General features: G+C 40.8%; 60 protein-coding genes, 1 other RNA gene and 1 pseudogene (2 of these 62 cut by a window edge). 39 read left to right on the top strand and 23 right to left on the bottom strand.

Annotated features, from left to right (window positions below):
* From FO442_RS00555 to FO442_RS00530, 6 genes are all read right to left on the bottom strand, one after another.
* Positions 1 to 171, bottom strand: the 5' end (the start) of a protein-coding gene (locus FO442_RS00555; RefSeq protein WP_144331186.1) for a hydroxymethylglutaryl-CoA lyase. Its footprint begins 687 nt before the window's first position; the window shows 171 of its 858 coding nt (coding positions 1–171); it begins with the start codon at positions 169 to 171; the stop codon falls past the left edge of the window.
* A complete protein-coding gene (locus tag FO442_RS00550) occupies positions 164 to 1,213 on the bottom strand; it encodes a quinone-dependent dihydroorotate dehydrogenase (protein ID WP_144331185.1) in 1,050 nt (349 codons plus the stop codon). The genes FO442_RS00555 and FO442_RS00550 overlap by 8 nt, the downstream gene beginning before the upstream one ends.
* Positions 1,214 to 1,299: 86 nt before the next feature.
* A complete protein-coding gene (locus tag FO442_RS00545) occupies positions 1,300 to 2,154 on the bottom strand; it encodes a hypothetical protein (RefSeq protein ID WP_144331184.1) in 855 nt (284 codons plus the stop codon).
* 465 nt (positions 2,155 to 2,619) lie between these two features.
* Positions 2,620 to 3,201 carry an RNA polymerase sigma factor gene (locus FO442_RS00540; protein WP_144331183.1) on the bottom strand — a complete coding sequence of 194 codons (582 nt, stop codon included), beginning with the start codon at positions 3,199 to 3,201 and terminating at the stop codon, positions 2,620 to 2,622.
* 160 nt (positions 3,202 to 3,361) lie between these two features.
* Positions 3,362 to 4,333 (bottom strand): cytochrome-c peroxidase, encoded by a 972-nt coding sequence (locus FO442_RS00535; protein WP_144331182.1) that lies wholly within the window; start codon positions 4,331 to 4,333, stop codon positions 3,362 to 3,364.
* Positions 4,334 to 4,377: 44 nt separating this feature from the next.
* Positions 4,378 to 5,151, bottom strand: a complete 774-nt coding sequence (locus FO442_RS00530) for a class I SAM-dependent methyltransferase (protein ID WP_144331181.1) — start codon at positions 5,149 to 5,151, stop codon at positions 4,378 to 4,380.
* A gap of 68 nt (positions 5,152 to 5,219) precedes the next feature.
* On the opposite strand from FO442_RS00530, the gene FO442_RS00525 reads away from it, so the two are divergent.
* Together FO442_RS00525 and FO442_RS00520 are read left to right on the top strand one after the other, a co-directional pair.
* Positions 5,220 to 7,322, top strand: coding sequence for a S9 family peptidase (locus FO442_RS00525; protein WP_144331180.1), 2,103 nt, complete (start codon positions 5,220 to 5,222; stop codon positions 7,320 to 7,322).
* Complete coding sequence (locus tag FO442_RS00520; RefSeq protein WP_144331179.1) at positions 7,315 to 8,373, top strand: DUF4421 family protein; 1,059 nt, start codon at positions 7,315 to 7,317, stop codon at positions 8,371 to 8,373. The genes FO442_RS00525 and FO442_RS00520 overlap by 8 nt, the downstream gene beginning before the upstream one ends.
* 26 nt (positions 8,374 to 8,399) lie before the next feature.
* On the opposite strand, the gene FO442_RS00515 is transcribed toward FO442_RS00520, so the two are convergent.
* The 6 genes from FO442_RS00515 to FO442_RS00490 all read right to left on the bottom strand — a co-directional run bounded on the left by FO442_RS00515 (position 8,400) and on the right by FO442_RS00490 (position 14,526).
* Positions 8,400 to 9,656, bottom strand: a complete 1,257-nt coding sequence (locus FO442_RS00515) for a pyridoxal phosphate-dependent decarboxylase family protein (protein ID WP_144331178.1) — start codon at positions 9,654 to 9,656, stop codon at positions 8,400 to 8,402.
* A gap of 77 nt (positions 9,657 to 9,733) precedes the next feature.
* Positions 9,734 to 10,189, bottom strand: coding sequence for a hypothetical protein (locus FO442_RS00510; RefSeq protein WP_144331177.1), 456 nt, complete (start codon positions 10,187 to 10,189; stop codon positions 9,734 to 9,736).
* Complete coding sequence (locus FO442_RS00505; RefSeq protein WP_425459990.1) at positions 10,186 to 10,977, bottom strand: (Fe-S)-binding protein; 792 nt, start codon at positions 10,975 to 10,977, stop codon at positions 10,186 to 10,188. Before FO442_RS00505 ends, FO442_RS00510 begins: the two co-directional genes overlap by 4 nt.
* 61 nt (positions 10,978 to 11,038) lie before the next feature.
* Positions 11,039 to 12,367, bottom strand: a complete 1,329-nt coding sequence (locus FO442_RS00500; RefSeq protein WP_144331175.1) for a 4Fe-4S dicluster domain-containing protein — start codon at positions 12,365 to 12,367, stop codon at positions 11,039 to 11,041.
* A gap of 9 nt (positions 12,368 to 12,376) precedes the next feature.
* Positions 12,377 to 13,414 (bottom strand): MlaD family protein, encoded by a 1,038-nt coding sequence (locus FO442_RS00495; protein ID WP_186279802.1) that lies wholly within the window; start codon positions 13,412 to 13,414, stop codon positions 12,377 to 12,379.
* A 5-nt stretch (positions 13,415 to 13,419) separates the two neighbouring features.
* Positions 13,420 to 14,526, bottom strand: coding sequence for an N-acetylmuramoyl-L-alanine amidase family protein (locus FO442_RS00490; protein WP_186279800.1), 1,107 nt, complete (start codon positions 14,524 to 14,526; stop codon positions 13,420 to 13,422).
* A 362-nt stretch (positions 14,527 to 14,888) separates the two neighbouring features.
* Here FO442_RS00490 and FO442_RS00485 point away from each other — a divergent pair, with 362 nt between their 5' ends.
* The 5 genes from FO442_RS00485 (at position 14,889) to FO442_RS00465 (ending at position 21,401) form a co-directional block, all read left to right on the top strand.
* A complete protein-coding gene (locus FO442_RS00485; protein ID WP_144331172.1) occupies positions 14,889 to 17,471 on the top strand; it encodes a putative LPS assembly protein LptD in 2,583 nt (860 codons plus the stop codon).
* A 73-nt stretch (positions 17,472 to 17,544) separates the two neighbouring features.
* A complete protein-coding gene (locus FO442_RS00480) occupies positions 17,545 to 18,120 on the top strand; it encodes a YqgE/AlgH family protein (protein ID WP_144331171.1) in 576 nt (191 codons plus the stop codon).
* Positions 18,121 to 18,239: 119 nt separating this feature from the next.
* Positions 18,240 to 19,514 carry a replication-associated recombination protein A gene (locus FO442_RS00475; RefSeq protein ID WP_144331170.1) on the top strand — a complete coding sequence of 425 codons (1,275 nt, stop codon included), beginning with the start codon at positions 18,240 to 18,242 and terminating at the stop codon, positions 19,512 to 19,514.
* Entirely contained in the window at positions 19,511 to 20,449 is a 939-nt protein-coding gene (locus tag FO442_RS00470; RefSeq protein WP_144331169.1) for a lysophospholipid acyltransferase family protein, read from the top strand. The genes FO442_RS00475 and FO442_RS00470 overlap by 4 nt, the downstream gene beginning before the upstream one ends.
* Positions 20,406 to 21,401, top strand: coding sequence for a sialidase family protein (locus FO442_RS00465; RefSeq protein ID WP_144331168.1), 996 nt, complete (start codon positions 20,406 to 20,408; stop codon positions 21,399 to 21,401). Before FO442_RS00470 ends, FO442_RS00465 begins: the two co-directional genes overlap by 44 nt.
* Before the next feature lie 102 nt (positions 21,402 to 21,503).
* Here FO442_RS00465 and FO442_RS00460 read toward each other — a convergent pair whose 3' ends face one another.
* Positions 21,504 to 21,956 (bottom strand): thioredoxin family protein, encoded by a 453-nt coding sequence (locus FO442_RS00460; RefSeq protein WP_186279798.1) that lies wholly within the window; start codon positions 21,954 to 21,956, stop codon positions 21,504 to 21,506.
* A gap of 185 nt (positions 21,957 to 22,141) precedes the next feature.
* On the opposite strand from FO442_RS00460, the gene FO442_RS00455 reads away from it, so the two are divergent.
* Entirely contained in the window at positions 22,142 to 23,146 is a 1,005-nt protein-coding gene (locus tag FO442_RS00455) for an AMP-binding protein (RefSeq protein WP_144331166.1), read from the top strand.
* Positions 23,143 to 23,997, top strand: coding sequence for a J domain-containing protein (locus tag FO442_RS00450; RefSeq protein WP_144331165.1), 855 nt, complete (start codon positions 23,143 to 23,145; stop codon positions 23,995 to 23,997). The genes FO442_RS00455 and FO442_RS00450 overlap by 4 nt, the downstream gene beginning before the upstream one ends.
* 86 nt (positions 23,998 to 24,083) lie before the next feature.
* On the opposite strand, the gene smpB is transcribed toward FO442_RS00450, so the two are convergent.
* Positions 24,084 to 24,542: an SsrA-binding protein SmpB gene (smpB, locus tag FO442_RS00445; protein WP_144331164.1), complete on the bottom strand. Its 459-nt coding sequence runs from the start codon at positions 24,540 to 24,542 to the stop codon at positions 24,084 to 24,086.
* Positions 24,535 to 25,203 carry a DUF6962 family protein gene (locus tag FO442_RS00440; protein WP_144331163.1) on the bottom strand — a complete coding sequence of 223 codons (669 nt, stop codon included), beginning with the start codon at positions 25,201 to 25,203 and terminating at the stop codon, positions 24,535 to 24,537. The genes smpB and FO442_RS00440 overlap by 8 nt, the downstream gene beginning before the upstream one ends.
* 108 nt (positions 25,204 to 25,311) lie before the next feature.
* Here FO442_RS00440 and recR point away from each other — a divergent pair, with 108 nt between their 5' ends.
* From recR to FO442_RS00425, 3 genes are all read left to right on the top strand, one after another.
* Positions 25,312 to 25,917 (top strand): recombination mediator RecR, encoded by a 606-nt coding sequence (gene recR, locus FO442_RS00435; RefSeq protein ID WP_144331162.1) that lies wholly within the window; start codon positions 25,312 to 25,314, stop codon positions 25,915 to 25,917.
* Positions 25,918 to 26,019: 102 nt separating this feature from the next.
* On the top strand, positions 26,020 to 26,448 hold the full coding sequence (mscL, locus tag FO442_RS00430; RefSeq protein ID WP_144331161.1) for a large conductance mechanosensitive channel protein MscL: 429 nt from the start codon (positions 26,020 to 26,022) through the stop codon (positions 26,446 to 26,448).
* Between the two features lie 161 nt (positions 26,449 to 26,609).
* Entirely contained in the window at positions 26,610 to 27,320 is a 711-nt protein-coding gene (locus tag FO442_RS00425) for an RNA recognition motif domain-containing protein (protein WP_144331160.1), read from the top strand.
* 44 nt (positions 27,321 to 27,364) lie between these two features.
* Here FO442_RS00425 and FO442_RS00420 read toward each other — a convergent pair whose 3' ends face one another.
* Together FO442_RS00420 and FO442_RS00415 are read right to left on the bottom strand one after the other, a co-directional pair.
* Positions 27,365 to 27,853 (bottom strand): hypothetical protein, encoded by a 489-nt coding sequence (locus FO442_RS00420; RefSeq protein ID WP_144331159.1) that lies wholly within the window; start codon positions 27,851 to 27,853, stop codon positions 27,365 to 27,367.
* Positions 27,854 to 27,927: 74 nt separating this feature from the next.
* Positions 27,928 to 28,806 (bottom strand): alpha/beta hydrolase, encoded by an 879-nt coding sequence (locus FO442_RS00415; RefSeq protein WP_144331158.1) that lies wholly within the window; start codon positions 28,804 to 28,806, stop codon positions 27,928 to 27,930.
* A 171-nt stretch (positions 28,807 to 28,977) separates the two neighbouring features.
* Between FO442_RS00415 and ssrA the strand changes: the two genes are divergently transcribed.
* From ssrA to FO442_RS00385, 7 genes are all read left to right on the top strand, one after another.
* Positions 28,978 to 29,381, top strand: a transfer-messenger RNA (tmRNA) gene (gene ssrA, locus FO442_RS00410).
* A 385-nt stretch (positions 29,382 to 29,766) separates the two neighbouring features.
* Positions 29,767 to 29,904, top strand: coding sequence for a hypothetical protein (locus FO442_RS18655; protein WP_186279795.1), 138 nt, complete (start codon positions 29,767 to 29,769; stop codon positions 29,902 to 29,904).
* A gap of 478 nt (positions 29,905 to 30,382) precedes the next feature.
* Entirely contained in the window at positions 30,383 to 30,658 is a 276-nt protein-coding gene (locus FO442_RS18930) for a helix-turn-helix domain-containing protein (protein ID WP_281281532.1), read from the top strand.
* A gap of 5 nt (positions 30,659 to 30,663) precedes the next feature.
* Positions 30,664 to 31,623 (top strand): AAA family ATPase, encoded by a 960-nt coding sequence (locus tag FO442_RS00400; protein WP_144331157.1) that lies wholly within the window; start codon positions 30,664 to 30,666, stop codon positions 31,621 to 31,623.
* Between the two features lie 13 nt (positions 31,624 to 31,636).
* Entirely contained in the window at positions 31,637 to 34,339 is a 2,703-nt protein-coding gene (locus FO442_RS00395; protein WP_144331156.1) for a S8 family peptidase, read from the top strand.
* Between the two features lie 11 nt (positions 34,340 to 34,350).
* A complete protein-coding gene (locus tag FO442_RS00390) occupies positions 34,351 to 35,031 on the top strand; it encodes a competence protein CoiA family protein (RefSeq protein ID WP_144331155.1) in 681 nt (226 codons plus the stop codon).
* A gap of 22 nt (positions 35,032 to 35,053) precedes the next feature.
* Positions 35,054 to 35,419, top strand: coding sequence for a 4-fold beta flower protein (locus FO442_RS00385; RefSeq protein WP_144331154.1), 366 nt, complete (start codon positions 35,054 to 35,056; stop codon positions 35,417 to 35,419).
* Between the two features lie 44 nt (positions 35,420 to 35,463).
* On the opposite strand, the gene FO442_RS00380 is transcribed toward FO442_RS00385, so the two are convergent.
* Positions 35,464 to 36,132 carry a hypothetical protein gene (locus FO442_RS00380; protein WP_144331153.1) on the bottom strand — a complete coding sequence of 223 codons (669 nt, stop codon included), beginning with the start codon at positions 36,130 to 36,132 and terminating at the stop codon, positions 35,464 to 35,466.
* A gap of 232 nt (positions 36,133 to 36,364) precedes the next feature.
* On the opposite strand from FO442_RS00380, the gene FO442_RS00375 reads away from it, so the two are divergent.
* A complete protein-coding gene (locus tag FO442_RS00375) occupies positions 36,365 to 36,913 on the top strand; it encodes an MBL fold metallo-hydrolase (RefSeq protein WP_144331152.1) in 549 nt (182 codons plus the stop codon).
* Between the two features lie 84 nt (positions 36,914 to 36,997).
* Here the strand turns inward: FO442_RS00375 and FO442_RS00370 are convergent, their stop codons facing one another.
* Positions 36,998 to 37,288, bottom strand: coding sequence for a hypothetical protein (locus tag FO442_RS00370; protein WP_144331151.1), 291 nt, complete (start codon positions 37,286 to 37,288; stop codon positions 36,998 to 37,000).
* Positions 37,289 to 37,431: 143 nt separating this feature from the next.
* Here FO442_RS00370 and FO442_RS00365 point away from each other — a divergent pair, with 143 nt between their 5' ends.
* Complete coding sequence (locus FO442_RS00365; RefSeq protein ID WP_144331150.1) at positions 37,432 to 37,887, top strand: hypothetical protein; 456 nt, start codon at positions 37,432 to 37,434, stop codon at positions 37,885 to 37,887.
* 319 nt (positions 37,888 to 38,206) lie between these two features.
* Here FO442_RS00365 and FO442_RS00360 read toward each other — a convergent pair whose 3' ends face one another.
* Positions 38,207 to 39,076, bottom strand: a complete 870-nt coding sequence (locus tag FO442_RS00360; protein WP_144331149.1) for an IS1595 family transposase — start codon at positions 39,074 to 39,076, stop codon at positions 38,207 to 38,209.
* 140 nt (positions 39,077 to 39,216) lie between these two features.
* Between FO442_RS00360 and FO442_RS19020 the strand changes: the two are divergent.
* Positions 39,217 to 39,384 (top strand): annotated as a pseudogene (locus FO442_RS19020) (transposase); the annotation flags it as partial.
* Positions 39,385 to 39,420: 36 nt separating this feature from the next.
* Positions 39,421 to 40,128 carry an IS1595 family transposase gene (locus FO442_RS00355; RefSeq protein WP_186279793.1) on the top strand — a complete coding sequence of 236 codons (708 nt, stop codon included), beginning with the start codon at positions 39,421 to 39,423 and terminating at the stop codon, positions 40,126 to 40,128.
* On the opposite strand, the gene FO442_RS00350 is transcribed toward FO442_RS00355, so the two are convergent.
* A complete protein-coding gene (locus tag FO442_RS00350; RefSeq protein ID WP_144331147.1) occupies positions 40,103 to 41,122 on the bottom strand; it encodes a WG repeat-containing protein in 1,020 nt (339 codons plus the stop codon). The two genes, FO442_RS00355 and FO442_RS00350, sit on opposite strands and share 26 nt — an antisense overlap.
* 136 nt (positions 41,123 to 41,258) lie before the next feature.
* Here FO442_RS00350 and FO442_RS00345 point away from each other — a divergent pair, with 136 nt between their 5' ends.
* The 8 genes from FO442_RS00345 (at position 41,259) to FO442_RS00310 (ending at position 48,519) form a co-directional block, all read left to right on the top strand.
* Positions 41,259 to 41,474, top strand: coding sequence for a helix-turn-helix domain-containing protein (locus tag FO442_RS00345; protein ID WP_186279791.1), 216 nt, complete (start codon positions 41,259 to 41,261; stop codon positions 41,472 to 41,474).
* Positions 41,475 to 41,966: 492 nt separating this feature from the next.
* On the top strand, positions 41,967 to 42,479 hold the full coding sequence (locus tag FO442_RS00340) for a hypothetical protein (RefSeq protein WP_144331146.1): 513 nt from the start codon (positions 41,967 to 41,969) through the stop codon (positions 42,477 to 42,479).
* Positions 42,480 to 42,536: 57 nt separating this feature from the next.
* Positions 42,537 to 43,550, top strand: a complete 1,014-nt coding sequence (locus FO442_RS00335) for a hypothetical protein (RefSeq protein ID WP_144331145.1) — start codon at positions 42,537 to 42,539, stop codon at positions 43,548 to 43,550.
* 457 nt (positions 43,551 to 44,007) lie between these two features.
* Positions 44,008 to 44,322 (top strand): hypothetical protein, encoded by a 315-nt coding sequence (locus tag FO442_RS00330; RefSeq protein WP_144331144.1) that lies wholly within the window; start codon positions 44,008 to 44,010, stop codon positions 44,320 to 44,322.
* Between the two features lie 19 nt (positions 44,323 to 44,341).
* Positions 44,342 to 44,899, top strand: coding sequence for a hypothetical protein (locus FO442_RS00325; protein WP_144331143.1), 558 nt, complete (start codon positions 44,342 to 44,344; stop codon positions 44,897 to 44,899).
* 344 nt (positions 44,900 to 45,243) lie between these two features.
* Positions 45,244 to 45,915 carry a DUF4145 domain-containing protein gene (locus FO442_RS00320; protein ID WP_222101957.1) on the top strand — a complete coding sequence of 224 codons (672 nt, stop codon included), beginning with the start codon at positions 45,244 to 45,246 and terminating at the stop codon, positions 45,913 to 45,915.
* A gap of 304 nt (positions 45,916 to 46,219) precedes the next feature.
* Positions 46,220 to 47,389 (top strand): PQQ-binding-like beta-propeller repeat protein, encoded by a 1,170-nt coding sequence (locus FO442_RS00315; RefSeq protein WP_144331142.1) that lies wholly within the window; start codon positions 46,220 to 46,222, stop codon positions 47,387 to 47,389.
* Between the two features lie 332 nt (positions 47,390 to 47,721).
* Complete coding sequence (locus tag FO442_RS00310) at positions 47,722 to 48,519, top strand: DUF6896 domain-containing protein (RefSeq protein WP_144331141.1); 798 nt, start codon at positions 47,722 to 47,724, stop codon at positions 48,517 to 48,519.
* Between the two features lie 255 nt (positions 48,520 to 48,774).
* Here the strand turns inward: FO442_RS00310 and FO442_RS00305 are convergent, their stop codons facing one another.
* Complete coding sequence (locus tag FO442_RS00305) at positions 48,775 to 49,182, bottom strand: 5-fold beta-flower protein (protein ID WP_144331140.1); 408 nt, start codon at positions 49,180 to 49,182, stop codon at positions 48,775 to 48,777.
* Between the two features lie 356 nt (positions 49,183 to 49,538).
* On the opposite strand from FO442_RS00305, the gene FO442_RS00300 reads away from it, so the two are divergent.
* From FO442_RS00300 to FO442_RS00280, 5 genes are all read left to right on the top strand, one after another.
* Entirely contained in the window at positions 49,539 to 50,045 is a 507-nt protein-coding gene (locus tag FO442_RS00300; protein WP_144331139.1) for a hypothetical protein, read from the top strand.
* Between the two features lie 8 nt (positions 50,046 to 50,053).
* Positions 50,054 to 50,380, top strand: coding sequence for a hypothetical protein (locus FO442_RS00295; RefSeq protein ID WP_144331138.1), 327 nt, complete (start codon positions 50,054 to 50,056; stop codon positions 50,378 to 50,380).
* Positions 50,381 to 50,401: 21 nt separating this feature from the next.
* The gene (locus tag FO442_RS00290; RefSeq protein ID WP_144331137.1) at positions 50,402 to 51,136 is read left to right on the top strand and encodes a hypothetical protein; all 735 of its coding nucleotides are present in this window, start codon (positions 50,402 to 50,404) and stop codon (positions 51,134 to 51,136) included.
* A gap of 20 nt (positions 51,137 to 51,156) precedes the next feature.
* The gene (locus FO442_RS00285) at positions 51,157 to 51,525 is read left to right on the top strand and encodes a hypothetical protein (protein ID WP_144331136.1); all 369 of its coding nucleotides are present in this window, start codon (positions 51,157 to 51,159) and stop codon (positions 51,523 to 51,525) included.
* Positions 51,526 to 51,692: 167 nt separating this feature from the next.
* Entirely contained in the window at positions 51,693 to 52,757 is a 1,065-nt protein-coding gene (locus FO442_RS00280) for a PA0069 family radical SAM protein (protein WP_144331135.1), read from the top strand.
* Between the two features lie 63 nt (positions 52,758 to 52,820).
* Here the strand turns inward: FO442_RS00280 and FO442_RS00275 are convergent, their stop codons facing one another.
* Positions 52,821 to 53,210 (bottom strand): hypothetical protein, encoded by a 390-nt coding sequence (locus FO442_RS00275; protein WP_144331134.1) that lies wholly within the window; start codon positions 53,208 to 53,210, stop codon positions 52,821 to 52,823.
* Positions 53,211 to 53,695: 485 nt separating this feature from the next.
* On the opposite strand from FO442_RS00275, the gene FO442_RS00270 reads away from it, so the two are divergent.
* The 3 genes from FO442_RS00270 to FO442_RS00260 form a co-directional block, all read left to right on the top strand.
* Positions 53,696 to 56,062 carry a M1 family aminopeptidase gene (locus FO442_RS00270; protein ID WP_144331133.1) on the top strand — a complete coding sequence of 789 codons (2,367 nt, stop codon included), beginning with the start codon at positions 53,696 to 53,698 and terminating at the stop codon, positions 56,060 to 56,062.
* Positions 56,063 to 56,086: 24 nt separating this feature from the next.
* Complete coding sequence (locus tag FO442_RS00265; protein ID WP_144331132.1) at positions 56,087 to 57,019, top strand: hypothetical protein; 933 nt, start codon at positions 56,087 to 56,089, stop codon at positions 57,017 to 57,019.
* Positions 57,020 to 57,176: 157 nt separating this feature from the next.
* A protein-coding gene (locus FO442_RS00260) for a hypothetical protein (protein WP_144331131.1) crosses the window boundary here: on the top strand, positions 57,177 to 57,671 show its 5' portion. 120 nt of this gene lie beyond the right edge of the window; the window shows 495 of its 615 coding nt (coding positions 1–495); the start codon lies at positions 57,177 to 57,179; its stop codon lies beyond the right edge, outside the window.

The raw sequence follows: 57,671 nt of genomic DNA, 5'->3' as shown, positions 1-57,671 counted from the left end.
CATTTGAGGAGTTGCTTTAGGGGAAACAAAACTTCCGAAATCAAGCGTATCAAAACCGCACTTCAGCAGATAATTCAAATAATAAATTTTATCTGCGGTATCAATCCATTCCTTGATTCCCTGCATAGCATCTCGAGGACACTCAGTAATAAAAACGCGACTATTATCCATGTGCAATTTCTTTTCTTTTTTTCAAAACCGCTTTATTGATTCGCTTCACCAAAGCGGGGCCCTCGTATATAAATCCTGAATAAACCTGTATCAGGCTTGCTCCTGCCATTAATTTTTCGATTGCATCTTTCCCCGAATAAATTCCACCAACGCCAATGATCGGAAAAGAGCCACTTGATTTTTGGTACAAATAGCTAATTACTTGAGTAGATCTTTGTGTCAGGGGTTTACCGGAAACTCCACCCGCACCGATTGATTCGATTTTGCTGCTTGAAGTTACTAAATTTCCTCTTTCGATAGTCGTATTTGTCGCAATTACTCCGGCAATTTTTGTTTCATTGACGATGTCCACGATGTCATCTAACTGGGAATCAGTTAGGTCCGGGGCAATTTTTAAAAAAATCGGTTTTGACGAACCTAGCCTGCTCCGTTCGTCTATTAAAGCCTGAAGTAACTGAGTCAAAGGTTCCTTATCCTGAAGCTCACGTAAATTCGGTGTATTGGGAGAAGAAACATTCACCACGAAGTAATCTACGTATGGCTCCAGAGCATGATAGCACTTTAAATAGTCCGATGTCGCTTCTTCGTTCGGGGTAACTTTATTCTTACCGATATTTCCACCGATGATACAGTCCGGATTCAATTTTTTTAATCGCTCAACAATCACATCCGCTCCATCATTATTGAATCCCATGCGGTTAATGATTGCCTGGTCTTCCAGTAAACGGAACAAACGCGGTTTCGGATTCCCATCCTGTGCAACCGGGGTCACCGTACCAATCTCAATGAATCCAAAACCACATGCTGCAAGTTCGTTGATTCGTAAAGCATTCTTATCAAATCCGGCAGCTAAACCAACCGGATTCGGAAATTTTATTCCGGCAACGGTTGTTTCCAATAAGGGATTCTGAATACAATAAATGGATTTCCAGATCGGTTTTACGAGGGGCACTTTCAGCCAAAAGCCTAATAATCTGAACGTAAAATAATGAACTTTTTCGGGATCAAACTTAAAGAGAAACCATCTCAGGATTGGGTACATTCTATCAATTTGTACCAAAGGTAAAAACACAAAACGAGCTTGTCAATAGACAAACCCGTTTTGTTAAAAGAATTTTAAAATTCGAATTAGAACTTCGCTCTGTAGTGGCGTTTTCCAAATTTCATCGGTCCGCTTCTGGAAGAAGACTTATACGTAATATTTCGTGTCACCATGATATTCACATACAGGAACGCATCTTTCTGCTTATCCCCTCTTTGACTACCTGGATTGAATGCTGAAGGTGTGTTGGAAGGATTCGACAAATACGCTGCCTGAGGTCCGTAAGACGCACCGATAATGGCAGGATCATAATATTCACCGTGCACATCATCAATATAATCAGAGAATGTTTTTACATAACATGCTTCCAAACCAACTCTCCACATCCGGTTGATTCCCATTCTGAATCCGACACCAAGAGGAACCGTGGCCGTAATCCGTTTGTACTCTGCAGGTCCACCGGGAAGTCCCTGACCTTCCGTATGCATGCTTTGCAAATTAACCCAGCCTCCCTGATACAAAGCCTTTGGATTGTAATACATCAAACCAATACCACCGATCAGGTACAATTGCTCATTGTGATCCGTAAATCCTCTTAGTCCCGGTATATTATACCTGCGACCAATTTTCTCATTTGCCAGAACAATGATTTCAAACCGCTGACTCAACATTGCAAAAAATGAGCGGAAAGAAAGATTTCTCATGTTTCGGAATTGTTCTGAAGTCAATGCATCATTACCGCGCAGCATACCAAGGTTCACCATGGTAGATGTCGCATAATAAGGATGAAAGCGATATCTGAACGATAAAGACCCCCCAATGTGAGTTGAATTGAAATCAATGTCTTTTAAACTATAGTCCGTACCTATTTGATTTGCTCCACCCAAGTCTCCCAAGAAACTGGTTGCTCCAAGACCGATAGAAATTTCTTTCTTGTTCATCGCCCAATTTCGCTGAGTGTTGAAATTTGAACTTTGCGCAAGTGAAACTGTTGAAACTATAGATAAAATAGTTAGAGTTATGTACTTCATTCTAAAAATTTATGTTGTAGTAGATTCCACGATGCTAAATTAAGGTTTTTATATCACAGCCACCTAAAAATTTTGTTGCTTTTTTTTAAAATGACATTGTTAATGAACAAGTAACCGGTTTTATTGAATGGATTTTTCACAAATCCAAAAAAAACACAAAAAACCACCCGTCAAATATAATACAATACCCGACCTTTAAAAAGGGGCTATTTACCTCATAAATAATTCTTTGACTTTCATCGTCTCCCTCTCGAAAGGACTTATAATGATATCATTATTTCCTAAAAATCACCATCAATCCCCAAACCTGTCATATGAATGGAACTGCCGGAAAAAGACAAAAAAAAGACCTTCCATCCGGAAGGCCCTTTGCTTTTAAGCTGCGTATCTGCCTAAGAAATATTCTCTTAGTTTCTCCAATGCCCTGAAAGTTTTCACTTTCGCATTGTTCTCTGTGATACCGATTGTTTCTCCGATTTCTTTAAAACTTAATTGTTCAAAAAACCGCATTTCAATCAATTTTAATTGCTCTTGTTTTAATTTTTGCATTGCCGATAATAACAAGGATCGATTATGCTCAAACTCTTGGTTATCAAAAAATAACGTATCGAAAATTGGAATCTGAACATGCTCCATAGAAACAGTTCTCTTCGATTGCATTTCCCGATAGGACTGGTACAATTCGCTCTTGGCAATTCTGTAAAGCCATGAACCGAACGGTACACCGCGGTCTTCATACTTCGATAAATTTTTGATCGCTTTGATAAAGACTTGCGAAGCGACATCGTGGGCTTGCTCCGGGTCTTCCATGCGTTGTTTCAAATAGCGAAGTATCGCATCATAATACTTGCGGTACAAAGGTTCGAATCTTGCCGGATCCTCCTTTGCCTGCATCACCCATACTTGCTCCTCCTGGAGAAGTTCCGGTGACTGGTGGAAATAGACATTAATTGCCATGGTATATTTGGATTTTGGGTTTGCATAATTTATTGCTTGGGTATAACTAATATAACGGGATATTTTTCAATTTATTATCAAATATGAAAAATGCGAGTGCTTTTTTAACAGTTTTTCGACGAATAAGACAATTAATCCTATCAATTAAGTAGAATTATACCTAATTCACTCCCGATGTATCAACCAATGTCTCGAGAAAAGAACACAACTGATTGATTTCCAAATCAGTTAATGAAAACCGCTGTATTATAGCAGATTTGTTCGGATGATCCGCCCCCCCATTTGAATAATGGAGGATCACTTCTTTTAGTGTTTTCATACTCCCATCATGCATGTACGGAGCAGTTAAGGATACATTACGCAGACTCGGAACTTTAAAGGTTCCTTTCTCTTTCTCTTCCCCGTTAATCCGGAATCTTCCCTGGTCTGTTCCGTAATCTCTGTAAAGTCCGTTACTAAGCACCCGGTAATTCGTGAAGTCAGGTGCGGGATGACATTTCGTGCAGTACAATTTTTCGGAAAACAACTTCCAGCCTGCCAGTTCGTTGGCATTAAGCGCTGTCTTCTCTCCTGCCCTGTAACGATCGAACCTGCTGCTCCGGCTAATCAATGATCGCTCATACGTGCTGATTGCACGCGTAACAACGTAAGCGTCCAGTTCCCGGTTGAAAATGGATTTCGCAAGTTCCCTGTAGCGGGAATCTTTGGAAAGTTTTCGGAGGACCTCTTTCATCGAACTTCCCATTTCCCGGTGATCCTGGATCGGGACAAGGACTTGTTCTTCCAGGGTCTTTACTTCTCCGTCATACATATACCTTTTGAAATACGAACTATTGAGAATACTCGGTGCGTTCCGCATGGCAAGGGCGCCGTTTACTCCCTTGCTCTTAGGTAAACCGTCTGTAAATGCTTTGTCAGGTCTGTGACAAGTTGCACAAGACATCTCGTTATTTCGGGATAAGCGTTTATCAAAGAAAAGCCTTTTGCCAAAGGCGATTTTTTCAGCGGTGATCGGATTATCTTTGGGAAAAGGAATTTTTGAAAACACTGTTTTTTCTTCCGGACCAGAACAATTCCAACCGATAAGAATGATCAGTAGAGCACCAAAAAACACGCTTTTATTGAAATTCATAACACCTTAACTACTAAGTTACTATGAAAAAAGAAATCAAGCTGTTATTTTTTTCTTACAATATACAGCAATTCGCTTTTCATCAGCCGGAAACGCTCGATTTCTTCGTCTGAAATGGGATGGTTCGCAAACGCTATTTCTACTTCGAAACCGGCTTTCTCAAGCCACTGCGGATAATCCCTTCCAAACAGGCGAACATGGTCCTTTTGCCAGAAATGTTTTTCGCGTTCTTCAGGGGATGTGATACTCCAATCTTCGTAGGTTTCTTCCCGGTTCATGTCTTGCGGGACCTGCATAATTCCCCATGCGCCGGGAGCCATTACCCGGTGCAGTTCTTTCATACATTGTAACGCGTCGTCTACATGTTCCATTACGTGATTACAGAAAACCACATCAAAGCGGTTGTCTTCCAGTGGAATCTGGTGCAGATCAAAATGCAGGTCTGCAATCGGTGAGACCAGGTCTCCGGTTAAATAATCCAGATTTGACTGCTTCTGAAATTTCTTGTGAAAGCATTGTTCCGGCGCAATGTGAAGCACCTTTAGTTGATCTGCAGTAAAAAAATTACTTTCTCTTTTAAGGTAGAGCCACATCAACCGATGTCGCTCCAACGTAAGGTCATACGGACAAAGTACATTCTCCCGGTGTGCAACATCCGATCCATAAGACAGGAACTTCCTGAATTTTCGTTCACATACCGGACATTCAACCTTATTTCCCTTGTAAATCACAGGCGCAAAGAACTTAAAGATATAGCTCAAACGGATTAAAAGCGGCCTGGGTAATTTATTCAGAAGAAATTTATATGCTTTTTTCATGAAAACAAAGTTAATAAACTAGCGCAACCGACCCACAATTCTTCAAGGAGTTCTCTTAAATTTGTAGCATGACGATTTTTATCCGGTTATTCTTATTGATCTCATTTACTCCATTTATCGTGAATTCACAAATACAACTTCTTGCTCCCGTTGCCCGGGAAATCCCCAAAGAACTGATTAAACACAATCACGTAAGAATTGATCCGTACTTCTGGATGAACGAACGCGATTCCAAACCGGTACTGGATTACATCGCCGAAGAAAACAGCTATTCCAATGCTTTTTTTGACAGGAACCAATCGTTGGTAACTACTTTTTTAAAGGAATTCGACGGACGGATCAACCCGGAAGAAACCAGTGCTCCTTTTGAGATCCAGGGAAAAACCTTTCAATGGCGGCAACTAAAGGACAAAGATTACAGGCAACTGATCCTGATGGAAGGAAAAAAGGAAACTGTATTCTTGGATGAGAATGCATTGGCGGAAGGGCACGAATATTATTCCTTAGGAGATTTCTCCCTTTCTCCGAATAACGAACTGATCGCTTTTTCCCAGGACAAGATCGGCCGACGCAATTACACGATCTCCTTTCGAGAAAACAAAAGCGGAAAAATTCGGAAAGAACAAATTCCCGGAACCGATGGAAGTATTCTCTGGGCGAATGACAATCAAACGGTTTTTTATGTCAAAAAAGATCCGGTCACACTTCGTGAATTCCAGGTTTATAAACACGTATTGGGAACCGACGGTTCGAAGGACGAATTGGTATTCGAAGAACAAGACGAACGTTTTTATACGTATATCACTAAAACGCTGGATAAACAATTTATCCTGATTCATTCCGTCAGCAGTACCAGCTCTGAAACGTGGATGATCGAAGCAGATAAACCGGCGGAAAAGGCGCGTTGTTTCCTGAAAAGAGAAAAAGACCATTTGTATGAGGTCAGTCACCATGAAACGGGATTTTATATTTTGACCAATAAAAACAGCCCGAACAGGAAACTGGTATTCTCGAAAACCATTCCTGCTTCTATTGAACGTTGTGAGGTATTGATTGCCCACGACGAAGATACTTACCTGGATGACGTGGAAGTTTTTAAGCATTTTCTGGCTGTTCAATCACGAAAAATGGGAAGAACAGAAATTTCTGTCGGGAACCTGGATGCAACGGACTTTTCAAACATATCCTTACCGGAAGAGGTCTACGAATTGAATTTCAGTTTCAACGAGAACTACGAATCGACGGTTGTGAATTACCACTACACATCATTGACCAACCCGAGTTCCATTTATAAATACGACGTAAAAAATAAAACAACCCGTTTATTCTTCCAGAAAACACTGATCGACCGGAATTTCCGTTCAGAAAATTATATTTCCGAACGGATCTGGGCCACAGCAAATGACGGACAGCAAATTCCGATCTCTGTTGTTTACAAAAAGGGAATTGATTTGAAGAAGGCGCCGCTTCTGCTTTACGGTTACGGAAGCTATGGCGTGACAATTCCCGCAGCTTTTTCAGCAACCCGCATCAGCTTACTCGACAGGGGCTTTGTCTTTGCGATTGCCCATATCCGCGGAGGGAAATTCCTGGGAGAAAACTGGTACCAGGACGGAAAACTAAATCACAAGCGAAATACCTTTACCGATTTCATCAATGCAGCTGAATGGATGGCACTGAAGGGGTATTGCGACCCGAATTCCATTTACGCACAAGGTGGAAGTGCCGGCGGTTTATTGATGGGAGCTGTAACCAATATGGCTCCTTACCTGTTTAAAGGGGTAATTGCACAGGTTCCGTTCGTAGACGTGGTTACAACGATGTTGGACGAAAGCATCCCGTTGACTGTAGGCGAATATGAAGAATGGGGAAACCCGAATGAAGAAAATCCGTATTGGTATATGTTGAGCTATTCTCCCTACGACCATGTGAAGAAAATGAATTACCCAGCCATGTTGATTACTACGGGGTATCACGATTCACAGGTCCAATACTGGGAACCCTTAAAATGGGTGGCAAAACTGAGAAAAAACCATACGGGAACTGCGCCGATCTTGTTTGATTGCACCATGAGTGCCGGACATGGCGGCGGTTCAGGAAGATCAACTGAACGACTGGAAGTTGCAAAAGAATTCGCATTTTTGTGTTCCATACAAGGTATAAATGAGTAAAATTTGGTTTCTCATATCGTTTTTAAGTGTATTTGCAATTGGCGCTCACAGCCAGGAAATGGATAGCTTATTGCCGTATCAGAAATACAAAAATCGCTTGGTCCTGTATTCGGATTTTGGATGGAGTACCGCACCGATGTCCATTTCCTATCCCTTCACCCAGGAAATCAAACACGTCAAATTCAGGAATAACTTTAATCCTGTACTGGGTTTTGGTTTTTCCTACAAATGGATGTCTTTGCGATTCGGGATTACCTTACCGAATTCTGTCCGTTCCAAGAATAAATTCGGGAAGACCACGTACTATGACCTGGGTTTTGACTTCAGTTTCAAAAACATGTACTTTGATGTTGACTGGCATTTGTACCAGGGATATGCCATGAAAAATGCAGACCGTTGGAACGATACGATCAGTCCGGATGAACCGAACCTGATCCGGGAAGATATCAATGCTGCCAGTTTCTCCATCAATGCCTGGCAATTCTTTAAGAACGATTTCAAAATGGCGGCTTTCAAAGGGAAAACAGCTTCTTATCACCGGGATGTGAGAACATTCTATTTAAAATATACCACAAATTACTACGGAATTTCTTCTGCTCAACCTATTCTCCCGATAGAATTACAGGACACCGCAGAAAGCAAAACTTCCGCAAGTGTGATCGGGGCTTTTGATGTGGGAGTCGTTCCCGGCTACGCCTATGTACGCAGGTGGCGGATTTTCCAAATAGGGATCATGGGCGGATTGGGATTGGTGCTGCAATCCAAGATTTACACATTCGAGGGTACAACCCGGAGCTTTCTTGGACTTGCTCCGCGTGTGGATTTCAAAATTGTTGGCGGGATCAACAAACCGAAGTATTTTATCATGTTTGTGAGTGACTTCGACAACAAATCGATTGCATTTAATGATTTCTCGTATAAACAAACCTACTACAACCTGCGAATTGTAGGAGGAATCCGCTTAAATGTGAGCAAGAAAAAAGAAGCACGGGAAGCGGCCGAAAAAAAAGCGCAGGATGAAGCGGAAAAAGAAAAACGGAAAAACCTGTAATCCGTCTATCCACATCTAAATAGCACTCAAATAAGTTGTAAATCGGATACTTCCAAAAAACGCTTCGAATCCAGTTCTTCCAGAAAGAATTCCAGCTTTTCAATCGTAACATGCTCCATTACCACAATTTTCAGCCAGGAAGGACGATGATGGTCATCCGGGACCAATCCGAATGGAGTTACCAGGTCATCCGGAACCTCTGATGCCTCCAAGGTAATGATGTTCGAAAGCGGAGAACGATAATAACTGATCTTGCGTTTATCCAGCTCTTTGGCCAACCAGGAAGCCCTCCGTTCAAGAGTCGAACATTTCTCAAACCATTCATGTCTGCCATAAGCTGAAAAAATCAACCAGATTGCTATTGCATTGGCTCCCGAACGGCTTCCCGAAATCGTACAATCGGCTCCGGCAACATACGATGCTGCGTCTGTTTGAGCATACTTCATCCATCCCTTTCGGATCAGGAAAATCCCCGTTCCGTAAGGTGCCTGCAATAGTTTGTGCGCATCCATTGTAAAGGAATGAATATTCGGATGGCGGAAATCAATGGTGTTTGATTCGTCAATCAGTGGAGCATAAAACCCGCCGTAAGCCGCATCGATATGAATCCTGAACTCAAACCCGTGATTTTGCATTAACTCTGCATATAGATCTGCGTCATCTATCGAACCGAACATAGTCGTCATCATATTACTGACAACAATGAGGCACTTCACTCCTGCTTGCTTCAACATGGAAAGTTTCTCTTCAGCAGCCAAACGGTCAATCTTGCGTGTTTTTTCTTCCACCGGTAATAAAACGCACCGGACCTGGAACATGTTTCCGGCTTTTTGCATGCTGTAATGACTGTCTTCACTGCAAACAATTGCAATCTCGGATAAAGAAGCCCCGTGTTCATACATGAAATAATTGCGGTAAATCCAAATGGCCTGTAAATTCGCTTCTGTGCCTCCGGATGCAATGTACCCGTCTACGGAATGAGGAGCTGCACACAAAATATTCTCAGCGCAAATGCGGATTACTTCCCGCTCCAATCCTTGAGTTCCTTCAAAATAAGATTCGGAATCACCCAAAGTATGACAACCAATGTGATTCGGATTTTGAACAAGTGTAAACAAATAAGGAGACTCTCTGACAAAACTGATTTCTTCCGAAAAGACCTTCGAATCAAGTTGGGTTCCCGGAATTCCCAAAATAGAACCATCCCGGTAATTCACGTTGCCTTTTAAGGCTCCAAAAACGCGTTGTTTGATTTCCGTTTCTGACTTTCGTTTCCATTCCATAACTGCAATTTCATGCAAAGTTTGGAGAAAAGCACCGGAAGAAAACTGACCTGGATCAGCTTATTTAATTTTTAACGTTATTGTTGAGAAATGATCTTTTTTACGGGGGATTTCCAGAAATTCTTGAATTCACCTACATTGCTGACCGTGTTATTAAACACAATGGTCTCTTCCGGTAAGCGATCCAAGTCGGCATAATCGACATACTTGAACTGACCATCAGATAACGTGAGCATTTTTAACCGGTTGAAGAATGAAATCCCCAATTCTTTCTCTAATTGTTTGATAAATCGAACGGAAGTATCGATAGAACATCCCGAAGCATTGTGTGCACTTTCGTCCACTGCCAAAATGAGGTGTGCGTGATTCATGACTTCTCCGTAAGCTTTCAATTTCGTTCCATGTGCGGCCCATTCTTCGAGAAAAGGTCCCAATTGCTCATGGATCCATTGAACTTCGGTATCCGTCAACAGGCGATCTGACTGGTAAGACCACAATTTTGCCTGATCTTGCAAGGTATCAAAAGGAATCATAATTCAGCTGCATTTGCGATCAACTCTGCCACGTCCAGTACCTGGATCTCATTTTCTTTATTGAAGTTCTTCACTCCATCCGTCATCATGGTATTGCAGAACGGACAGCCGGTAGCAATAATCGAAGCCTGTGTTTCCAATGCATCTTCCGTGCGTTCTACATTGACTTCCTTGTTGCCTTTTTCAGCTTCTTTGAACATCTGGGCACCACCGGCACCACAGCATAAGCCATTGGATTTACAACGTTTCATTTCCACCAGTTCCGCATCGAGTTTTTCGATCAAAATCCGGGGCGCTTCATACACATCGTTTGCCCTTCCCAGGTAACACGGATCGTGGAAGGTAATTTTCTTTCCTTTGAATACACCACCACCTTTCAAAGACAATTTACCCGAATTGATTAATTCCTGGATCAGTTGCGTATGGTGAATAACTTCGTATTTTCCTCCCAATTCCGGGTATTCGTTCTTTAAAGTATTGAAACAATGCGGGCAAGCGGTTACGATTTTCTTGATTTCATATCCATTCAAAACCTGGATGTTCATCATGGCTTGCATTTGGAAGGTAAATTCGTTTCCTGCACGTTTTGCCGGATCTCCGGTACAGGATTCTTCTGCACCCAAAACCGCGAAGTTCACTTTGCACTCATTCAAAATGCGAACCAATGCTTTGGTGATCTTTTTAGCCCTGTCATCAAAACTCCCCGAACAACCAACCCAAAACAAAATATCCGGGGTTTGTCCCTGTGCCATCATTTCGGCCATTGTCGGTACGTGTATCGTGCTCATAATCTTTTCTATTATTGTTCAAATGTTGAAAAGTTCAAATGTTGAAATTACTTCTATAACATTAGTCTTCATGGATCCAGTTTCCTCTGTCTGCCGGAGAGAACTGCCATGGAGCTCCGTTATTCTCGATATTTGTCAACATCCCTGTCAACTCTGTCGGCATTTTGGATTCTTCCATTACCAGGTATCTTCTCAAATCCACGATAATCGCCAGCGGATCAATATTTACCGGACATGCTTCAACACATGCATTGCAGGATGTACAAGCCCATACTTCTTCTTCTGAGATGTAATCAAAAAGCAAGGATTTTCCGTCTTCGTAATCTTTTCCGTTCTTGCGTTTTCCGTCAGCCAGTTCAACCATTCGGTCGCGCGTATCCATCATGATCTTACGCGGTGACAATTTCTTGCCTGTAATATTTGCCGGACACGATGCTGTACAACGTCCGCATTCGGTACAGGTATAAGAATCCATCAGGTTTTTCCAGGTCAAATCGGTAATGTCTTTTGCACCGAAGCGCTGTGGAGCACCTTCAGGAGCCGGAGCAGCAAACGGATCTGCCGTCGGATCCAGCATGAGCTTCACCTCGTTGGTAACTGCTTCCATATTGGTGAACTTTCCTTTTTTCTCCAGGTTGGAATAATAGGTATTCGGGAATGCCAATAAAATATGGAAATGCTTGGAATATGGCAGGTAATTCAGGAATGCCAGTACCATGAACCAGTGTCCCCACCAGCCTATCCTTTCCAAAACAAGCAATGTTTCCGTGCTCATTCCGCCAAAAATATGCGGACCGACCCAGGAAGAAATAGCAAAGCCAAAAGTACCTGCTTCATGAGCCGCGTGTGATGCTCCTCTCAAATACAAAGCCTCATCCGCCCCATTCATCGTGAAAATACAGCAAACCAAAATTAGCTCCATTACCAGGATCAGGTTTGCATCAAAAGTTGGAAAACCTTTCATTTCCGGTTTTTGGAAACGAGCCAGTTTCAAAATATTTCTTCGTGAAAGGAAAGCAATAGTTGCAATGAGCGCTGCAACGGAAAGTACTTCGATAATGGAAATGACAAGCGTATAAAAACCTCCCAGCGAAGCCATGAATGCACGGTGAGAACCGGATATTCCATCGTAAATAATCTCGATCAGTTCTACCTGGGTGATCACAAACGCCACGTAAATTCCCAAATGCAGAATTGCAGGAATGGGTCTTTTAAACATTTTCTTTTGGCCAAGTGCCACCAAAGCCATTGTTTTCCAACGCTCGCCCGGTTTGTCTTTCCGGTCAGTGTCTCTCCCCATTAAAATGTTGGAACGAATTTTTAAGATGTTCACTCCGAACCATCCGAATCCGACAATCAGTAATACACTAAAAATAATCGCAGCAATCATAAACTGTTTTTAATCAGGGATAGAATCTAATAAGGTACGTAATTTTTTCTCATCACCGGTAGTAATCGGAACACCTTTTGTTTTTGCACCGAATACTGAGAAGTGAATGTATCTTTCCGGATGTTTTTCCAGGTCCTCCACCAGGTTCTGAAGACTCTTGTTGGTCTGTACCAATTCATTGTACAATTTTTCGTCTTTCAGCAATTTACCGAGCGTTCCGTTACCGGCTTCGATCGATGCGAACGTAGCATTCAGTTTTTCGATTGTTGCATTCGCATTGGTAATTACCTTCTTGAAATCAGCTGTCACCAGGTCGTCCGAAACTTTCTCGAAATTCCCAAGAATTTTGGAAACCTTGTCATTGGAAGCTTTTAAGTTTCCAGTGATTGATTCCACATTATTCATAATGCGGCTCAGTTTCACTTTTTCAGTAGCCACCAATCCTTCGACATCGTTTGCAATATTTCCTAATTTTTTAAACGTCATTTTCAATTCTACCAGTGACTGTCTGATCTCGGAAGTAGCCGTTGTATCCCAGAACCCCTTCAACGAAGTGATGGTTTTATCCACATTCACTACCAGCGCCGAAACTTTTTGAAGAACCGGGTTGGCATAGGATTTCAATTGTCCGAACATGTCCAGCTGCACTCTTCCCTGGATCGCGTCTTTTTCCGTATAGTATCCTTTCGAGAGATCATCCCCCATGAAGATCAACAATCCTTTATTTAACAAATCCACAGACCCTGTTTCAATAACAGATGATTTTGGAATTTTCAGATCGTCATCCTGGATAGTAAACACCATCTTCACTTTTCGGGTAGAATCTCCCTTGGCATTGTAATCAACGGAAATAACTTTTCCTACGATCACCCCGTTTACGTAAACCGATGTGGATGCACTGAGCCCTCCGGCATTTGGGAAATAGGCGGTATACTTAGAGTCTCCTCCAAAAAATGAATAGCCTTTCAAAAAATTAATACCGGTAACAAGCAACCCGATCGCCGCAATAGCAATCAAACCTGCCTTAACTTCTTTTTTGATCTTCAAAACTTTTATTTTTCTGCTAATTTAATAGCTTTTTCCAAACTAATACGCTCTCCATTTTGAAAAGCTACCACAAAAGCATTGGGAAATTCCTTTTGTCTTAGTTCGTTTTTATAGGTATTGGCTGCATTGAAATCATCCACAAACTCACCTACGGTATACTTATACAATTTATCCTGCTGATACTCAAATACTTCATGCTTTTTAAACCGACTGGAATTCGCGGCAATTTTCGTTTCGGAAGTTTCGATTTGTACCCGGAAAACGACCTGGTCTTTGAAGTCCTTTTTTTCAACAACGGAATTGTCCGCAATTTCCTGCGCGCCTCTTGTTTTGTAATCCACTCCCTCTAATTCAGCCTTATACTTTTCAAAAGCGGTGAACATGGCTCCCGCCATTTTACTCTGTCCTTCGGAATCAGCTAAAAACTTTTCCTCGTCCCGATTGGTCAGGAACCCGGTTTCAATCAGTACGCTCGGCATGGTCGTTTTATACAAAACCAAAAATCCGGCTTGTTTCACGCCGCGGTTATAACGCCCGATGGTTTTAAATTCGTCCTGCAGTTTATCGGCAAACAGGATGGATTGATCCAAAAAGACGGAAAGTTGCAACTGTCGTGCAATAATCGCATCCGGGGACATGTCGAAGTCCTTGTATTTCTCTCCCTTGTCTGCTTCCAGGTAAATAGTGCTGTTTTCACGGTCGGCAATCTTTGCCTGTGCATCCGTTTTGTGCAATCCCAGCACATAGGTTTCAGTTCCGTAGGCGGTGGCAGAAGCAGAATTTGCATGAATACAAATAAACAGGTCTGCGTTTGCCCTATTGGCAATCTTTGCACGGTCGTCCAACTCTACAAAAACGTCTTTATCCCGTGTAAAAACCACTTTAATTTCAGGGTAACCCTCCTTGATTTTCCGGCCCAATTCCAAAGCCATTGCCAAACAAACATTTTTTTCGTGCGCAGAAGAGCCGTGACAACCCGGATCTTTTCCTCCGTGCCCCGCATCAATAACGATGGTTTTGATTGTTCCAAGCGGTTTACTATGGATTACCCGTTCCTTTCCCTGAAAGCCAAAGAGCATTACAAACGGAACTGCAAATGCAATCCATCGCATCCATTTTAAACTATTTTCTAATCGGTTCATATTGTAATCTATCGATTCCTGAATAAAAGTAATGCCCTTTAACCTGCAATCTTCACACCAAAGTGGAAACTTATCTATAATAAAATGTTGAAAAAACGGTTACACCCCTAAAAACGCCATTTCTGGCGCGGCTTTTGTATAAAGGCTTTTTTTAACAAAGGAAATCGGAGGGTTTAAATCCACGCAATGAACACGAATAAATGTAGGTGACCGGTGTAAAAACTTATTAATCTGCAAAATCAGCGAGCTATGCGTAACAAAAGAATGTAGTTACATTCTTCGTGAACCAAAACCATCGGATTTTCGTAGCTTTGTCACCGTTAATACAAGCATTGAAAACAAAAAAAGGCTTCTTCCTTATTTTTTCTGCTGCGATCAGGACCCTATCCTGCTTGCTGATTTGTATTTCCTTCTCTTTTGCATTTGCTCAGGACAAGCAAAAAGACAGTATTCTTTCCGACACTTCCGCCCAACGGAAAATCTACATCAACGACACGGACTTTAAATCCATCATTACCTATTCTGCGCGGGATTCCATTTATTCGGACCTGAAAAAGAAACAAGTTCATTTATACGGTGAAGCTAAATTGAATTACGAAGGGATTGACATGTCTGCGGAATACCTTCTGATCGATCTCAATAAAAACGAAGTGCTGGCAACTTTTCTGGAGGATTCTCTGGGAAGAAAAGTCGGAAAACCACTATTCATTGATAATGGCGACACCCTGAAAGCTGCATCCATCCGTTACAACTTTGAAACCAAAAAGGGCTACATCCAGGAAGCTGCCATCAAACAGGACGAATATTACCTGTCGATGGAAAAGGCAAAACGGCAGCCCAACGAAGATGTGCATTTTGTCCATGGAAAATTCACCACCTGTAACCTGGAAGAACCGCATTATCATTTCGCTCTTTCGAAAGCAGTCATGGTCCCTGATAAACGCATTGTTTCCGGACCGATCAACTTATGGGTCATGGGAGTTCCTACTCCACTTGGGCTTCCCTTTGCCATGATCCCTTTGAAAAAGAAGAAAGAACGGCAAAGCGGCTTCATTATGCCTCAATACTCGATCATTTCAGCATATGGAATGGGATTTTTGGATTTGGGATATTACATCCCGATTTCAGAACGTTTTCAAACCATTGTTTACGGCACAGGATATACCCGGGGAAGTTTTGGCTTCAGAAATTATTCCGAATATTCTACCCGCTACAAATACAATGGAAACTTCGATTTAGGCTATACCCGCTTCCGTTACGGCTATCCGGATTCAACTGTTTTCAGTACAACAACCATCCGCTGGACGCATAACCAAGACCCGAAATTGAATCCCAATTGGTCGTTCACCGCAAACGTGAACTACAACTCCAATTCAACCAATAAACAAACACTCAACACACAAAACAACCCGCAATACTTCAACAACACCCTGAACTCGGATATTCGTGTAGGGAAACGCTTCGGTTCACTTCCGATCTCTGCGGACCTGAAACTAAGCCTGAGACAAAACTCCGCGACCCATATCATCGACCTCACCTCTCCTATTTTCAACTTCCAGACAACCAACCGGATCTTCCCTTTCAAAAAGGTCAACAAACTGGTTGGTATCAGCTATTCCAATGAAATCCAGAACCGCTCTTCTTTCAAGGACACCTATTTGAAAAACGGGCAATTCGACAGTATCGGACACAATTTCAGGAATGGGCTCACTCAGAACTTCAATGTGCAGGCTACGTTCAGTATGTTGAAAAATACGATCAGAATCACGCCGTCGGCAACCTATAAACAGATTTACAACTTTCAAACTATCCGAAAAACCGTTGTGGATACCAGCAACCTAAGTGATGCCGTCCTGATTGACACTGTTGGGATCGGAGGGTTTACGCATTCCTTTAACTCCAGCATTTCCCTGACGAGTAATTTATACTCCTATTATCGTTTTGTCGGTAAGCGAAAAACCGTGTTGCGTCATGTCATGACCCCAACCATCTCATTCAATTATGCTCCTGCCATTCAACAGGGAATAAAAAGTTATACCGACACAATCAACGGTGTTGCCAGGGAAGTGCGCTACAGCATGTTTGAGCGAAGCCTCTATTCCGAGTACCTGACACAATCTTCGGGAAGAATTATCTTCGGATTAAACAACAGTTTTGAATTGAAGCAAAAAAGTGACAAAGATACCGTGACCGGGTTTAAGAAAACACGCTTGATAGACAACTTCTTTTTGAACACAGATTACGATATTTTCAAAGACTCCATGAACTGGGGAGATTTGACTATGCGCATGGTGATTAACCCGAATGAATTCATAAACCTGACCATTACAGCCAATCACAGCTGGTACGGCTGGAACGATACAACAGGTCTGATCAAAAAAGAATATGCACTTCGGACAAAACAGGGAATCGGACGGATAAAATCCGCCCAATTTGCCACGACCTTGATCCTAACAACCAAAAAGAGCCGCGATCGCTTGCAAAAGATCTCCAACGACATGTCAAATGTCTGGAATCCGCAATACCAGCAATGGATCGTGAATCCGAACCAACTGGTTTATTTTGAGATTCCGTGGAAACTGACCGTAGACCACATTTTCGCACTTAATTTAAATTCCGACACCGCTACCTACCGGGAAAAGCGTTATTTGCCTACGAATACGGTGACACTCAACGGAGATGTGAACCTGACTCCAAACTGGAAAATCGGCGCCCGGATGATGTACGATATCGAACAGCGTGCAATCAGTAACTTCAACATCAACCTGTACCGAAATATCCACTGCTGGAATGTCGTTTTCAACTGGACACCTATCGGGACGAACAAAAGTTTTACAATCGGAATCAGGGGCAATGCCGCTATCCTGCAAAATGCAAACATCAATATCCGCAGACCACCTATTGTTCTTAACTAATTATTCAAAATCGTCGGAAATTTCCTTTTTCAACTAAAAAAAAGGTTGTATTTTACCTAAAAAATGAACTGCGTTGATTCCCTTACAAATAAATAAGCAACCAAACCCTGCAAAAGGAGATTTGCTTCTTTCGGAACCCTTCCTGATGGACAGTAACTTCTCACGCGCCGTGATTTTACTCTGCGAGCACCATGAAGAAGGGAGCTTCGGACTGATTTTAAACAACACCCTGGAAATGGAGATCAATTCGGTTGTAGCGGATTTCCCGGAAGCCAGGATACCGGTCGGATTCGGCGGCCCGGTGGAACGCAACCAGCTATTCTACATGCACCAGAACAAAGCAATCGAAGGATGCGTTCAGATCGGCAAAAACGTATACCTGGGAGGTGATTATGCAGAGATCAAAAAACAGATCTCACGCAATGAAATGACTCCTGAAAACCTCCGGTTCTTTATCGGATATACCGGTTGGGGTGCCGGACAACTGCAAAAAGAAATCGATCACCTGAGTTGGGTCGTAATGAAAGCTCCGGACGACCTGAACATTTTCCAGGCTTTCGACGACGATCTTTGGCGCGATTTACTGGCACGATTGGGAGGGAAATATAAATTAATGGCGGATTATCCCGTAAATCCGGCTGACAACTAGCTGGAAAAAGCTTATCTTTGAAATAAGTTCAAGGAATGTTTCAAGAGTTGAAAAGTTCAAATACTTGCATTCAACTTTTGGACCTATTGAACGTTTCTAACTATTGAACTCTTTAAAAGATGAGTGCTCCTCTTGCAGAACGTATGCGTCCCGGCAACTTGTCCGAATACATCGGGCAAAGGCATTTGCTGGAAGAAAACGGGGCATTGAAGAAAGCCATCCAATCCAAAATACTTCCCTCCATTATCTTCTGGGGACCTCCCGGAGTTGGAAAAACAACCCTGGCAAACTTACTCGCAAAGGAGCTGAACAGGCCTTTTTACACCCTTTCAGCAATTTCTTCCGGTGTAAAGGATGTACGGGAAATTATCCAAAAAGCAGAAAACCAGGGAATGTTCCAGACAGGTGGAGCCGTTTTGTTTATTGATGAAATTCACCGTTTTTCCAAATCACAACAGGATTCCTTATTGGGAGCCGTAGAAAAAGGGACCATCACCCTGATCGGTGCGACCACTGAAAATCCATCGTTTGAGGTCATTTCGGCATTGCTTTCACGCTGCCAGGTTTACACCCTCGAAAGCCATACACTGGAAGACCTGTTGGAACTGATTAACCGCGCAATCAAACAAGATGTCCTTCTTTCCAAACGCAAGATCGAACTGCGCGAATACAAATCCCTGATCGCTGTAGCGGGTGGTGATGCACGTAAAATGCTGAACTTACTGGAAATGGTTGTCAATACCTTCGCCCCGAATGAAAAGGCGGTCATTACGGACGAATTGGTAAACCAGCTGGCGCAGCAGCGAGTGCGCTACGATAAGGACGGAGAACAGCATTACGACATTATTTCTGCGTTCATCAAATCCATTCGCGGAAGTGACCCCGATGCTGCGGTTTATTGGCTTGCACGCATGATCGAAGGTGGCGAAGATCCGAAATTCATTGCACGCAGATTGCTTATCTCTGCTGCTGAAGATATCGGTTTGGCCAATCCTACAGCACTGATCCTGGCGAATAACACCTTCCAGGCAATCCAGGTAATCGGGTGGCCCGAAGCACGGATCATTCTTTCTCAATGCGCTATTTACCTGGCAACTTCTCCCAAAGGAAATGCGGCATACCTTGCCATTGACGAAGCAATTGCAACGGTCAAACAAGACCCGAACGCTCCTGTTCCGCTTCATTTGAGAAATGCCCCTACCCAATTGATGAAAGACCTCGGCTATGGGGCCGAATACCAATACGCGCACGATTTTCCCGGAAACTTCGTTTCCCAGCAATACTTACCGGATTCCCTGAAGGATCGCACGTTCTTCCATGCCGGAAGCAGCGCACGCGAGCAAGAGATCCGGAAACAATTACACACGCTTTGGCCCAATAAATTCAAGAAATGAGCAAGGTCGCATACTATTTGTTCGTACTTCCTCTTTCCAAACTCCCTCTTTGGATAACTTATCGTTTTTCCGATTTGTTCTTCCTTTTATTAATTACTGTTTTTCCCTATCGAAAGAAAGTCATTGAAGGAAATATCGCCCGTTCTTTCCCGCACTTATCCCCGAAAGAACACCGCAAAATTAAGCGGTCATTCTACCGTTATTTCGCAGACATGCTTCTGGAAGGAGTTAAAAATCTTGGGATTTCAGAAAAAGAACTTCGAAAACGCTTCGAGATTAAGAACCCGGAGCTCATGGAGCAACTCTATGAGCAAAATAAAAGCGTTCTCTTGGTTTCTGCGCATTATATGAACTGGGAATGGATGATTACCGGGCAAGACCTTTTCTTTCCGCACCAGGCCATTGGAATCGGAATGCCACTGACAAGCGGTTATTGGGACAAAAAAATCAATGCCCTGCGTTCCCGGTTCGGAATGAAGGTCATTCACGCCAAAATTGTCAAAGACACATTTAATGCGTATCTTCAAAAAGGAGTTCCGACAGCTACCCTGGTACTGAGCGATCAAAGTCCGGCAGATTCTGCAAAATGTTACTGGATGACTTTTTTACACCAGACAACCGGAATTATTTTTGGAGCAGAACAACTGGCCAACACATACGATCAGGCGGTTGTTTTTTACCTGCCAAAAAAAATCAAACGCGGGTATTATGAAGTAGAACTGCAACTCCTGACGGATGAGCCAAGAACACTGCCCTGGGGGAAAATTACAGAAACACATGCGCGCTTACTCGAACAACGCATTCTGGAAGAGCCCGGTCCGTGGTTGTGGTCTCATAAACGATGGAAAAGAACCGTTCCGGACAATATTCCACAATTAAAAGAAGAACAGCGTGAAAAATTCAATTCTCTTTTTAGGACTCCTTCTCCTAAGTAATAGCGGAATCTCTCAACGAGTGGTTTCTGTCGATACGTTGCACTTTTCGGCAGACAGCTCGTATTCCCGCATTGTCGTTCGGTACAAAAAGCACCAACTACTGTTCGGAACCTCCAAAACCGGAGTGATTGCATTCTGCGAGAAGGACAAAAACAAAACAGTCATCATTCCCCCTGTAAATGACGGCGAATTCCGTGACATCGTTGTGAACAAGGATACGATTTTCGCTATTGTTTCCGGTGATATCGGAATGGTATATAAGGGAAACCTGGAATCCGCCACCCCCATTTTTAATGAAAAAGGTATTTTCCTCGACGATATTTCCCTGTTTAAAAATGAGGTGATCATCCTGGGTGATCCGGTTGACGGCACTTTCTTTTTCCGCAAGCGAACTCCCGAATCGAATACATTCCTTGAATTGGACCAAAAAGTCAAGAGCGATTACCTTGAAGGATGCTATGCCGCCAGCGGAACATGTGCACAATACCTGAATCCCGATACGTATTTCTTTGTTTCAGGTGGAGATACTTCTGCACGGTTCCATTACATGGACCTGTGGTCAAAAAGAACCGTTTCGGTAGATTTACCTATGAAAACAGGTGAAGGCGCCGGACCTTTTTCCCTGTTCTTTTGGGACCCGATACACGGAGTTATCGTTGGAGGAGATTACCGCAAAAACACAGAAGCATCTAAAAATGCCTGTTATACAACAGATGGAGGAAAGACCTGGATCGCCTCGGAAATTTTCCCGAATGGTTACCGCTCTTGTGTTACGGGAAATAAAAAGTTACTTTTTTCCTGTGGAACAACCGGTATCGATTATTCCAAAGACGGAGGAATTACCTGGCACTTCCTGATGAAGGGAAATTTCTGTGCGTTGTTGCTGGAAAAGAAAACGCTTTATGCCACAACGAACAAAGGGTATTGTTTGAAGCTAAAACTCAAGTTTTAGAAAGTTCCAAATGCTTGCACTAAAGCTTTAGCATCGGCGCAGAGTTCAAAAAATCTCCCGAAGAAACATCTTATAGGATTGAAATCTTTCAAAAATTTTCAATTATTTTATCGTTGAAACCGCAGCCAATAATTTCTCTTTGCTTTGCTTCCCTACTAATCTCCTTACCAATTTTCCTTCTCCATTGACAAACAACAGTGTCGGGTAAGCCGTCACGGTATACGCTTTGGAGATCATCGGACCATCTTCTCCCGCTTCGGCATCAATCTTCAAATTGATAAACCGCCGGTTAAAAACCGTTCCCACTTCGGAATCCGTAAAGGTGGTTTTGGCCATTTCCTTACAAGGTCCGCACCAGGATGTATGCACGTCGATAAAAATGAGCTTTCCCGTTGCCTGTGCTTGTTTAATTGCTTTCTCAAAAGTCAGTTTGGAAAATTTGATTCCCGATGAGCCATTCACTGTAAGCTCCGTATCGGGTGCGCTTTTTTCACTGGAATGAAACGAAAAGGTAAAGAATGAGGTTCCCAACAGAAGCGCTGCAATAATTTTCATATGTGTGTTTTTACGTATCATAATCTTTGTCTAAATTTAGCAATTAAATATTGAAAGTTAAAAAGGTTCAAATTCCGATTGCTATCGGAATCAAACGTTCAATAAACTCGTTTTCCATTGAACCCGCAAGTATTGTTCCAACTATTTAAAAGTGATTACTTTTAAATGATCACTAATTATTAAAAATGGCTTTTGAAGTAACATATACCGATTGTTCTGCGGAAACCTACAAGGAAATCCGGGGAATCATCGCGTTATGGCGGGAAGGAGCTCCGGAATACAGGGTAAAAACAAGTGGTTCTACCGGAACTCCCAAATTGATCGTGCTCAAAAGAGAACAATTGGAAGCTTCTGCCAAACGCAGCAATTCGGTTTTTGGTCTCACTGAAAATGCACGTGTTTTGATGCCTCTCTCACCGATGACGATCGGAGGAAAAATGATGCTGATTCGTGCGCTCGTCGGGAATTATTCCATTGAGGTTGTGGAACCGCGGGCAAATCCGCTGGTTGAGGTCGATCCAAAACAGACCTATTCGTTCGTTTCACTTGTCCCCTATCAGCTAAAATCCATCCTGGAAGAAAGCCCCGAAAAACTGGACCGCTTCGACAACATCCTACTCGGTGGAATGGGACTTTCCGCACAGCTTGAAGAAACACTTTCAACCTTAAAACCGGCAGTTTACATTGGGTTTGGAATGACGGAAACGGTTTCTCACATTGCCTTGAGAAAGATGGGAGATCCTGTTTACCGCGCTTTGGATGGAGTTCACTTAGATCTTTCAGAAGGTTCTTTGGTGATTACCGATTCCACCCTTGGTATTGAACACATGCAAACCAATGACCTGGCAGAATTAATCGATCACACTCACTTCAGATGGTTGGGAAGGGCCGATTTTGTCATCAACAGCGGCGGACTAAAAATCTATCCCGAAGGAATGGAACAGGTAATCGATGAATTGATCGAAGTTCCTTTTATTATTGGCGGAATTCCGGATGAAACCTTCGGTGAAGTATGTGTATTGATCCTGGAAGAAGCCCTTCCGGAAGAAAAATTCAGGCAGATTCAGGAAATTATCCGGGAAAAATTCGGGAAATACGCAGCCCCCAAAAAACAGCTTGTTTCGCACATTCTTAAAACGGAATACGGGAAGATCCGCAGGAAAGAAACGTTAAACTCACTGCTTAAATGACCCGGTCCGAATGCTTTCGTTTATTAAATCTCCCCCCGAACGCTTCTGACGCGGAGATCCGAAAACAATATAAAAAGCTGGCCCTGCGCCTCCACCCGGATGTCAACCCGGATCCGTTGGCGCATGAAGTCTTTATCAAGCTGGGAAAAGCAGTTGAGATCCTCTTAAACCCCGATTACAAAGAAGAAATTACCGGGAAAAGAACATCCAGGAGAACGGGAAGCGAATCGGATGAAGAACGGCTGGAACGCATGCGCGTGGCTAAAATGCGCTACGAACAGCAAAAAATGCAGCAGGCAAAAGACAACAACCGGTATTTCCTTTCCCTGACAAGCGGAATGCGCTGGAGCATCTACAAGTATATCATGCGCATTTCCCTCGTTCTCGCTTTGGCCCTGTCTACGGAATATTTCCTGCCAATGCATTACGAGCCCGATGTATTGATCGGTTCTTCGAAATCATTGAATAACGGAATTATCAAGGGAAACATTACCAGTATCGAACTGGAAAAAAGAGGCCGTTATTACGTTCAGAACAACCGCTACGCCTGGTTATATGCTTATCCGGAAGTCATTATTGAAACGACCTGGTTCCTGCATACACCGGTTAAAATGATTACTTCTGATGATTTTACGCGTTACCGGACACCATTCGACTTTCACATCGGCAGCATTCGCTTCGGACTCATTGTCCTGTTCCTGGTACCGCTTTACCCCTATTTGAGACGTCGAAAAACACTCAGTTTCGTATTCCTGTATCATCTTTCCTTTTGGGGGATAGGAACGGTGGCGTTGTATATTTTGCTGACACAGGAACGCATGCTGCATTTATTGACTTTGGGATTTTTGTGAGAACCGGACGACCTGATAATTCACCGTAAGACAAAGAGTAACACACAATCTTTGCGTCCTTAGCAGTAAAAATTTCAACCTAAATATTAAGAGCGGATCTTCTTCAGCCGGTCCATTTCGCGCTTATCGTCTTTTTCTTTCAGGTCGTGACGTTTATCGTGCAGCTTTTTCCCCACACCGGTCGCCAGTTCCAGTTTTAGCCAGCCTTTTTCAGACAAGAATAATCTGAGCGGAACAATGGTATTCCCCTTTGTTTTTACCCATTTCTCGAGCTTTTTGATCTCCTTCTTATTCAGAAGCAATTTCCGGTCGGAACGCACGGAATGATTATAGAATGACGCATTTTCATACGGAGAAACATGCATATTGCGAATAAACACCTGCCCGTTATCAACGATGCAATAAGCCTCCAAAATACTCGCTTTTCCGTTGCGGATACTTTTGATCTCCGTACCGGACAAAACCATTCCGGCAGTAAAGAATTCATCCAACTGATATTCAAAGCGGGCGCGCTTATTTTTGATATTTACTTCGTTCTTAGACATGTTTTACTTCCGGCGACTGACTTTGTCCCCATTCTTTTATACCAAGGTAAAAATAATAAATCGTTACCAACATCAGGATGTGGCTCAAATCATCTTTATTCAGCCATTCGTGTACATTGATCTTTAAAATAAAGATAAATGCCGAAGGAGTCAGGATGCAGACACCAATGATCAGTTTCTTCAAAAACCGGGCTTCCGGGTGCCTTTTATTTAAAATATACGCATATACACCTGTATAACTGATGTAAGTAATAATGGCATCAATTGCTGTAAAAATGAATTTTTGCGTCAAAATAGAAACGGAACACAAAGCAATACTCTTAATCCAGATGAGGGCAAAAGCATAATTTTTCGGGGTGGAAATTCCTTTAAACCGAAGCATTCCTACTGCAGCAAACCCATTAGCCAGGCAACCGAAAATCCAGCTTGGGTACTTTCCGAAGAATCCCCAGTAGTTGAAGAACACATGTCCCAATCCGCCAAAAAAGGTAGAAAGTCCGAATGTAAGGTAAAAAAGGCGCCAGTAAAAATTCGCGTCGTTCCTGTATTTCCCTAACTGATTAAAGGCAAAAATGCAGAAACCTGCAATAACCCAATTCAAGATCAGAGCCATCGGCTCCAAAAGGTGTAACCCTAAAAAATCAAATGCTATCTTATCCACCCCGCGAAAATACTGCTTCAGGCCAGAAAACACAAGTACTTGCGGCAATGAAATGCTAAATTGGTCCGAAAGCTATGGAAACACGTTAAAATCCGTACCTTTGGAGCGATGAATATCCCATCGAAATACCTGGAAGAAGCAGTAGAACAATTCAGTTCCTTACCGGGCATTGGCAAGCGGACGGCCTTGCGTTTGGTATTGAACTTATTGAAGCGTGAACCGGATGAACTCGAACGTTTCGGAGATATTTTGCAACAACTGAAATCGCACGTTCAAAGCTGTTCTTCCTGTGGGAACATTTCCGATACAGCCATTTGTTCGATTTGTTCGAATGAGAAACGCAATCACCGCCTGATTTGTGTCGTGGAGGATATCCGGGACGTCATGGCCATCGAAAGTACCGGGACGTACCAGGGAATTTACCACGTGCTGGGGGGAATCATCTCCCCGATGGACGGGATCGGTCCGAATGATTTGTTTATTCAGCCTTTAGTAGACAAATGCGCTGCAGGGCAAGCAGATGAGATTATCCTGGCATTGAGCCCGACCATGGAAGGCGACACCACCAATTTCTTCCTCTACAAAAAACTGCATGCCACGAATGTTCAGATCACGGCACTTTCCCGCGGAATTGCAGTTGGTTCTGAAATCCAGTATGCAGATGAAATTACGCTTTCGCGGTCGATCCAGCAGCGGATTCCTTTTCAATCATAACCGAATTTTTACCGCAAAGAAAAGCCCTAAGGATGTTTTTATTAATCGTTGTTTCTTTGCGGTGAAAAATAGTATATTTGGTTAGACTTCAAACTAAGTACGATGTTAAAAGAATTCAAAGCATTCATCATGCGCGGAAATGTGGTGGACCTCGCAGTAGCCGTAATCCTGGGAGCCGCTTTCGGGGCAATTATCAACTCTTTAGTGACGGACATCATCACACCGGCGATTCTAAACCCGGCGTTGAAAGCTGCTCACGTTGATAACATTGCTGAACTAAGGGCTTTCGGGACAACAGTGGTTAAAGATGGTAAGGAAGTAGTTGAAGGCGGTATTTTGTATGGTGCTTTCCTGGCAAAAGTGATCAACTTCCTGGTCATCGCATTTTGTTTGTTCCTGGTGGTTAAACTGATGAATAAAGCCTTACACCTGCGGAAAAAAGAAGAAGCGGAAACTCCCCCTGCGCCTGCCGAACCTTCCAACGAAGAAAAGCTCCTGATGGAGATTCGCGACCTGCTAAAAAACAGGTAAATGAGCAACTGAAATTCCCTTCATTAAAATGGTGACAGATACCAATGACTAATTGGTTTGACAGAAATCTCATTCAAAGTTTTGTGGATTTGAAAATTTATATATCTTCGTTCGAAACAAATGCCTTATTTGAGGCGAAAAAAGAGAATATTTAAATACCGATGACAAGTATTTTTGTGGCAAAACTTGATTTCAACGCAACAGAAGAACAGTTGAAATCCCTTTTTGAAGAACACGGTCGAGTAAATCGTGTCACCATTGCAAAAGACCGCGAAACAGGCAAACCGAGAGGTTTTGCTTTTGTTGAAATGGCGGATGAATCAGAAGCAGATCAAGCAATCGAAGCGCTGGACAATTATGCCATTAACGGACGGAATATTGCCGTTAAGAAAGCTGATGACCGGGCTTCGGGAGGGAAACCGGCCGGTGGCGATAACCGCTCAGGAGACAGACCGGCTTTCAAAAGTGATCGCTCAAGAGAAGAACGAAATGCCGTAAGTGACACCAGATCCGATTACAAAAAACCAGATGACTCCCGCAGTATCAAACCCGCTTTTAGCCCGGATGATATACTTCCTGCAAAAGTAGAACGTAAAAAAGAAAAGGATACGAAAGGCCTTGGTGGAATTGCCGGTAAAGACACTCCTAAGAAACCAAAAATGGAAGCTTACCGGAAAAGTGGTAAAGACAATCAATTTTTGGACGACGACGATTTATCGGATGAAGAATTGGATTTATTCGGTCGAAACGAAGAAGAAGATGATGATGAAGATTATCGTAAATACTTAGTAAACAGCGACGACGATTCGGACGAAGAGTACGACGACGATGAGTATGACGATGAAGACGAAGAAGAAGACGACGAAAAATAAGATGGAATCCCTTGGCTAAGCCGGGGATTTTTTTTTCCTGCTCGCTACCACCCTCCTTCCGAACAATGAATCACTTTCGGATACTCCTGTTTTAACCGGATCGGAATAAAAAGTTCTTTTTGGCCGTACAATACAAGCAGCTTCCCTGGAGAATTCATGCGTCTTTTTCCATAAGGGATGGATTCCAGTGTGATCACGATCGCTTCTCCGGGGTTAACAGCTTGCATTTGCTTTCCTTTAGCGCGCAAACTGTTGGTATCGTACCAGGAAATATAATCCGGGTCCACAAACAAAACCTTCCGGGTTTTATTCAAAAGCCGGAAGGTAACAAAAAACCGGTTTTTGCTAAGGGCACAACTGTCGAACTCAAAATCCAGTACTTCGAATAACACTTCCTGCTCCCTGCAAAAAAGTGAATCTCCTGCTTCTTCAACAAGTACTATGCGGGAACTTTCTATTTTGCGCTGCGCACAAGCCGTTTTGACTCCCAAAAGAAACGATAACAAGACTAAACTCCGGATCACTTGTTTCATATTACAGATTGAAAGCGAAAGCTAGTGATTCAAAGCATGGAATTTTCTTACCGTTTTGTTAACGTTTGAAATTCTTATTCTTTTACAGTTACCGGGTACAACCATTTAAACGCGTTGGAAACGGCCAGGTGCATAATCGTCGCGTGGTTTTCCAGCGGCAGGTAATCAAAAAACACCTTCACGGCTTTGCTCTTTGCCCCTTTCAGTTTATCTGCCAGCAAATTGGCATCCACTTCCATTACCCGCGGAATTTCGGTTGGCGTGAGTCCTTCCTTTCCTACAGCGATGTAAATATCAGTTTGTTGTGCAAAATCAGCTGCAAGTACTGCCGAGTTTTGTTCCAGCAGCGAACCATTGTCCCACCACAAACTGGGACTGATAATGATGTATTTGTTGAAAAGCGTGGGTTTCTTCAGCAATACTTCCGTTGCAAGCAGTCCGCCAAGAGATTGTCCGATAATGGTTTTATCCTGGTTGGTCTTGTAATGAGCTCCTATGTAAGGCTGTAATTCCTTTTCCAAAAAGGAAATAAATTTATCCGAATGCCCGGCAGTTGGAAGCGCAATTTTGGCTTTGTGGGTACTTGGAAAAGTAAAATCCCTGCGCCGGTCCACATTGGCAATTCCCACAACGATCGATTTCGGCAACTGATTGATCCATTCGAAATTATAGAACTGGACCAATCCCACGATGTGAATAAAATCTTCGTTTGCCGAACCGTCAAGCAAATAGATCACCGGGTAATGGATCGAATCGTTCCGGTCATATCCTTCGGGAAGGTAGATATTCAAGGTCCGTTTCTCGCCAAGCTCTTTGGATTGAATTTCATCAATCACTCCCAAAACGAACGGTTTCGTAGTCTCGGTTTGTTTTGTTTTGTCTTTTTTGTCATGCTGTCCGAACAGTTGTACTGCCGGGAAAATCAGGACTAAAAGCAGGATTGTATTTTTCATCGCGTTTTTTCTCTTAAAGGTCGTTATTTGAGTTATTGCTTCCCAAATATATACTACCTGGTTTGAATTTCCATTGAAGGATAACAAAAAGTATTGCGCCGAATTCGTTAACAAAACATAAGAACCTATCCGAAAGCCTGGATTTTTTCGTAAATTTGTGTGTTACAAACTGGGGTCGACATTGGATTTGACAGCGATTGAGATTTCGGTGGGAAGCATGCAGAGCGTTGCAGTGAAGCTCTTAAATATCTTGCTGCGAACAATAATTGACAATACGTCATACGCACTTGCTGCTTAATTTACTAGGTAAATTCGGCTTAATCCAGTGGAAGATATAGTACACGGACAAGTTTCTCCTCTACCGGCTCTGATTTTCGGTTAGTAGGCTCAGGAGAATCATTTTAGAAAATCTGGCACTGAGCGAGCTTCGCGCAAGGTGTGAGATCTTAGAAGCTAAGGTTGGATCTTGGGTGTTTTTGTCCGAATTCAGCTCGAAAACCAATCAAAAAATAAGCATGTAGAAGACATTCGGAACCATTGTTTGGACGAGGGTTCGAACCCCTCCGACTCCACAAAAAGAAAAAGCATTACGAGAGTAATGCTTTTTCTTTTTGTCCCTCTTCTCTCACACTCACACTCACACTGAGTTGTAGCTCTTTTTCTTTTCAGTGTGAGCGTGAGGACTGAGTGTGAGATCCCGGTTCGAAGCACGAATTTCGTCTCCTCCCTCTGAGGGAGGATTAAGGAGGGTGGCTATCTCAAATCTTCCGTAATTACCGATTTTACTCAGTTTGCTGAAATTTCTAGCAGTTCGATTCCCTTTTGCTCACTTATTCTTAAAATGAGACAAAGCTTTTCCCATTTCGGAAACCAAAACCGCCATTTGGGAAAGATTTTTGGCTCACTTCAATTCATCTTTCGATTTTTGGACAAATAATCATTCAAACAAAAATGTAAATCATGACTAAAATTGATGCAATCAAACCCGGTCCAAAGCCAAAGAAGGATGATGGTGATCTTGACGAGAGAAGAAGAGTAGCTCCTCCAAATGTGCCAAAATACAATCCTCCGTTAAAACCTTATAAACCGAAAAAGTAGAGTCATTGGATGGTAATATCAGGATTTTCACAGGGTCTTTAGGTATTTCTTTCGTTCCAAGGTGAGCCAATTATAGATTTCTGTTGCAAGCCTTTCGAAAGACTCTGCATCATTAAAATGAATTTCAGTAACATGATAAGCACAATCACAATACTCATTTGTTAGATGGTCCAACCGCCTATCGTTGATATTAAGTTCCATAATCGAGAAAACGGAACGGCAAATATCCAACATGGAATTATCGTTTGAGAACCCTAACATATTTAATCCTAAAACGGAATGTTGGTGTCTTAAATCGTCTTTTATCAACTGAATGATAACCTTTTTTGGAGTTTTTTTCTGCATGACTCAAATATTTTACATGAGTCAAAAATACAAAATAGATTAAACTAATTAACCTTAAACAAAATAAAGTTTAATTTATTTTGGAATAAATATTGTTTTAGGTGTTTTAGTTCAAGTAATTCAAAGACCCAACGTGTCGCTATTAAGCCTACATTTGAGTATATTAGATACCAAATTTAAGACATTGGGAGAGAAAATACATCATAATAGAATCAAGATAGTTCTTGCTGAAAAAAATGTGTCGCAAACTACATTGAGCGAACTAACAGGACTTTCTAAAACTCGAATTTCAAGTTATTGTACCAATTCGTCTCAACCGTCTATTGAAACATTGAGAATGATTGCGGTTGCGTTGAAAGTGAATGCACAACGTCTTATCGTTCCTACTCCGGACGAAGATGAGAAATAATTAATATGGCAAAGGCAGAATATCTAATATCATTAATTAAATCTCATTACAACAATGAGCCTGAACGTTTCACGACATTAGCTCTCCAAATAGCTGCGCATGAAGCAAAATTAGGTCACACAATAGTTGCAAATGAAATCAAGTCAATAATTGACAAATCGAAGGATCAAAAACCGAAGAATAAAACCTTTAACCCTGAGCTTCAGGGCTTGATTATTGAAGATGTACCTGCTGTAAATCTTTCTGATATTATTGCTTCGCCTGATATTTCAGATAAAATCAAGCGTATCATCATGGAGTTTGTCCAAAGAGACAAATTGCGTAAGCATGATTTACAAAACAGACGAAAAATCCTATTATCCGGTCCTCCAGGAACCGGAAAAACCTTAACGGCTTCGATTATAGCGAATGAACTAGACTTGCCTTTATACACCATTTTAATGGATAAAATGGTAACAAAGTTTATGGGGGAAACCAGTGCCAAATTGCGTCAAGTCTTTGATTTAATTGAACAAAAACAAGGTGTTTACTTGTTTGACGAATTTGATGCAATTGGAGGTGAAAGAAGTCGTGATAACGATGTAGGAGAAATGCGAAGAGTTTTGAATTCTTTCCTGCAGTTCATAGAGAGAGACAATTCCGATAGTTTAATAATAGCAATTACTAATAACAAAGCGCTATTAGACCAGGCTTTATTCAGACGGTTTGATGATGTAATTCTATATAATCTACCGACAGAAAATGAGAAGTTAGAATTACTCCAAAATCGCCTAGCAAGGTTCAGTAATAGTAAAAATGTGGACTTTAAAGATCTGCTGAATGATATTAATGGACTTAGCCACGCGGAAATTTCACTTGCTTGTTTAGACGCCATTAAGGAAACTGTATTGAATGAAAGTAAACCTATGAGCAATGAGTTAATTTTAAAGGCAATAAAAGATAGAAATGATGCCTACCACAAATAGTAAATAACCCACTATGGCTGACCACTACAAACACATTTTTCTTTCTGACAACATAAAAACCGAAAAATACAAGGCTAAAGGATCGGTTGTACCCTCGAAATCTTTACCATCACGTGAAAGGATTTCGCACAGTCAAAAATTAATTTCCCAGCTTGCAGCAATTTGGGCACGTAAAAAGCAATTAGATCAGCAGAGACAAGCCGAACAAATTTCCGTCAAAGAAGGTACGTACCTTACATTTAGTAGCTCAGCTAATGAAGAACTAATATCAAAAAGTTTAGAAGACTTTAGGCAAGGAGTTAGATTACTGAATGTTAGAGAAATCCAAATTAATGAGGATACCAAGCAAACGATAGCGACCGTTTATGTTCCTAATGGGAAGGAAGGTTTTTTTGTGAACAAGATCAACTCCTTTAAATCGAAGAACAATAGTTCTATCACATTTACTGAAAAGAAGGATCACGATATTCTTAGGCAGCAGATCAGCGAATTTGGAAACGAGATTCAAGTAAAAAAAATTAGTGACCGCAGTAAACTAGGTCTTGAACACACGCATGTGACTGTTTTGGTTCCTGTTGGACAGGAGAAGTACTTCACCACTGAAGCTTCTAAACTTGATCCTGAAGCAAGAGTTAAAGTGACGCCTGTTAACGCTGATTTAGTTAATAGTATTGAAGATATTGGTGAGGCTTTATTGGAGAGTCTATGGACCGACAAAGTCTCAAATATACCTGATGAAACCTCCAAGTGGTGCGAAGTCTGGCTAAATGTCAATACCAAGGATGAGTTGGAGCAAGAACAAATCAGCATTTTTAAAACTACTTTAGAGAACATCGGGATTGAGTACAAAGACAACACTATTGTTTTCCCTGAAAGAGCAGTACTATTAATCAATGCTAACCAAGATCAACTAATTGAATTGATGCTACAAAGTGATTTGTTAGCAGAATTTCGGGCAGGTCAAGAACCCGCGGGATTTTGGGTAAACGAAAATTCCATGGAACAACAGGCATGGATTGATAACTTATTACAAAGAGTAGAATTAATTGATTCAAACATAAAAGTTTGTGTTTTAGATTCGGGTGTAAATAACGGTCACCAATTATTAAGTAATTTGCTTGATGATACAAATACATTAACTGTTGATTCTAACTGGGGTACAAATGACCATGAAGAAAAAGCAGGACACGGAACCTTAATGGCTGGCTTGGCAGGGTATGGAGAATTCGAATCAGCATTTCTATCATCGAATAATATCGTTATTACACATAAACTTTGTTCAGTCAAAATTTTACCTCCAAGGAATCAAGAAAAAACACCTAAAGAACTTTGGGGCGATATTACTGTTAGGGGAATTGCGTTAGCTGAAATCCAAAACCCAAGATCGACACTCATTTATTGTATGGCTGTAACATCCGAGGATGATGCCGACAAAGGCAGACCATCATCTTGGTCAGGCGCTGTCGATAAGGCTGCATTTGGTGACGGGGATAATCAAAGATTGATTATCATTTCTGGTGGAAACATTCGTAGCGAAGAGATTTGGAAGAACTATCCCAATTCCAATTTCACGACAACAGTTGAAAACCCTGCTCAGTCTTGGAACGCGCTTACTGTTGGGGCATATACGGAAAAGGTTCAGATAAATGATACTGATCATAATGACTACAAACTAGTTGCGAATAAAGGTGAATTATCACCTTACAGTACGACATCAATTAATTGGAATAGGAAATGGCCTAGTAAACCTGATGTAGTATTCGAAGGAGGTAATCTGTTAAGAAGTCCTGAAAACACTGTGATTTCACATAAAGATTTAGATTTATTATCTACTTCCAAATCTATTAATATACGACCCCTCAACACGATTAATGCTACAAGTGCTGCAACGGCACAAGCATCCTGCTTCGCTGCCAAAATCGCATTTGAGTATCCTGATGCTTGGATGGAAACAATTCGAGGATTAATTGTACATTCTAGTAATTGGAATTCTTCCATGCTTGCACAATTAAATGTTAGGCAAAACAACAAAACAGATTACGGGAATCTGTTGAGAGTTTTTGGTTATGGAACACCAAATTTAGAACGAGCTTTATACAGTAAGGAAAGTGCTTTAACTTTTGTTTCTCAGGAAGTAATTCAACCATTTTCATTTAATAGTAAGGGAAGTCCTGAAACAAATGAAATTCATTTTTTTGATTTTCCTTGGCCTGAAGACTTGCTCTTATCAATGTCAGATACACCTGTTACACTAAAGATAACTTTATCCTATTTTATTGAGCCTGGAGCTGGAGAAATTGGCTGGAAAGATAAGTATCGCTATCAATCTCATGGTTTACGTTTTGATATTAATAATGTTGACGACATTGATGAAAACGCCTTTAGAAAGAGAATCAATCTAGCTGCAAGGGAAGAAGATGACGAAATCAGTGGAAGCTCTGGAAGTAGTAGATGGACTATTGGAGTTAAGAACCGTAGTACTGGGTCAATTCATTCCGATTTTTGGGTGGGAACAGCTGCTGAAATAGCTACATGTAAGTTCATAGCGGTTTACCCAGTTATAGGTTGGTGGAGAGAACGAAAACAGGAAGGCAAAGTGGAAAATAAAACTCGATATTCATTGATCGTGTCACTCGAAACACCGGCAGAAGAAATCGAGCTTTATACTACTGTCAAAAATATCATTGAGGTTCCTATTGAGATTACAACTTCATAAATAATCGGTAGATGTCGGTTAAAATTGCATATCATTCTTCGAGTGAAAAATTCATTCACATTGATCAAGCCCATAATGGATTGAATTGTGGTTGCATTTGTATTAAGTGTAACGAACCACTTGAAGCAAGACAAGGTAAGGTTCGAGATTGGCACTTCAAACATCATATTAACGTAAACTGCACAGGTTCACAAGAAACTGCTTTGCACGAATTGGCTAAACAGATTTTAGTTCGTAACACTTCTATTGAGGTTCCGAAATATGGAAGGATTTCTTATTCAGAGGCTAAAGCCGAAAAGAAGCTTGAACAAATTCGACCTGATGTTTCGGCAGTTTATAACGATCAATCAATTTACTTTGAAGTGTTCGTTTCTAATGCTGTAGATGAGGGAAAAGAGAAATTCTTTAAACTTGGTAAGCACCGAAGCTTAGAAATCGACTTGAGCGATTGCACTGCATCTACATTTAAAGAAATTGAAGAACTGGTACTCGATCGGGTTGATAATAAAAAGGTTTTCTTTTGGGAAGATGAACAGATAATTGACAACTTAACAAATGAACCGGTGGAAATTCCAATAGAACTAAAGAAAAAGTCAAATTATGATGGCTGGATTATAGCTCTTTTTCTTGCATTATTAGTTTTCTTGGGGCTAAGTAAATCTAATCCACGAAAGAATAAAAATCGAAAATAACAACCTTAATACACTATAAACTATGGAAGAAATAACTTTTTACGATGGAAAAGGACATCCTTTAATCTATCTTTCTCCAGATAACGACGATTCATTTTACCTATGGAGTGGACACGCTGTTGCCTATTTAATTAGAGAACAAATCTTCGGTTGGAGAGGAAATCATATTGGCTGGTTGATCGATGGAGTAATTTATAACTTGGAAGGATATAGGGTTGGATCAACTAGAGAAAAATGTCCTTATGCAGTCTATGCTGAATATGCTAAATACGCCAAGTATGCTAGATACGCAAGATATGGTAGATATGCTCCTTATGCTAAACCTGCATTACAATCTACTTATTCAAATATCGGATTAGAAGAATTTATTAGTCAAAATAGAGTTTAATTCAAATGCCCACATATTGTGGGCATTTGTCTTTTATCATAGATTTAAAACCGAAATTTTCCTTCTGGTTTGAACCCATTAGGCATCGGATCGGGAATTCTTTCAAGCACCTCTTTTTCACCTTTTCTAGTATACACCTCAAAAATGGCTCTATTCTTTTCACCTTGGATGTATTTCCCATCTTTTCTTTCTAACCATCCACTAGCAACAACACCAACAAATTTTTTATAATGTTGTCGTTTTGCTAAAGGCTTCTCTAATGTGAATTTTTCACGAGAACTACCTGTAAGATTGGCTTGCGGATGTAATGAGTGATCGTATTTCCACCAAACTGATATTCGTAGTTCCTCAAAACCAATATCAGTCCACATAATCGCACTAGTATGTCCAAATAAGTTTGTGATAATGTGTCCAGATTGCGAAAAGTTCTCATTTTTTCCATCCAAAGAGATTTGACTATTATTCAACAATTCGTTGATTCCTGCAACTAACAATTTTCTATACGGATTCATCGTATTTGATTGCTTGTAATCTGGTGGTGCAGATGGGCTACTCTGTTTGTCTTTATTTAGGAAATGTGACCAATTGTGATACCCACATAAAACAGCGGATTTATCCAATGCTTCAACATGAGTAATTCCTTCTTTCTTCTTAATTGATTTTGCCTGACGCTTGATATAATCAGCTGTATGGCTAATGATTTTTCGATTCATCTTTATACAAACTCCCGCAAGAAAAATATCACCCGTCAACTATTTCTCAAAACGAGAGATTCGTTTCGATAATCGAAAATGTTAAATGCGGTGTTGATACAACTTTGTTACGACGAGTGACGCGCTTCCGCAAGAAGCATGCGCTAAGTTAATAAAAATACAATTAGAAAGAATCTCATTATCAAATAAATATCAAATAGTAGTTATATTTGAATAACAAAAAATAGCCACTATGGATTTTAAAGTTTTACCACATGAAGAGATGCATATTGTTAAGCAAATAATGTTAACAATATCGAGAAATGGATCAAAGGAAGGTATAGGATACTTTCTTTATAAAAGACCTTTATCGGAGAATTACAAATTGTCAACTGTTCCTGAGGATAAAAAGGATTTTGAATACAGACACAACTATCCACCTCAATACATTTTTCCAAATGACAAATTAGATGAACTAATTCTATCATCTGTACAAGCAGACTTTCCAGAATCGAGAATTCACAATCATTTGGTTGTAACTACATTTGAGGTTGAACGCATACAGCGATTACGCAATAGACCAAGTGAGGAAACTCATTTTTTTATCTACCCAACAGTAGACCCATATTCATTGATGAGCAACACGGATCCAAATAAAATTTACAAAGGCAAAAGATTGTCCTTCAAAACCTACACTAACTTCCACTCATTCTCAATAAAAGATTTAGCTTTTTATATCTACTATAAGATTGATGAAGAAGAGTATTTGCTTGATGAATTCGAAAAACTCAAATTTTTATAACTGATTGTTCGTTCTAGAAATCAAAAATTATGGATAATTATCCCCGATGAACATGTTTCATCTTCAGACCGAAAGTCTGATCTCTTATCTCAGCTTTAAAGTTAGCTTTTTAAGCCATATGCTGTACTCAATTGAGCCTACATTATGGTTCAGTAAACCTTCTTTTGGGATGCCTCCAAAGGAATCACGAAACACAACTAAAAAGCCAATATTTTCATCGATCCGACCACTGTCGTCAACAAGAATTTCGAACGACGCGACATTATCAAATCCACAATCCAAACCAGTTTCACCTGCCAGCTTTTGCAACAGAGATTTCAATTGTGTTTCTGGATGAGCGAAGAAGTGCTTCCGGAGATATTCTTTTTCATTCATCTTGGGAAAGACCAATGATTCTGAAAGTCGGGAGATTTTGGATATACGTTTGGACTCGAAGAGACGCATTGAATTAGAAAAACTGTTGAACTATGTATTGTGTACTAGATACATACTGAAAATGTTTGCTATATTTACTACCAATGACCAAAAAGAAAAAAAACAAATTCACTGAAAAAGAACTCGAAAATCACAAGGAAAGAAAACACTTGTCTTATTCAAATATGTTTTATAGTGAGCAAAGAATCGACTTATTGATTATTGCGATGAGTGGAGCAGGAATTTACGTTTGCCTTGAAACGATTAAATTTCTTGGTCAAAACGAAAGGCCAATAGACACTCTTTTAAAACTTCCTGGCTGTTTCTTATTGGGCGCCGTAATCTGTAATTTTATCGGACAGTTATTATCAAAGAGAGCCAACAAACATGATTATTTGATGTGCATTTGTGTCGAAGAACAAGATGATTGTGGTGCAGAGGAACACGACAAAAAAGCTGATAAATTTAGTAAAGCAGTAGAAATAGCAAACTTAATAAGTATGATATCCATGTTTGTTGGACTTATTTTGCTTGTAATATATTTTACGACATCTTTTTAACCTCTTTTTTTTGGTGGTCGAGAGACAGCCTTACTAGTTTGTGCACTTCTGCCCCCAGATTGCTCAGAAAATCTTTTGGTTTCTCGTCTTGCCCCAGAATTATTACCACCATTTTTATTTCCACCGGAACTATTGTCCCCTCCTCCTGAACCGCCTTGTTTTGCCATAAATCAATTATTGTGATTCTAAATTATTCATTTTTTTGAATTGTTAGACCTTATGATATCGATCTATTTGATCTTGAGATTGTTGATAACTCTGGGGGTCAAGCGGAGAGAGGAGTGCGAAAAAAGGAAAAGAGTTGAAAACTAATTAAATTCTAACAATCCACAAGTTGATTTAGAATCGCATCAAACATCACAACGTCCTTTCTGTTGTTGTGTCGAAAGTTGAATTCATTCAGATAACTTTGGAGGTATTTTGCACTTACGTGGGTATGAGTTCCAGCAAGTGATTTCTTCAAATTAGACCAGAATCCTTCGATTGAATTGGTGTAAGTATTCCCACTTGCCCATTGATATTTTGAATGGTTAACCGTGGCGTGGCTGTATCCAAGAGTCGCTAGGTCTTTATAACCTTTGTATTCGTCAGTAAAGACTGTCGTCCCGGCAATAATGGAACTTCCAATAATTGGGAGGATGATTTCTTTTGCTCGACCTTTAACCGTTGTTGTAATCACTTTACCGCCTCGTTCGATCATCCCAAACACACAGGTCTTCTTGTCCGCACCCCAACCGCGCTTCCCGCCTCTGGCTTTTCCTCCGTACAATGATTCGTCCACTTCGACAATTCCTTGCAGAGAAATTTGACCTTCGTCCATCATCTTTCTCACTTGGTGTCCGATTCTCCAAGCACACTTGTAAGTCACGCCAGTGTAGCGTTTCAATTCCATCGCAGACACTCCATTTTTAGAACAAGCGAATAAGAAGATGATCTTAAACCAAGTCAAAACGCTCGTCTTGCTGTTTTCCATTGGAGTCCCCGCCATTGGATAAATCTGGAATAGACAGTCATCACATTGAAAACATTTGCGCTTACGAACCCTATGATAAACGGGTTGAGCCACTCCGCAATTTACACAAGCTTCCATGTTACCATATCGAAGATCAAATAGCTTTTGAAGGCAAGCGTCTTCATTTGGGTATTGACGATCGAAGTCTTTGTAGGTGAATTCTGTTTTCTTGCACATAATCGAAGTTTTTCTGACTGAGGGAAAAACTTGCTTAGAAAATCACTGTTACAACAAGCTGGCTTACAGTCGTCTGGAACAGAAAATCAGAATTTAACATTTCGCTTGCAACACGCGAGCTTGACGTGGGCTTATTGCGCATGAAAGGCAATATAGGAATTGAGCGATTTTTGAAAACGCTCCCAAGTTCAGAAACGTGTTTAGAGAACTTGTTTGAAGCTAGAGGTCTGGGCAGATCGTGTAGCAAATGTGAATCAGAAGAATCTTATTATTTGGTAAAGGGCAGGAAATGCTTCCAATGTAAAAAGTGTTCAAATCAGGTTTATCCGCTTAAAGGGACAGTCATGGAAGACAGCAAGACCGACATTCGGAAGTGGCTCATTGCAATCTTCTTGATGACAAAATCAAAAAACGGATACAGCGCAATGAGGATGTCAGAAGACATAGAAGTCACATACAAATGTGCATGGAGAATGTGTCGTTTGATTCGGAAAGCAATGTCGCTGGATGAAATCAAAGACTTGGACGGAATTGTAGAAATCGATGAGACTTACGTTGGCGGGAAATTCCATGGCTTCTATTCTCACAGCAACAAGACAGCGGTTCTTGGAATCTGTCAACGGAAAGGTAAAATCAAAACCTTTGCAATAAAAAGCGCATCCGAGAAGAACGTACTCCCATTGATTTTGGCGACTGTAAGTCCGGGTGCTTTGATCTGCACCGACGAGCACTCTTGTTACAGAAATCTCAAAAATCACGGTTACAGACATGAATCAATAAAACACAAAGACCGGGAGTGGGCAAGAAATGGAATCACTACCAATAGAATAGAAAATTGTTGGTCGCGGTTCAAGAACTCAATCCGGGGCACTTATATCCGCATTCGAAAATCTCAGAACGAAGAAGAACCTACACTTGAGTACTATCTGGCTGAGTACGATTTCAGACACAACCATAGAAAAGAAACCAACGTCGCCAAATTCTTGAAATTGACTGGGCTTATTGGTTTCAACCTGTCAGATCATTTTATTCCGGACACTTCACGCCGTTAAACTCGACACACTTGGCGTTAGTATCTATGTAGAAGAATGAGTCGTTCTTAAAAGAAACTTTCGCCAAAGTTTCATTGTTATAGGTGTAATCAGAAATGCTTGCGAAATTCGGGTTCAACAATACCTTGCCGTCGAAGCCCAGGATTCCCCTCCCCGTTGGAGCATCAATTCTTATCCAATTCTTATCCGGGTCAAATTTGTATTTCGTGGAGTATGGAATAATCGTAAAACCAGAAGCGTCTATGAGTTTGTGGTAAGCTGGTTTCGAATAATTTTCCATCGCCCCTTCAACGATGAAGACCGATTTTCCGTTGCAGAATTTCACACGCTCTCCGTGTACTCCTTTGTAAACAATCTTCCCTTGCTTATTGAAGACGATTGGTAGCTTATCACTTGAACCAATGTCTCGTTTGTTGATGATTTCACCATCATTGTTTCTGGTAACGTATTCGTACCCGGTAGAAACGAAGACCTTCTCATAGACCAAAATGAATTCTCCGTAACAATCGTAACCCTCCGTGAATTTACAGGAGAGAATTTGCTTTCCGAATTTATCTACATATCCCTGCTTTCCAGCAATTGCTACACGAGCAATTCCATCTTCATAACCGAGGACTTCGTCGTACTGAAAAGTTGTCATCGCAATACCAGCTTGATAATTGAACATTGCCCATTTATTAGCTTTTCTAAGAAAAGCACGATCATCTTTCACAGCCACATCGTCGTACTGAAAAGGAATGATGATCTTGCCCATTGTATCAATCACACCTATCTTACCGTTATTTTGTACGAAGAACCTTTCGTTTTCATATTCGAAAACATTGTCGTACACAGCTGGAAGCACTTCTTTCCCAGTCTTCTTGTTGGTTATTCCAACCTTTGTCCCTTCCATTGTGTTCTTCTCAAATGTCTTGTAGTCGTGCTCTTGCGCGAACATGCAATTAGAAATCAATAACGTGTAACAGAAGAACAAGCGTTTAGTCGTATCTTTCATAGTGATTCACATTTTGCTCCCGAACCGTCATTTAATTCTCACGTTGCAGTAGGGAGCGCTTTGGGACAAATGTAAAATTTCTTTCTGGATACAGATATGTACTCATAATATTTTTTTGATTCCTCAACTTTTGTATGTGAAGAACCCTGAGTATATAAAAGCGTTTGGTGAGAATCTGAGAAAACTCAGAACAGAGAAAGGCTGGAGTCAACAACAGTTGGCTGATACTGCTAATGTTCCTAAAATCACGATACAAAGAATAGAGCTTGCAAAATCAAGTGCAACAATCGACATGGCAGTTTCAATCGCCAGTGCTTTGGAAATTGAAGTGAGAAAGTTATTGGAATTCTGATACAAAATCCTGAAGTCACGAGACTTACTCAATAATGTTTATTTTCATATATAGTTGAAAAATACATATATTTGAAATGAAAAAGGCGAGTCTGCTAACCCGCCTCAATCTTTAGTCCTTGTTTTTCGGAGACCTTCTCATTTGAACTATGAGACCTACGAGTGCAATAACAAGACTTACACTTCCGATTATGTCGCTTATTGACATAATTATTGTTGTAAAGGATTTTATAGGGATGGTTGTTAAGGCGTCATCCTTTTTCCTTTACACCACTAAGTAAGTCATTGAAAATGATACTTCCAAACTAGTATAGAGTATTTTAAATATTCAAATATTTGGCTCTTCGCTCCCCCCGTTGCGAGACGAAATATTAAGAAATTGTAAAGTTTCTAATAGTGTTGAAAACTGGTTGATTAATGTCTATTTATATTATCAAATCTGAAGTTAAGTGAAAGTTTAATGCTTTAATTTTATTGGTCAAAAACTTCAGATTTGAAAAAAGAACTTACAAGAGAAATAAAGCTTGCTTTCTATGGAGCTATTGCCGGAGCTATCGTAACATCTGTTGTGGATTTAATACGAAGTAAACCGTTTTATACAAGCATTTGGTTCGGATTGAAATGGTTTTGGAACAATATCTTGAGTTTTCCAATTCCTGTTTGGGGAGTGATTATAATTTTGATTTTAAGCAGAATCAAATTTTCAAGTAAAGAACAAAGTAAAAAGCCAAGATTCACTGATTATACAGAAGATACATTTGCAGGAATGAATTGGAAATGGCGTTGGGAAGAAAATATGGGAGTTATGGAAATAACAGGTTTAAGACCACTATGTGGAGAATGTGGCACTTCATGTAGTGTGCAACAGGGACACCTGCTTCCATATATGAAGTGTCCGAGATGTGATAAGAGCGGAAACATCTTGAAATCTATTGACGATATAGAAAGAATTATCATTGACAACATTGAAAGAGGGAATTATCCAAAAAAGCCAAGCCAAGAATAAGAAATCAGACTTTCGGTCTGAAGATGAAACATGTTCATCGGGGATAATTATCAAATTATGAATCGGTATCAGCGAAATATAGATTTACTTAATTCAATTAGGAATTACTTACCACTAAAAAAAGATAAATCAACGAGGCTTTTTCTAAGTGAAAATGATTTAGATGGTTACGACGACGCTGAACTATTTAGATTGTTTTTTGTTTTTTGCCAAGACAATCTCGATAAAAACGGAAAGAAATTTGGAATGCCAAACGCATTGTTCTGTTTTGAAAGAAATAACGGCTTAAACGCCTGGGCATGTCGACATAAGGATATGTACATCATTTCAATGTATGATATGTATTTCCAAACATTAAAACGTAGAATTATTGATGAGAACAGGTTAGTCGAGACTTTAGATTTTGAAAAAAAGTATGGTCGCTTATTGTCTGTTATAACTGTAAGAATAGAAGATTTAATATTTCACTCGTCGACTTTATTTACATATTACCATGAACTTGCTCACTTAATTCAATATAAATCTAAGGAATCAGAAATGAAATTTGAGAGCGATGATGATAGCTCTTTTTCTCTTTTAAATCACATTTATGAATTCGATGCAGACTTAAATGGTAGTCAGTTCGTTTGCTTTCATTTACTTGACTACATAATAAACTCGAATATTGTGGATGACAAACTAGTTGAACAGTTGTTATCTATTGGCTTAGCTAGTATATTAATTACGCGATTAATTTTAGAAGATTACAAGGACGATTCAAAGGTTGAGCCTATTTATTTTAGAGAAAAATCGCACCCTCATACAGTTGTAAGAGCAGTTTATATTTTGAACCACATGGTTTATACTGCTAAAAACAATTTACAATATTCGCACTTGAACGATAAGAACATACTCCAAGATTGTTTTTCTATTGTCTCTGATTTTTTCAACGATTCAAAATTAAAAGAGTTTTTAGAGGAGTTTTATTACAATCCGAAACCAGTAGAAGATTATGTAAACTTCTTGAATTCAGAAAGCGAAAATCATCAAGAACTTGTAAGATTTCAGCATCATCTATTTGATATAGATTAATCACTTTTTTGGTTCGACTTACGAACCGCTTGCTCCACAAAAAGAAAAAAGCATTCAGCGGTAGTTGGATGCTTTTTCTTTTTGTCCCTCAATACTCGCTCTCACACTCACTCTTTCCGGGCTTTTTCCTTTTTGTAGCGCGAGAGCTGAGAGTGAGAGAAGAGTGTGAGATCCCGGTTCGAAGCTTAAATTCTGTCTCCTCCCTTGAGGGAGGATTAAGGTGGGTGGCAAACCCCAAATCTTCCGTAAGCACTGATTTCACTCAGTTGTCCCAAATTTAAAGCGGTTCGATTCCCTTTTGCTCGAAGTGTGTTGTATTTCAGATTTTTTTGGTAGTATTGGGAAACTATCATGACATTATTTACTGAAGAATTGTCTCCAATACAAATTTAGTTCAATGGTTGTTCAGATTTAATTCATTGTAATTAAGTGAAGGAGATTTTTATATTGAAACATTATGATTAGGAACGTATCATTTAACTCATTGACAGTCTATGCAGGGGAAAGCATAACGGTCAACATAGAAGCGAGTTACCCTGTGTTTATAGAAGTTTATTGCTTTACAACACAACCTCCACCACCTAAGTTTGCACCATGCCCGGATTCTGGAAGCCACAGATTATTTGTCCAACAACCATTTATTTTCAGAACGGATAGATGGACATTTGAAAATAATGGTTATGTCGAATTCAAAATAATTGATGCAGATGGAGATATGGATACTTATAAAATAGAAATAGAAGGGCTTCAATCTTCATTACCAAGTAATTAAACCAGAAAAAAGAAAATTTATGGAATTTGAATTACCGGAAGGAACTCCCGAAAATGTTTCGATGGCGTATAATGAATCAGTAAGAATTCTTGGCGAAACAAATACTACAGCTAATTCGTCGTCAACAAAGTTTAAGAAAGAAGTCAACTTAAGAAAATATCTTGGATACTTCTTTAAGTTTGTTTCACTTACATCGGCAATTTTTATAACGGCCGGATATTTTCCACACCAATTGGCCATTGGTATTGCAATTATTTATGTTATTGATGCAACTCTTTCAAATAGTAAGAGATTGGTTTCTATTGTCCAGGCAACAAAAGCATTTTCATCAATTGGATTAAACGTTGCAAGAACTCATCAAACGGAACAAACTAAAATATTTGCAGCAGAAGGTAATAAGGTTGAAGCAATTAAAAAAATTACTGATTTAAATATTAGACTGACGGAAGAAGCTAATAAGAGCTTTACTACCATAGAAACTGCAATTAATCAATCAGACATAGAAACCTTACAAGCTCTATCTCTAGATGAAGAGAAACTAAACCTAGCATTACAACGCCTTGAAATGAAAAAATAAAACATTCATATGGGAAGAATTCAATTAGAAATACTCAAAAAACTTTAATTCTTACTTGGTAATTCGAAATAGTTATTCCGATTCGAAATTTCAATTTATTGTACAGATTAATTTAACAAAAGGTGAAGTATCTATGCTTGACAGTGGGAGTATTCATACTTTATCGATAGGTAATTTGGGAAATAGATTTGACTATTTAAACCGGTTCAAGTCCCTTTTGCTTGGAAAGTGTTGTATTTCAGATTTTTTTGGTAGTATTGATGCGTTAACCCGAGGAGTAACTATTTACGATATAAGCCTCATCTAATATTTATTATCAATTGATTAATATTTAGTTTTAAACTATGAAATGCCCACATTGTATTGTAGAAATCAATCCCAATTTTAGTCGAACTTATTTAGGAAATGATCTAACAGGTCATTGGGCATCCTCGCATATGAACTGTCCAAACCCCAATTGTCGAAAATTAATAATAACACTAATCAATGCAGAAGAAGGATCTAGAGACCGACATGGCAATTTTTATGATGTGGAGGAAATAAATTCAGAAATTTTCGTCAATCCTCTAACATCATCTCGTCCACCAGTACCCACAGTAGTTGACAAACTTTTTGCTGAAGATTATAATGAGGCTTGCTTAATATTAACATTTAGCCCTAAAGCAAGCGCAGCTTTAAGCAGAAGGTGCTTACAAAATATTCTACGCGAAAAAGCAAACGTAAAAAAGGGTGATTTGGCTAATGAAATTCAAGAAGTAATAAATAACGGTCATTTACCAACACATCTAATACAAAGTATAGATGCAATAAGAAATATTGGGAATTTTGCAGCGCATCCAAACAAAAGCAAATCGACTGGTGAGATCGTTGACGTTGAATATGGTGAAGCTGAATGGCTCTTGGATGTTATAGAATCTTTGTTTGATTTTTATTTCGTCCAACCAGAAATTTTGAAAGTAAAAAGAGACGCTTTAAATCAAAAACTGGAAGAAATGGGAAAGCCACCAATGAAATAGCTTTAACGATTTTGATTCCATTTCCATTCTTCTCTGGCTCTTTCTTTTTCAGAGCGAAAACGAGAATGAGGAGAAATCCGGGTTCGAAGCTGAAATCCAGCTTCCTCCTTAGGAGAACCTGTCACGATACTTCGGGAAGGACCGAAGAGGATAATAATACCCAAACCCCAACAAGGATCGATATTTTTTGTTTGCTCTGAATACTCGTTTCCGGAGTATTGTAAGGTTTAAATATTGAATCTACGACACAGTTTTAGGAGCTTGGAAGAAATCATTACTTTTATGGGCAAACCAACAACTTAAAATGATGAGAACCATACTCATTATCCTTACCGTGACATTTACACTCAGTTGTAAAAAGAAGGATCAGTCCCCAGATCAGTTCCAAACCGCTCCCGGCACGATCAACAATGAACTGCTATCGGGAGGAGACGTATCATCTTTCGTGCGTAAATTCTCGGTCAATTCATCTATGGAAATCTGGTCCCTGGGGCAAACTCTTGTTGGAACCTATCTGTGTACCGGGTACACTTATAAAGATGGAGTTTTAGAAAACTATTTAATGAAACTAGATGCAAAAGGTGAAATCCTCTTTGTGAAAAAAATTCCAACGAATGAGTATGGGCCCGAGCTCGAGTCAACCTTTGATGGATGTTTTATTTTGGCCAATACCTACAATTCGGTCAACCTTGCCGTAACAAATCCAGGATGGCTTCCGGCAGAGATTGTTAAATTAAATTCCGACGGTACAGAATTGTGGCGCAAGAGTTATGTAAATAGTTCTTCCCACAGGCTCACTGCTGTAAAGCAAGCTACCGATCAGGGGTTAATTCTGGCCGGAATTCAGGCTAATAGTGAAGGCTTCCTGATCAAGACAGATGCTTCGGGAAATGAATTGTGGCGCAAGAATTATGAAAATTTCACCATCACAGATGTTACAAAAATGGCAGACAACGGTTTTGTGCTTTGCGGGCGACGAAAAACCAGCAGCAATCAGTTTGATGCGTATGTGGTGCGCACCGATGCGGCAGGAACAGTTTTATGGTCCCAAATTCTGACAGAAACCACAAGTTATTATGGCTCGATTGCTCACTGTGTGACAGAAACGGTTGACGGTAGCATTGCAGTAGGTGGTTTATCTTTTTTTCCTCAAAGAGCAGGATTCATAAGGTTATATGACGCTAATGGCATAGAAATATGGCGTAAGAATACGGATATTTTAACCACAACAACAGGTGAGTTCCTTGGTAGTGAACCTCTAGGTATTCTTAATACTTCAGATGGACAGTTGATGTTTGTGGATTCACAAGGATATATGCGCCGGATATTGCTCACAGGCGAAGAAACCTGGAACAGATCTGTTACTGATAAACAACCGGTGCGGGCGTTCATAAAAACAGCTGACAACGGTTTTATCATGGCAGGCGGAAGTTCCTTCTCAATACTGACTAAAACGGACTTTCAAGGTTTCTGATTTAATTCGGATCCCCAAAAGCATATTGGTTCCGTTTTCGTTCGCTTTTTTCTTTTTGTCCCTCTTCTCTCACACTCCACACTCACACTGAGTTGTAGCTTTTTCTTTTTCAGTGTGAGCGTGAGAACTGAGTGTGAGATCCCGGTTCGAAGCTTAAATTCTGTCTCCTCCCTTGAGGGAGGATTAAGGAGGGTGGCTATCTCAAATCTTCTGCAAGTACCAATTTCATTCAGTTTCCTGAAATCCATAGCGGTTCGATTCCCTTTTGCTTTCGGAAGTCTTTTCTTTCAATTTTTTTTGGTAGTATTGAAACGTTAACATATTCGAATTTGATGAAGCCAGTAATTGACCTAAGAAAACTTGAAATTTATTACAAATACGGTGGCGACATTGATGGACTTTTAAAAATAGGAAAGAAATCAGATTTGGACGCTTTCGGTTCTTACCTTGACGAAACTTGGTCAAAAATCACAAGCTTAATTCAAGATATTGAGTTAATTGAAAAAGGTCTTGTATCTAAGGAATATGAAGAGAAATCAATTAATGAAATCAAGTCACTTTGTGACAAATCTGCGTTTGAGAAATTAACCAAAATTCTTTCAATGAATAGGATTAGTTTTCTAGATATAATTAAGGACTATCAATCATTGGCTGACAAAGCCGTCAAAATCTTTCAAAACAAATATCAAGTCAATAATATTCTTGAAGGTTGGCATAGTCGAAAATATGAACAGACTGGCAAATTACCTGATGAAGGACTTTCTTTTTATGCTTTCCATGGTATCGGTTTAGCTGCACATTTCAAGGATGAAATTGTAGACTTCGATTTCGCATTTTTTCCAGAACCAAGACACGATGGTTTTGATCTATGGAGATTAACAAACTTCATTCAAAATCAAATAGCTAAATACCCTGAATACGAGGATAACAAGAAGATCGAAAGAGAATTTAATGACCTAATAAAAAATGGGGTCATAGCAAAACCGAAATTGGAATTCTCAACAACGCTTTACTTTTTTAAGGATACTTTAAATACTGAATTGATTGAGAAGACTGAAAGTAAATCTGCAAATCAAAATGTTTTACCAAAAACTAAGCAAAATTGGTGGAAAAAACTTTTTGGGGATTAATCAATAATCATTTCGCGGTTCGACTTACGAACCTCCGACTCCACAAAAAAAAAGCATTCAGCAGTAGTTGGATGCTTTTTCTTTTTGCCCCTCAATACTCGCTCTCACACTCACACTGAGTTGTAGCTTTTTCTTTTTGAGTAGTGAGCATGAGAACTGTTCCGATAGCTATCGAATTTCGCCTCCTCCACAACAGCATTAGAAAAAGCCATCCCTGTAAAGAAATGGCTTTTTAACTGTGTGGTCCCTGCAGTATTAAAACTTAAAGAAAAAATAAGTCACTGCTGCCCATTCTTTTTTAATCCCTCTGGCATACCCCAATGTGCTGTGACTGGAATTTTCAACCGTTCCATTGTCCTTGATATAACCCAGCGTCGAGTGGCTGCTATTCTCCACAGTTCCGTCACTTTTTACATATCCCACAGTAGAATGACTTCTGTTTTCGATCGTGCCGTTGCTTTTGATGTAACCGATTGTACTGTGACTTCTGTCTTCTATTGTGCCGTCACTTTTGATGTAACCCACCGTAGAATGACTGCTGTTCTCAATAGTCCCGTCGCTTTTGATGTACCCGACTGTGCTATGACTTCCCGACTCGATGGTTTGTGCTTTGGCGTATCCAATGCTTCCCAATATCATCGCAACTGCGATCACTTTTTTCATATGCTGCTGATTAATGATTTGTATTATTTACCCTGTTCTTTGATGGATTTGTTTCTCCTTCTCAGGTAAAAATACAGGATTAATGAATATGGAAATGAAAAAAAACCGGGTAATATATATTCGGCAAGATTGGGTTTACATCTGTGGAAAATAAGAATACATCCGTTTCGTACCCTATCCTGTCACATACACTTTTTGTCAAACACACCCCCTCTTTTTAAGAACATTTTTTCGAATACGGGAAAAATCCCCCCGACGAATGGTGAAACTCCCCTATTATCCTGTTTTCCTGCTGCATACTTTTGTTTCAAGCCTGTCATTTGGGATCGGCAAACTATCAAACAAATCAGGTAACTATGAAAACTGTTGGAATCATTTTCTTTTTGCTGGCCTGGTGGCCACAGAGATCATTTAGCCAGGATATTGCTCACGGACCTTCTGTAAAAGCAAGCTACGGTTCGCTGGAGAAACTCTCCTTTGGAATAGGCTATAGTTTTGTAAAATTCAAAGATAACTGGGGTTGGTCAAGACCGGCGCATAACTATTATTTCGAATACCTGCCCGGACTCCAGGCATTTGGAGTATCTGCAAATGTTCAGTACACACTTATATGCGCTAAAGCAGGACTCGAAGTAAGCTTTCGCTCAAAGAATGAACTGAATCATCCCTTCGTATCATTTTTTCCTCATATCGGGTTAGATCTGCTCAATGTCGACTTGTCCTTCGGACCGGAAATTGTTACAAACAGGACTAATGGCGGCTATGTTGGATTTAAGGCGTATCTGAAAATTCATCCGAAATTATTCAATAAAGGAACTAACCGCCTGGAATTCAAAAGATCTGAAAACACAACAACTAACTGAAAATAAACATGAAAACTTACAAACTTCAGAAAGACAACGAAACGGTCCTTAAAGGATTGGCCGGCGATTCAATCGTATATGCTATTGACTTTCAATTTAAATTCCAGTCAATGGACCGGTCGGTTGTTATGCAATTCAACAGCTCCGTTGACGGCCCCAGAAGAGAAGAGCTTATTTTATTGAAATTTGATGATTTTGGTCAAATGCGGCGAATCAGCGCTTCTGTCGACCACATTTATCACCAATTCTTTCCGAAAGGAACTATTCTGAACATTCAGCATGATGCTTATTTAATGACCATTTTCCTGAAAGGGGTTACTGAACAGCCTGTATAATAATCCAAACAAACGATACTCATGAAAAAATATTCCACAGTGATTACCGACCATTTAGGTACGCAATCTGCATTCGAAGTTTCCATAGATGAAAAACGCAAACAGGGAAAGGTTCGTTACCTCAATGAGGAATACGACATCAGTCGATGCGCAAAAACGTCTGCAAACGAATTGTTCTTTTGGATGCATATCGGTGAATACATCAAATTAAAAGTAGTTGTTTCATCGCAATGCGGCAACGAGAAGAATTACCTCGTATTTTCAAATACACGCTATCTTTTTGATGCAGAAAGCTGTTCAGCATTTCAGCAATACACCGGCAACTTAAAGTTGCCTCTGGCAGAACCGTTTGAAACGGAAAATCAAGCAGAAAGTACCTGGACGGAAGCGCTTACGTTTAAGGGCCTTAAACCTCATTTTTCAGTATACCTGGCATGGTTCCCTTTTGACGAAGGAGCTTTCGTGAAATTCATTCACCTTGCGGTAAACAATAGGGAAATAGATCTTTCCACAGCATACGAAATTCCCGGAGGAGGTCTCGTTGTGCCCATCGGGAATTACCTTCCGAACCAGGAATACATCCTTTCCTGGAAATGCGAAACGTCCTATACTCCCTCATTTGCAAAAACAGCTGTGGGTTACTTCGTCAATAATGATCTGAATACACGAAAAGTATTGCGTGTCAGAAACGTTTCACATTACGAAGAATGGACAGATAGCGCAACACTTGTTTTCAATACTACTGTCGAAGAATAACAACATCCATCCGGAACACTATGACAAACGATCAAAAAAAACGTCCGAATAACGAAGTAAACACGAACAAACAAGTCGGTCAAACGGCTTACGTGGATTTTTATTTCGAAGGATTCGATACCGATGCCAAACAGGTAACACTGAAAGCCGGGAAAGAATATAAAATAATCTCTGTAATCGGGAATATTTGTGAAAACAGGGAATTTCTCTGGACAATTTGGGGAGCAACACCAACGAGTCCCGGTACCCCATCTGCAAAAGTTAAATTCCGTACCGTAGGCGTTTTTACCGTCGAACTCATCCTCCGGACAAGTCATGTTGGCGGAGGAAGCGTTTGCAGTTCCAACGGGGAGAAAAGGAAGGTAAACTACGTTCGTGTGGTGAAGTAAAGATTCCCGGAAAACGTTTTTTTGGATTACCGATTTCATTCAGTCTCCCGAAACGGATAAGGCTCGATTGCTTCATATTTTTCACCATATACCAAAATGATTAATAATTAATCTTTTTGTAGTTAAATAATAATCAGTATCTTTGCTTCTACCTCATCCTGTAAGCAATGTCAGATCAATTTCTCTATAAAAACGGCCGCGGTGCCCAGATCAATCCGCATAATCGCTTCTTCTCACAAGAAAAAGGAGAAGATTTTGACGACATCGATCCGTCGGAAGAACCCGAACTGAAGACCAAATTCATCGACGTTCACCCGAAAACCATTGTCAATAAGTTGTCCAGTCCGGATGTCGGCATGTACTATTCGCTCAACCCCTACCAGGGATGCGAGCACGGATGCACATATTGTTATGCCCGTCCCACGCATGAATATTGGGGTTACAGCGCAGGAACGGATTTCGAACGGGTCATCCTTGTCAAGAAAAACGCACCGGAACTGCTGGAAGAAACCCTGAACAAAAAGTCCTGGAAAGTGCAAAGCATTTCTATTTCCGGAAATACGGATTGTTACCAGCCCTGTGAACGCGAATACGGGATCACGCGAAAATTGCTCGAAATCATGCTGAAATACCGCCATCCGGTTGGGATTATCACCAAAAACACCCTAATCACCAGGGACCTCGATATCCTCGAAGAATTGGCCAAATTAAACCTGGTTGCCGTAAACATCAGTTTAACCAGCTTAAAAGAGGAACTGCGTCGGAAACTGGAACCTCGTACAGCTTCCAGTCTCAAGAAATTAGCTGCAATCGAACTGCTTTCCCAGCACGGAATTCCGGTCAATGTCCTGATGGCTCCCATTATTCCCGCCCTGAACGACGATGAAATATTTGCAATCGCAGAAGCCGTTGGAAAACGCGGAGCCTTGAGCATGTATCACCAGATCGTTCGGCTCAATGGTCCGAATGGGGAAATTTTTACCGATTGGGTAACGAAAAACTATCCCGATCGTGCAGAAAAAGTATTGAACCAGCTGCGCGACATGCACGGAGGAAAACTCAGCGACAGCCGTTTCGGAACACGGATGAAAGGAGAAGGTGTGTATGCATTGAATATCCAGCGACAGGTGCAATTAGCCCGAAAGAAGTTCCTTCCTGCTACTCCATTCCCACGCCTGCGGACCGACTTATTCTCCATACCCGACACCAGCGGACAAATGAAATTGTTTTAGGCCGAAAACAAAAAAAGGAATCCACCGCAGCAAATTCCTTTTTCAACTTATTCCTTAAGCTATTTAAACTGTTGCATCCAATAAATCAGCTGCTTCTGCCTTTTTAGACTGGACGATTGCTGAACTGTATTCTTTACGCAAGAAATCTGCAACGTTATCGCGCAATTTCACCTGTTTAGGCTTGAAAGCCGTTAAAAACACGATAAACGGGATCAAAACTCCCAAAAGAAGAATCGATAAAGCAAAAAGCATTTGCCCCCCCATAGTAGGAAATGTCTCATTCAGACGAACGAATCCTTTTTTTTCACCGAATATCTGAGCACCGGCAATTTTACCTTCCCCGATAATCAAGACTTTCGGACCTCTGAATTTCACCGTGTATTCCGGAAATGCAGCTTCCAGTTTCGGCTTTAGCTCAGCCAGTGTATACGGTTGATCGACTTTTACTTTCATAGTAATCAATTTGTAGTTTGAAGGGCTAAAATAATATCTTTTTTTGAATTCGGTCAAGACCTTCCATTCCTTAACGGATTCTTTACAAACTGCGGAGGCGTAAATAAAGCTTATCCCTGGAACGATTCAAAACACTTCACACAATTGTAACACAATTCAAAACCCGCAAAAAAAAATCCCGGGCCTTTTTGAAGTCAAATACGAGTGCTGTATGAGTACTGTACGGATAGAGTATGGGTAGAGTATGGATAGAGTATGAAAATGTTATGAATTTAACACCCGGTTTCACTGGATTTGAGTACTTATTGACACCCCGGACCCCGAAAATGGAATACCCTGAAACCTCGCTTGCGGAACAACCTGAATCCTGTTTATTTCTCAAAAGTGTATAAAAACAATTTGACAATTGTAATTTACAATTCCTTATCTTTACTTCCTGTACAAACACGGAGGCAGGAAATCCACCGTCATTTATTTCTGAAACCATGAAACATGCTGCTGCACGATTTTTTTTCTGTTTACTGATCCCGGTTGCGGGCATATTCAATACAACACACGCTCAAACACCGTTCCCATACGATACCCGCAGCGACAGTATTTCGATCGTACATTACAACATTCACCTCGACCTGCAGGACTTCAGTACTTTCGTTCTGAAAGGACACACACAAGTCATCTTTAAACCGAAAGTCAACAACATCACGGAAATCACATTGGATTTGATGGGACCAACGGTAGACAGTGTACACGATGCCAACGGAAACCTACTTTCCTTCACTCCTGCTCCACTGGGATTTAAAGTCAGCCTTGGCGGAACCTTCAATACCGGGGACTCCACTTCCGTTGAAATATTCTATCACGGTACAACCGTTCAGGATCCTACTTTCGGTGGTTTTTACTTCAATTCCGCGTATGCGTTTAACGTGGGGGTTTCCCTGGATGATATTCCGCACAACTACGGTAAAACCTGGTTTCCCTGCTTCGATAATTTCATTACCCGGTCTGCTTACGACTTATTTGTAACCACCCTTCCGACTCATGATGCAGCCTGCGGCGGTGTTTTCCAGGGAACGGTCATGAATCCCGATTTGTCCGAAACACATCATTGGAAAGTCTTTCAACCGATTCCATCCTATCTGATCTCAGTGGCTGTATCCAATTATGTCTTTGTCAATAGCAGCTTCACGGATTATCAGAACAACCCCGTTCCGGTGAAACTGGCCGCACATGCTTCCGATACCACACCAATGAAAAACTCGTTTGTGAACCTGGAAAATGCATTCGATATCTTTGAAAGCAGATTCGGACCATACCGCTGGGACCGCGTGGGTTATGTACTCGTACCAATGACTGCGGGAGCCATGGAACACGCTATGAACATTGCATACCCGGAAATTATCGCAGATGGCAGCCTGACTTACCAGTCCATCATGGCACATGAATTATCTCATCATTGGTGGGGCGACCTGGTAACATGCCGCACTGCGGAGGACATGTGGATCAACGAAGGAAGTGCCGCATACTGCGAATATGTCTTTAAAGAAGGATTGAGTGGCCGCGCTGCTTACGAATCCCAGGTCAGAAATGAACACAAAGAACTCTTGCGTACTTGTCACATGGATGACGGAGGTTACTGGCCACTTTCCGGAGTGCCGCAAGCACACACCTATGGAAACACGACTTATCTGAAAGGTGCCGATATGATTCATACCCTTCGCGGATACCTGGGAGATTCCCTTTTCTTCAACGGCTTAAAGACTTTGCTGGAACAGAACCAATTTTCCGATATGGATGCCATCGAATACCGCGATGATTTAAGTGCAATCACCGGATTCAACCTCACCAATTTCTTCGCTGACTGGATCTTCCAGGGAGGCTGGCCACATGTTTCCATTGATTCCCTAACCATCGTTCAAAATGGAGTTCAGCACGACGTAACGGTGCATTTGAAGCAAAAACTGGTAGGAAGAACGAATTACAGCAATCAGATTCCGCTGACCCTGACCCTGCGCGACGACAATTGGAATACGTATGAAACAACGATCCATTCATCCGGAATGAACAATTCCGTGACGGTTTCCGTTCCGTTTATTCCTACTTTCGGGTACCTGAACCGGGACGAATTGATCTCCCATGCGGTAACCGCAACCTACACGACTGTTACAACAACAGGAACAAAAAATTTATCGCATTCCAATATGCTCTTACAAGTTCAAAACGTAAGCGATTCTGTTTTCGTCCTGGTAGAACACAATTGGGCTGCTCCCGATCCGGTAATCGATTGGGAATCCGGAAAATTAATTTCTCCGCAGCGCTACTGGCGTATCGACGGGATCTGGAATTCGGGATTCAATGCCAATGCCACCTTCCGGTATAGCGGACAAATTAGTGGTGGAAACGCATTCCTCGACCATTTGCTGATCACCGGAACCGAAGACAGTCTGATCCTGCTCTATCGCCCGGACCGCTCGGTGGATTGGGTAGAATTCCCTACTTACACCAAGAACTTCGGAAATGTAACGGATAAAACAGGAACCTTGAATGCGATAAACGTGCAAAAAGGAGAATATGCGATTGCGCTCAAAGGCTGGCACTTGGGACTGAACGAATGGAATGAGGAATCCAACGCGACGCTTTACCCGAACCCTGCAAACGGTTTTGTATCCGTGGAAAGCAATGTAACAGCAGACCGGATCGTAATCAGCGATGCCATGGGCAGATTAGTGGAACAGCGTTTAAATCCGGGTGCAAAAGCAGATTTTGTAACGGCTTCCTGGAAAAAAGGAACGTATTGGGTTACCGGCTACAGCCGCGACAAATCTGTGTTCCGGAAGTTATTGGTGGTGCAGTAGTCATAAATTCATTTCACTCAACACATGAATCCTATCAAATTTTTAATCTTGCTGATTGTTACTTCAAGCAAAACCTTATTATTCGCTCAAAACAAAGAAAATATCATCTCTGAAATCACGATTCAGACAGATTATGTAGAAAACGGAGTCAAAGGTTTTCGGGTCGCAGCAACGTGCGACTACAACGTGCTTCGGACAAAATATCCGACAGACAGCTTACTTGCCAGGGCTTTAACCAATGCCCGGTTCTCTCTCAAACTAAGTGTCTATCAGGACAGCAACCTGGTAAAACCGGCATTCGGATATCAGAAAGCATTCGGAAGAAGCGAATGGATCGAATTCAAACTCCCGTGCAACCCGCTTTACTCGGATTCAAAACCCGCTCCGGTGAACAACACAGTCTTCATCCCCTATGCAGCACTCAAACTGAAAGAAGGTAAACAAAACCTCTTCGTTTCTGCAGATCTGAGCGGAAAAGACGGGTTCAACACCACACACAAGCAGCACACACAATCTTCCATTTTCACCTTTTACAAACCACCGTCCAAAATCTTTGAATGTTCATTGGATTCATTGATTGTAAAATCATTTGACACGAACGGTCAGGCCTGGGACCACGAATTATTCGGAACAGACGCCCCCGACCTGGATTTTTCCATCAAAATGGGCGACCTGGAAGTCGGGAACATTCACAAGGGGAACAGTTACCGCATTTCTTTCCCTGAGAAGCCACGTGTATTCCGGTTCCTGGTATCTGAGAACGATGAAGTAACTATTTTCCTCACTGATACAGACGATGCATTCCATGACCCGATCGCAAGCTGGCGTTTCGATACATCCAATATGAAGGACGGGGTTGTGTACGAACAAAAAGAAGCAAAAGCAAACCTTTCTTCTTTTAGCTTCAAATGCAAAATCGGGAAGATCTCTACTCAAAAAGAAATAGAGTTGAAATAAGTCTGGTTTCTTTAGTGCTAACCTTGCAGAAAGTCGAATTGGAACACAACATTTAATCCCACCCTCTATGAATCATCACCTGCTAGTTGGAAGCCTGCGAATTACCTGTTGCTTGTTAGTGTTAAGTTTTCAGGTAAATTCTCAATCAATTCCACCCGTGGCCAAATGGACACTGAGAGGAAAAGCGATGACCATGGTATTTATTGAAGATAACTGGTTCAGCAGCATTTCGCTTGGCACTGAATACCGGTTCAGTAAACGCTTTTCGGTTGTTTTGGACGCTGTTCATTACAGTCAAAAAGACGAAGAAGAAGTACATAACAACCCGGACGATTATGAAGACTACGACGAATATGCATTACGGGATCAGCGGAATTACCTCGCTTTTGAATTCAAATACCATTACCTCCGTTTTAAAGAAACGAACACCAGTTTGTATGTGAATCTTTACTCCAAGACCGGGGAACATAAAATCCGGAAAGAAGCAGCTTACCCGATTCAACCGAATGAGCGTTTTTTCCTGAACGGGAACTTTGCAGACGCAGGACTTTCCTTTGGAATTAATATCAATGCCACTGAAAATTTTGGAATTGACATCAACCTGGGCATATGCGAACGTTTCGAACGCAGTTCTTATTGGAAATCAGATGAT

Source organism: Fluviicola chungangensis (assembly GCF_007558725.1).
In the GTDB taxonomy this organism is placed as follows: Bacteria; Bacteroidota; Bacteroidia; order Flavobacteriales_D; family Crocinitomicaceae; genus Fluviicola; species Fluviicola chungangensis.
Note: the sequence above shows the minus strand (reverse complement) of the source record. Positions and strands in the feature narration are given on the sequence as shown.

Bases quoted from the DNA above. Each gene is read 5' to 3' on its own strand.
- FO442_RS00540 (WP_144331183.1), bottom strand. From the start codon at position 3,201: ATGGCAATTAATGTCTATTTCCACCAGTCACCGGAACTTCTCCAGGAG.
- FO442_RS00385 (WP_144331154.1), top strand. From the start codon at position 35,054: ATGGAAGAAATAACTTTTTACGATGGAAAAGGACATCCTTTAATCTAT.
- FO442_RS00270 (WP_144331133.1), top strand. From the start codon at position 53,696: ATGAAACATGCTGCTGCACGATTTTTTTTCTGTTTACTGATCCCGGTT.
- FO442_RS00355 (WP_186279793.1), top strand. From the start codon at position 39,421: ATGGAAGACAGCAAGACCGACATTCGGAAGTGGCTCATTGCAATCTTC.
- FO442_RS00265 (WP_144331132.1), top strand. From the start codon at position 56,087: ATGAATCCTATCAAATTTTTAATCTTGCTGATTGTTACTTCAAGCAAA.
- FO442_RS00550 (WP_144331185.1), bottom strand. From the start codon at position 1,213: ATGTACCCAATCCTGAGATGGTTTCTCTTTAAGTTTGATCCCGAAAAA.
- FO442_RS00490 (WP_186279800.1), bottom strand. From the start codon at position 14,526: ATGCGATGGATTGCATTTGCAGTTCCGTTTGTAATGCTCTTTGGCTTT.
- FO442_RS00470 (WP_144331169.1), top strand. From the start codon at position 19,511: ATGAGCAAGGTCGCATACTATTTGTTCGTACTTCCTCTTTCCAAACTC.
- FO442_RS00525 (WP_144331180.1), top strand. From the start codon at position 5,220: ATGACGATTTTTATCCGGTTATTCTTATTGATCTCATTTACTCCATTT.
- FO442_RS00415 (WP_144331158.1), bottom strand. From the start codon at position 28,806: ATGAAAAATACAATCCTGCTTTTAGTCCTGATTTTCCCGGCAGTACAA.
- FO442_RS00425 (WP_144331160.1), top strand. From the start codon at position 26,610: ATGACAAGTATTTTTGTGGCAAAACTTGATTTCAACGCAACAGAAGAA.
- FO442_RS00275 (WP_144331134.1), bottom strand. From the start codon at position 53,210: ATGAAAGTAAAAGTCGATCAACCGTATACACTGGCTGAGCTAAAGCCG.
- FO442_RS00330 (WP_144331144.1), top strand. From the start codon at position 44,008: ATGATTAGGAACGTATCATTTAACTCATTGACAGTCTATGCAGGGGAA.
- FO442_RS00515 (WP_144331178.1), bottom strand. From the start codon at position 9,656: ATGGAATGGAAACGAAAGTCAGAAACGGAAATCAAACAACGCGTTTTT.
- FO442_RS00365 (WP_144331150.1), top strand. From the start codon at position 37,432: ATGACCAAAAAGAAAAAAAACAAATTCACTGAAAAAGAACTCGAAAAT.
- FO442_RS00510 (WP_144331177.1), bottom strand. From the start codon at position 10,189: ATGATTCCTTTTGATACCTTGCAAGATCAGGCAAAATTGTGGTCTTAC.
- FO442_RS00530 (WP_144331181.1), bottom strand. From the start codon at position 5,151: ATGAAAAAAGCATATAAATTTCTTCTGAATAAATTACCCAGGCCGCTT.
- FO442_RS00290 (WP_144331137.1), top strand. From the start codon at position 50,402: ATGAAAAAATATTCCACAGTGATTACCGACCATTTAGGTACGCAATCT.
- smpB (WP_144331164.1), bottom strand. From the start codon at position 24,542: ATGTCTAAGAACGAAGTAAATATCAAAAATAAGCGCGCCCGCTTTGAA.
- FO442_RS00545 (WP_144331184.1), bottom strand. From the start codon at position 2,154: ATGAACAAGAAAGAAATTTCTATCGGTCTTGGAGCAACCAGTTTCTTG.
- mscL (WP_144331161.1), top strand. From the start codon at position 26,020: ATGTTAAAAGAATTCAAAGCATTCATCATGCGCGGAAATGTGGTGGAC.
- FO442_RS00350 (WP_144331147.1), bottom strand. From the start codon at position 41,122: ATGAAAGATACGACTAAACGCTTGTTCTTCTGTTACACGTTATTGATT.
- FO442_RS00380 (WP_144331153.1), bottom strand. From the start codon at position 36,132: ATGAATCGAAAAATCATTAGCCATACAGCTGATTATATCAAGCGTCAG.
- FO442_RS00420 (WP_144331159.1), bottom strand. From the start codon at position 27,853: ATGAAACAAGTGATCCGGAGTTTAGTCTTGTTATCGTTTCTTTTGGGA.
- FO442_RS00280 (WP_144331135.1), top strand. From the start codon at position 51,693: ATGTCAGATCAATTTCTCTATAAAAACGGCCGCGGTGCCCAGATCAAT.
- FO442_RS00455 (WP_144331166.1), top strand. From the start codon at position 22,142: ATGGCTTTTGAAGTAACATATACCGATTGTTCTGCGGAAACCTACAAG.
- FO442_RS00395 (WP_144331156.1), top strand. From the start codon at position 31,637: ATGGCTGACCACTACAAACACATTTTTCTTTCTGACAACATAAAAACC.
- FO442_RS00450 (WP_144331165.1), top strand. From the start codon at position 23,143: ATGACCCGGTCCGAATGCTTTCGTTTATTAAATCTCCCCCCGAACGCT.
- FO442_RS00300 (WP_144331139.1), top strand. From the start codon at position 49,539: ATGAAAACTGTTGGAATCATTTTCTTTTTGCTGGCCTGGTGGCCACAG.
- FO442_RS00285 (WP_144331136.1), top strand. From the start codon at position 51,157: ATGACAAACGATCAAAAAAAACGTCCGAATAACGAAGTAAACACGAAC.
- FO442_RS00400 (WP_144331157.1), top strand. From the start codon at position 30,664: ATGGCAAAGGCAGAATATCTAATATCATTAATTAAATCTCATTACAAC.
- FO442_RS00390 (WP_144331155.1), top strand. From the start codon at position 34,351: ATGTCGGTTAAAATTGCATATCATTCTTCGAGTGAAAAATTCATTCAC.
- FO442_RS00535 (WP_144331182.1), bottom strand. From the start codon at position 4,333: ATGAATTTCAATAAAAGCGTGTTTTTTGGTGCTCTACTGATCATTCTT.
- FO442_RS00360 (WP_144331149.1), bottom strand. From the start codon at position 39,076: ATGTGCAAGAAAACAGAATTCACCTACAAAGACTTCGATCGTCAATAC.
- FO442_RS00315 (WP_144331142.1), top strand. From the start codon at position 46,220: ATGATGAGAACCATACTCATTATCCTTACCGTGACATTTACACTCAGT.
- FO442_RS00320 (WP_222101957.1), top strand. From the start codon at position 45,244: ATGAAATGCCCACATTGTATTGTAGAAATCAATCCCAATTTTAGTCGA.
- FO442_RS00295 (WP_144331138.1), top strand. From the start codon at position 50,054: ATGAAAACTTACAAACTTCAGAAAGACAACGAAACGGTCCTTAAAGGA.
- FO442_RS00375 (WP_144331152.1), top strand. From the start codon at position 36,365: ATGGATTTTAAAGTTTTACCACATGAAGAGATGCATATTGTTAAGCAA.
- FO442_RS00500 (WP_144331175.1), bottom strand. From the start codon at position 12,367: ATGATTGCTGCGATTATTTTTAGTGTATTACTGATTGTCGGATTCGGA.
- FO442_RS00475 (WP_144331170.1), top strand. From the start codon at position 18,240: ATGAGTGCTCCTCTTGCAGAACGTATGCGTCCCGGCAACTTGTCCGAA.
- FO442_RS00310 (WP_144331141.1), top strand. From the start codon at position 47,722: ATGAAGCCAGTAATTGACCTAAGAAAACTTGAAATTTATTACAAATAC.
- recR (WP_144331162.1), top strand. From the start codon at position 25,312: ATGAATATCCCATCGAAATACCTGGAAGAAGCAGTAGAACAATTCAGT.
- FO442_RS00370 (WP_144331151.1), bottom strand. From the start codon at position 37,288: ATGAATGAAAAAGAATATCTCCGGAAGCACTTCTTCGCTCATCCAGAA.
- FO442_RS00460 (WP_186279798.1), bottom strand. From the start codon at position 21,956: ATGAAAATTATTGCAGCGCTTCTGTTGGGAACCTCATTCTTTACCTTT.
- FO442_RS00305 (WP_144331140.1), bottom strand. From the start codon at position 49,182: ATGAAAAAAGTGATCGCAGTTGCGATGATATTGGGAAGCATTGGATAC.
- FO442_RS00505 (WP_425459990.1), bottom strand. From the start codon at position 10,977: ATGAGCACGATACACGTACCGACAATGGCCGAAATGATGGCACAGGGA.
- FO442_RS00520 (WP_144331179.1), top strand. From the start codon at position 7,315: ATGAGTAAAATTTGGTTTCTCATATCGTTTTTAAGTGTATTTGCAATT.
- FO442_RS00335 (WP_144331145.1), top strand. From the start codon at position 42,537: ATGAATCGGTATCAGCGAAATATAGATTTACTTAATTCAATTAGGAAT.
- FO442_RS00325 (WP_144331143.1), top strand. From the start codon at position 44,342: ATGGAATTTGAATTACCGGAAGGAACTCCCGAAAATGTTTCGATGGCG.
- FO442_RS18655 (WP_186279795.1), top strand. From the start codon at position 29,767: ATGACTAAAATTGATGCAATCAAACCCGGTCCAAAGCCAAAGAAGGAT.